The organism is Hymenobacter sp. BT188 (assembly GCF_014333585.1).
Lineage (GTDB): Bacteria > Bacteroidota > Bacteroidia > Cytophagales > Hymenobacteraceae > Hymenobacter.
On record NZ_JACSCW010000006.1, the window covers coordinates 230,324 to 287,994 of the forward strand.

42 protein-coding genes and 1 riboswitch (2 of these 43 running past the window's edge) are annotated in these 57,671 nt (G+C 55.9%); of the genes, 22 read left to right on the forward strand and 20 right to left on the reverse strand.

From position 1 onward, the window contains the following. From metH to H8B13_RS17865, 6 genes are all read left to right on the forward strand, one after another. A protein-coding gene (gene metH, locus H8B13_RS17840) for a methionine synthase (RefSeq protein ID WP_187312175.1) crosses the window boundary here: on the forward strand, positions 1-3,024 show its 3' portion. The gene continues 690 nt to the left of window position 1, outside the view; only the last 3,024 of its 3,714 coding nucleotides appear in the window; its start codon lies off the left edge, out of view; its stop codon occupies positions 3,022-3,024. 243 nt (positions 3,025-3,267) lie between these two features. Next, positions 3,268-4,224 (forward strand): methylenetetrahydrofolate reductase [NAD(P)H], encoded by a 957-nt coding sequence (gene metF / locus H8B13_RS17845; protein ID WP_187312176.1) that lies wholly within the window; start codon positions 3,268-3,270, stop codon positions 4,222-4,224. 174 nt (positions 4,225-4,398) lie between these two features. Further along, the gene (locus H8B13_RS17850) at positions 4,399-4,875 is read left to right on the forward strand and encodes a tetratricopeptide repeat protein (protein WP_187312177.1); all 477 of its coding nucleotides are present in this window, start codon (positions 4,399-4,401) and stop codon (positions 4,873-4,875) included. Between the two features lie 87 nt (positions 4,876-4,962). After that, positions 4,963-5,514, forward strand: coding sequence for a hypothetical protein (locus H8B13_RS17855; RefSeq protein WP_187312178.1), 552 nt, complete (start codon positions 4,963-4,965; stop codon positions 5,512-5,514). A gap of 246 nt (positions 5,515-5,760) precedes the next feature. Continuing rightward, on the forward strand, positions 5,761-6,252 hold the full coding sequence (locus H8B13_RS17860) for a hypothetical protein (protein ID WP_187312179.1): 492 nt from the start codon (positions 5,761-5,763) through the stop codon (positions 6,250-6,252). Between the two features lie 263 nt (positions 6,253-6,515). Continuing rightward, complete coding sequence (locus H8B13_RS17865) at positions 6,516-7,016, forward strand: GAF domain-containing protein (RefSeq protein WP_187312180.1); 501 nt, start codon at positions 6,516-6,518, stop codon at positions 7,014-7,016. On the opposite strand, the gene H8B13_RS17870 is transcribed toward H8B13_RS17865, so the two are convergent. Next, positions 7,013-7,681, reverse strand: a complete 669-nt coding sequence (locus tag H8B13_RS17870; RefSeq protein WP_187312181.1) for a hypothetical protein — start codon at positions 7,679-7,681, stop codon at positions 7,013-7,015. The genes H8B13_RS17865 and H8B13_RS17870 overlap by 4 nt on opposite strands. A gap of 201 nt (positions 7,682-7,882) precedes the next feature. Here H8B13_RS17870 and H8B13_RS17875 point away from each other — a divergent pair, with 201 nt between their 5' ends. From H8B13_RS17875 to H8B13_RS17900, 6 genes are all read left to right on the forward strand, one after another. Further along, on the forward strand, positions 7,883-9,391 hold the full coding sequence (locus tag H8B13_RS17875; RefSeq protein WP_187312182.1) for an N-acetylmuramoyl-L-alanine amidase: 1,509 nt from the start codon (positions 7,883-7,885) through the stop codon (positions 9,389-9,391). A 170-nt stretch (positions 9,392-9,561) separates the two neighbouring features. Beyond that, positions 9,562-10,965: an OFA family MFS transporter gene (locus H8B13_RS17880; protein ID WP_187312183.1), complete on the forward strand. Its 1,404-nt coding sequence runs from the start codon at positions 9,562-9,564 to the stop codon at positions 10,963-10,965. Between the two features lie 43 nt (positions 10,966-11,008). Beyond that, positions 11,009-11,158, forward strand: coding sequence for a hypothetical protein (locus H8B13_RS17885; protein WP_187312184.1), 150 nt, complete (start codon positions 11,009-11,011; stop codon positions 11,156-11,158). A gap of 98 nt (positions 11,159-11,256) precedes the next feature. Beyond that, entirely contained in the window at positions 11,257-11,592 is a 336-nt protein-coding gene (locus H8B13_RS17890; protein WP_187312185.1) for a DUF2007 domain-containing protein, read from the forward strand. Positions 11,593-11,712: 120 nt separating this feature from the next. Next, positions 11,713-11,804, forward strand: a riboswitch (SAM riboswitch). A 388-nt stretch (positions 11,805-12,192) separates the two neighbouring features. After that, positions 12,193-13,176 (forward strand): RimK family alpha-L-glutamate ligase, encoded by a 984-nt coding sequence (locus tag H8B13_RS17895; RefSeq protein ID WP_187312186.1) that lies wholly within the window; start codon positions 12,193-12,195, stop codon positions 13,174-13,176. Beyond that, positions 13,173-14,192, forward strand: a complete 1,020-nt coding sequence (locus H8B13_RS17900; RefSeq protein ID WP_187312187.1) for an LLM class flavin-dependent oxidoreductase — start codon at positions 13,173-13,175, stop codon at positions 14,190-14,192. The genes H8B13_RS17895 and H8B13_RS17900 overlap by 4 nt, the downstream gene beginning before the upstream one ends. Positions 14,193-14,367: 175 nt before the next feature. Here H8B13_RS17900 and H8B13_RS17905 read toward each other — a convergent pair whose 3' ends face one another. Continuing rightward, positions 14,368-15,588: a molybdopterin molybdotransferase MoeA gene (locus tag H8B13_RS17905; protein WP_187312188.1), complete on the reverse strand. Its 1,221-nt coding sequence runs from the start codon at positions 15,586-15,588 to the stop codon at positions 14,368-14,370. Positions 15,589-15,805: 217 nt separating this feature from the next. Between H8B13_RS17905 and moaC the strand changes: the two genes are divergently transcribed. Both moaC and H8B13_RS17915 read left to right on the forward strand, forming a co-directional pair. After that, on the forward strand, positions 15,806-16,297 hold the full coding sequence (gene moaC / locus H8B13_RS17910; protein WP_187312189.1) for a cyclic pyranopterin monophosphate synthase MoaC: 492 nt from the start codon (positions 15,806-15,808) through the stop codon (positions 16,295-16,297). Then, a complete protein-coding gene (locus H8B13_RS17915) occupies positions 16,284-17,486 on the forward strand; it encodes an NTP transferase domain-containing protein (protein ID WP_222841464.1) in 1,203 nt (400 codons plus the stop codon). The genes moaC and H8B13_RS17915 overlap by 14 nt, the downstream gene beginning before the upstream one ends. A gap of 251 nt (positions 17,487-17,737) precedes the next feature. Here the strand turns inward: H8B13_RS17915 and H8B13_RS17920 are convergent, their stop codons facing one another. Beyond that, entirely contained in the window at positions 17,738-18,154 is a 417-nt protein-coding gene (locus H8B13_RS17920) for a molybdenum cofactor biosynthesis protein MoaE (protein ID WP_187312190.1), read from the reverse strand. 43 nt (positions 18,155-18,197) lie between these two features. Beyond that, positions 18,198-18,440 (reverse strand): MoaD/ThiS family protein, encoded by a 243-nt coding sequence (locus H8B13_RS17925; protein WP_187312191.1) that lies wholly within the window; start codon positions 18,438-18,440, stop codon positions 18,198-18,200. Between the two features lie 138 nt (positions 18,441-18,578). Between H8B13_RS17925 and moaA the strand changes: the two genes are divergently transcribed. From moaA to H8B13_RS17940, 3 genes are all read left to right on the forward strand, one after another. Beyond that, on the forward strand, positions 18,579-19,586 hold the full coding sequence (gene moaA, locus H8B13_RS17930; protein ID WP_187312192.1) for a GTP 3',8-cyclase MoaA: 1,008 nt from the start codon (positions 18,579-18,581) through the stop codon (positions 19,584-19,586). A 280-nt stretch (positions 19,587-19,866) separates the two neighbouring features. After that, the gene (locus tag H8B13_RS17935; RefSeq protein WP_187312193.1) at positions 19,867-20,079 is read left to right on the forward strand and encodes a hypothetical protein; all 213 of its coding nucleotides are present in this window, start codon (positions 19,867-19,869) and stop codon (positions 20,077-20,079) included. Positions 20,080-20,490: 411 nt separating this feature from the next. Then, positions 20,491-21,297: an alpha/beta hydrolase gene (locus H8B13_RS17940; RefSeq protein ID WP_187312194.1), complete on the forward strand. Its 807-nt coding sequence runs from the start codon at positions 20,491-20,493 to the stop codon at positions 21,295-21,297. 42 nt (positions 21,298-21,339) lie between these two features. Here H8B13_RS17940 and H8B13_RS17945 read toward each other — a convergent pair whose 3' ends face one another. The 3 genes from H8B13_RS17945 to moeB form a co-directional block, all read right to left on the reverse strand. After that, positions 21,340-22,500 carry a putative sulfate/molybdate transporter gene (locus tag H8B13_RS17945; protein ID WP_187312195.1) on the reverse strand — a complete coding sequence of 387 codons (1,161 nt, stop codon included), beginning with the start codon at positions 22,498-22,500 and terminating at the stop codon, positions 21,340-21,342. 68 nt (positions 22,501-22,568) lie between these two features. Further along, positions 22,569-22,979, reverse strand: a complete 411-nt coding sequence (locus H8B13_RS17950) for a hypothetical protein (protein ID WP_187312196.1) — start codon at positions 22,977-22,979, stop codon at positions 22,569-22,571. 110 nt (positions 22,980-23,089) lie between these two features. Then, entirely contained in the window at positions 23,090-24,199 is a 1,110-nt protein-coding gene (moeB, locus tag H8B13_RS17955; protein WP_187312197.1) for a molybdopterin-synthase adenylyltransferase MoeB, read from the reverse strand. A 256-nt stretch (positions 24,200-24,455) separates the two neighbouring features. Here moeB and fdhD point away from each other — a divergent pair, with 256 nt between their 5' ends. The 3 genes from fdhD to H8B13_RS17970 all read left to right on the forward strand — a co-directional run bounded on the left by fdhD (position 24,456) and on the right by H8B13_RS17970 (position 28,426). Then, positions 24,456-25,349: a formate dehydrogenase accessory sulfurtransferase FdhD gene (gene fdhD / locus H8B13_RS17960; RefSeq protein ID WP_187312198.1), complete on the forward strand. Its 894-nt coding sequence runs from the start codon at positions 24,456-24,458 to the stop codon at positions 25,347-25,349. Beyond that, positions 25,333-25,656 carry a DUF7009 family protein gene (locus tag H8B13_RS17965; RefSeq protein WP_187312199.1) on the forward strand — a complete coding sequence of 108 codons (324 nt, stop codon included), beginning with the start codon at positions 25,333-25,335 and terminating at the stop codon, positions 25,654-25,656. The genes fdhD and H8B13_RS17965 overlap by 17 nt, the downstream gene beginning before the upstream one ends. Before the next feature lie 214 nt (positions 25,657-25,870). Further along, positions 25,871-28,426, forward strand: a complete 2,556-nt coding sequence (locus tag H8B13_RS17970; RefSeq protein ID WP_187312200.1) for an FdhF/YdeP family oxidoreductase — start codon at positions 25,871-25,873, stop codon at positions 28,424-28,426. 356 nt (positions 28,427-28,782) lie between these two features. Here the strand turns inward: H8B13_RS17970 and H8B13_RS21605 are convergent, their stop codons facing one another. The 4 genes from H8B13_RS21605 to H8B13_RS17990 all read right to left on the reverse strand — a co-directional run bounded on the left by H8B13_RS21605 (position 28,783) and on the right by H8B13_RS17990 (position 40,151). Further along, entirely contained in the window at positions 28,783-31,164 is a 2,382-nt protein-coding gene (locus H8B13_RS21605; RefSeq protein ID WP_187312201.1) for a BamA/TamA family outer membrane protein, read from the reverse strand. A gap of 145 nt (positions 31,165-31,309) precedes the next feature. Beyond that, positions 31,310-36,493 (reverse strand): translocation/assembly module TamB, encoded by a 5,184-nt coding sequence (locus H8B13_RS17980; RefSeq protein WP_187312202.1) that lies wholly within the window; start codon positions 36,491-36,493, stop codon positions 31,310-31,312. Positions 36,494-36,734: 241 nt separating this feature from the next. Next, entirely contained in the window at positions 36,735-38,369 is a 1,635-nt protein-coding gene (locus tag H8B13_RS17985) for a DUF4394 domain-containing protein (RefSeq protein WP_187312203.1), read from the reverse strand. Between the two features lie 165 nt (positions 38,370-38,534). Beyond that, positions 38,535-40,151: a DUF4394 domain-containing protein gene (locus H8B13_RS17990; protein WP_187312204.1), complete on the reverse strand. Its 1,617-nt coding sequence runs from the start codon at positions 40,149-40,151 to the stop codon at positions 38,535-38,537. Positions 40,152-40,357: 206 nt separating this feature from the next. On the opposite strand from H8B13_RS17990, the gene H8B13_RS17995 reads away from it, so the two are divergent. Both H8B13_RS17995 and H8B13_RS18000 read left to right on the forward strand, forming a co-directional pair. Beyond that, positions 40,358-43,108 carry a 4-alpha-glucanotransferase gene (locus H8B13_RS17995; protein ID WP_187312205.1) on the forward strand — a complete coding sequence of 917 codons (2,751 nt, stop codon included), beginning with the start codon at positions 40,358-40,360 and terminating at the stop codon, positions 43,106-43,108. 118 nt (positions 43,109-43,226) lie between these two features. After that, the gene (locus tag H8B13_RS18000) at positions 43,227-44,192 is read left to right on the forward strand and encodes an NAD(P)/FAD-dependent oxidoreductase (RefSeq protein ID WP_187312206.1); all 966 of its coding nucleotides are present in this window, start codon (positions 43,227-43,229) and stop codon (positions 44,190-44,192) included. Between the two features lie 9 nt (positions 44,193-44,201). Here H8B13_RS18000 and H8B13_RS18005 read toward each other — a convergent pair whose 3' ends face one another. From H8B13_RS18005 to H8B13_RS18045, 9 genes are all read right to left on the reverse strand, one after another. Further along, entirely contained in the window at positions 44,202-45,581 is a 1,380-nt protein-coding gene (locus H8B13_RS18005) for an ATP-binding protein (protein WP_187312207.1), read from the reverse strand. A 123-nt stretch (positions 45,582-45,704) separates the two neighbouring features. Continuing rightward, positions 45,705-46,007: a hypothetical protein gene (locus H8B13_RS18010; protein ID WP_187312208.1), complete on the reverse strand. Its 303-nt coding sequence runs from the start codon at positions 46,005-46,007 to the stop codon at positions 45,705-45,707. Between the two features lie 428 nt (positions 46,008-46,435). After that, complete coding sequence (locus tag H8B13_RS18015) at positions 46,436-46,606, reverse strand: hypothetical protein (RefSeq protein ID WP_187312209.1); 171 nt, start codon at positions 46,604-46,606, stop codon at positions 46,436-46,438. A gap of 278 nt (positions 46,607-46,884) precedes the next feature. Next, positions 46,885-49,854, reverse strand: coding sequence for a glycosyl hydrolase 115 family protein (locus H8B13_RS18020; protein WP_261990438.1), 2,970 nt, complete (start codon positions 49,852-49,854; stop codon positions 46,885-46,887). Between the two features lie 102 nt (positions 49,855-49,956). Continuing rightward, positions 49,957-51,081, reverse strand: coding sequence for an endo-1,4-beta-xylanase (locus H8B13_RS18025; RefSeq protein WP_187312210.1), 1,125 nt, complete (start codon positions 51,079-51,081; stop codon positions 49,957-49,959). A gap of 54 nt (positions 51,082-51,135) precedes the next feature. Then, positions 51,136-52,764 (reverse strand): alpha-N-arabinofuranosidase, encoded by a 1,629-nt coding sequence (locus tag H8B13_RS18030; RefSeq protein WP_187312211.1) that lies wholly within the window; start codon positions 52,762-52,764, stop codon positions 51,136-51,138. 154 nt (positions 52,765-52,918) lie between these two features. Continuing rightward, a complete protein-coding gene (gene tkt, locus H8B13_RS18035; protein ID WP_187312212.1) occupies positions 52,919-54,970 on the reverse strand; it encodes a transketolase in 2,052 nt (683 codons plus the stop codon). A gap of 82 nt (positions 54,971-55,052) precedes the next feature. Next, positions 55,053-56,384, reverse strand: coding sequence for a xylose isomerase (xylA, locus tag H8B13_RS18040; protein ID WP_187312213.1), 1,332 nt, complete (start codon positions 56,382-56,384; stop codon positions 55,053-55,055). Further along, positions 56,362-57,671, reverse strand: partial view of a xylulokinase gene (locus H8B13_RS18045; RefSeq protein WP_187312214.1) — the 3' portion only. It continues 217 nt past the right edge of the window; the window shows 1,310 of its 1,527 coding nt (coding positions 218-1,527); its start codon lies off the right edge, out of view; its stop codon occupies positions 56,362-56,364. The genes xylA and H8B13_RS18045 overlap by 23 nt, the downstream gene beginning before the upstream one ends.

Genomic DNA, 57,671 nt, shown 5'->3' on the forward strand with positions numbered 1-57,671 from the left:
GAGGCATTCTGGAACTCTATCAGTCACTTGCCGCTGCTGAGCGTGGGCTTGAACTGTGCCCTGGGTGCTGATCAACTGCACGTCTATGTGAAAGAGCTAAGCCGCATTGCCGATGTGCACGTTTCGGCCTATCCGAATGCTGGTTTGCCTAATGCCTTCGGCGGCTACGATGAGTCGGCGCAGGAATTTGCGGCTGTCGTTGAAAACTACTTAAAAGAAGGCATCGTGACGGTGGCGGGTGGCTGTTGTGGCACCACACCACAGCACATTGCCGAGCTAGCTAAGCTGGCCGAAAAATATCAGCCGCGCCAACTACCCGAAGTACCCAAAGCCACTCGTTTAGCTGGTTTGGAGCCGTTTGGTATCACCCCCAACAGCTTGTTTGTGAACGTGGGCGAGCGGTGCAACGTGACTGGCTCCCGCGCTTTCGCCCGCCTCATCCGCACGGGGGCTTATGAGCAGGCCCTGCAAGTAGCCCGCGACCAGGTAGAAGGCGGCGCCCAAGTACTCGACGTAAACATGGACGAAGGCATGCTCGACTCGGAGCAGGCCATGACCACTTTTCTCAACCTAATTGCCTCCGAGCCCGACATTTCGCGGGTTCCGGTGATGATTGACTCCTCAAAGTGGAGCGTGCTGGAAGCCGGCCTGAAGTGCGTGCAGGGCAAAAGCATTGTCAACTCGATTTCGCTGAAAGAAGGCGAGGAAGTTTTCAAGGAGCGCGCCCACACCGTGCGCCAGTACGGCGCGGCTATGGTCGTTATGGCCTTCGATGAGAACGGCCAAGCCGACTCTCTTGAGCGGCGTATCGAAATCTGTAAGCGTAGCTATGATATCCTGGTAAAAGAAGTAGGCTTCCCGGCTGAGGATGTCATCTTCGACCCCAATATCCTGACCGTGGGCACCGGCATGGAGGAGCACCGCAACTACGCCCTTGATTTTATTGAAGCCGTGCGGTGGATTAAAGCCAACCTGCCCGGCGCCCTTACTAGCGGCGGCGTCAGCAACATCAGCTTCTCCTACCGCGGTAACGACGTAGTTCGTGAAGCCATGCACACCTCTTTCCTCTACCACGCCATTCGCGCTGGTCTGGACATGGGCATCGTAAACCCCAGCCAACTGGGCGTGTATGACGAGATTCCGAAAGACCTATTGGAGTTGGTAGAAGACGTGCTGCTCAACCGTCGCCCCGATGCTACTGAGCGCCTCGTGGATTTTGCCGAAACAGTGAAGCAGAAGGACAAGGTGGAAGTGGTGGCGGACGCTTGGCGCAGTCTGCCCGTGGCCGAGCGCCTGCAACACGCACTGGTTCGCGGCATCACCGAGTTTATTGATGAAGACACGGAAGAAGTACGCCAGCAAGTAGGCCGGCCGCTGGAAGTAATTGAAGGCCCACTCATGGCCGGCATGAACGTAGTTGGTGACTTATTCGGTGCCGGCAAAATGTTCCTGCCGCAAGTAGTAAAGTCGGCCCGCGTGATGAAGAAAGCGGTGGCCTATCTGGAGCCTTTCCTGCTAGCCGATAAGCAAGGCTCGGAGCGGCAAACAGCCGGTAAAATCCTGCTAGCTACGGTGAAAGGCGACGTGCACGACATCGGCAAAAACATCGTGGGTGTGGTACTGGCCTGCAACAACTTCGACATCGTGGACCTCGGCGTGATGGTGCCGTTGGAGCGCATTCTGGACGAAGCAGAGAAGCAAAATGTAGACGTAATCGGCCTAAGCGGCTTGATTACACCCAGCCTCGATGAGATGGTGTACGTGGCGCAGGAGATGGAAAAGCGTGGCCTGAAGACGCCGCTGCTTATTGGCGGGGCTACTACTTCCCGTCTGCATGCGGCCGTGAAGGTGGCGCCCAACTACTCCGGGCCGATGGTGCATGTGCACGACGCTTCGCGCTCGGTGGGCGTGGCAGCTAGTCTACTCGGTTCCAGTGCTGAAACCTATGCCAAGACCGTTAGCGACGAGTACGCGGCTCTCCGCGCCGACTATGCCACCCGCCAACGGGAGAAAAACTACCTGACCATCGAAGCGGCTCGCGAAAACCAGTTTAAGGCTGATTGGGAGATTACTCCGATTACCAAGCCGACCTTCCTCGGCACGAAAGTACTCGACAACTATCCGCTGGCCGAGCTGGCCGACTATATCGACTGGACGCCGTTTTTCCACACTTGGGAGCTGAAAGGTAGATATCCGCGCATTCTGGAGGACGAAAACCTCGGCGAAGCAGCTACCAAGCTGTTTGCTGATGCCCAAGCAATGCTCCAGAAGGTTATCAGCGAAAACCTGCTCACCGCCCGCGCGGTAGTCGGTTTCTGGCCCGCGAATACCGTTGGTTACGACACTATTGAGGTCTATGCCGACGATACGCGCGAGCAGGTAATGACGGAGTTTTTCACCTTGCGTCAGCAGGGCGAAAAAGGCCCCCGCATCCCGAACCTCGCCTTCTCTGACTTTTTGGCCCCCAAAGAATCAGGCCGCCAGGACTACATTGGTGGTTTCGCCGTGACGGCGGGCTTGGGTATTGAAAAGCTTATCGAAAAGTTTGAGGCTGACCACGACGACTACTCCAGCATCATGATTAAGGCGTTGGCCGACCGCCTGGCTGAGGCCTTTGCGGAGCGTCTGCACCAGCGCGTGCGGGAAGAGTTCTGGGGCTATTCAGCCGACGAGAAGCTGACCAAGGAAGAGCTGATTCAGGAGAAGTATCGCGGCGTGCGGCCCGCGCCCGGCTACCCCGGCTGCCCTGACCACACGGAGAAAATCACACTGTTTCAACTGCTTGATGCGGACCAGCAAACGGGTATCATCCTCACCGAAAACCTGGCGATGTACCCGGCATCGTCGGTGAGCGGCCTTTACTACGCGCATCCCGATTCGCGCTACTTTGGCTTAGGCAAAATAGCCCGCGACCAGGTAGAAGACATTGCTCAGCGCAAAAATATGCCGATTGCGGAGCTCGAACGCTGGCTTTCCCCCAACCTCAATTATAACCCCACCAGCGTACCCGTAACGGCGCTGTAAGCACAACAAGCTCCCCTCCTCAGCTGAGGAGGGGACGCTTTGGCGAAGCCGAAGCTGGGGTGGTTGAGGGCGTTGTTTAGTTGAGTAATCTGCTATTTTTAATAGACGCTATTCTACAATTAAACAACACCAGCAACAAGTCAACCACCCCCGTTTTCGCAAAGCGAAAACATCCCCTCCTCAGCTGAGGAGGGGAGCTTATTTACTAACACTACTCTCACTAGCCTACTGCTGGTGTTCTATATGAAAGTAACTGACCACCTGATTAAAGCCGACGGCAAAACGCTGTTTTCCTTCGAGGTTTTGCCCCCCAGAAAGGGCGAGAACATCCAGAACCTGTTCAGCAACATAGAGCCGCTGATGGAGTTCAAGCCGCCCTTTATTGACGTGACTTACCATCGCGAGGAATATGTATACCGCAAGCAGCCGAACGGCTTTCTGGAGCGCAAAACCGTACGCAAGCGGCCCGGCACGGTCGGTATTTGTGCGGCTATCAAAAACCGTTTCGATGTAGATACGGTGCCTCATCTGACGTGCGGTGGCTTCTCCAAGGAGGAAACCGAAAACGCCCTGATTGACCTGCACTTTTTGGGTATCGATAACGTGTTGGCTTTGCGCGGCGACCCGATAAAGTCGGAGTCTCACTTTATCCCGGAGCCCGACGGCCACGCTTACGCCAGCGACCTTATTGAGCAGGTAGCGTGCATGAACCAAGGGCGTTATCTGGATGAGGAGCAGGAGGATACGTTTCCGACCAACTTCTGCATCGGCACGGCCGGCTATCCGGAAAAGCACTTTGAGGCGCCCAACTATGGTTCTGATATTCGTTTTTTGAAGCAGAAGATGGACCGTGGCGCTGAGTACATTGTCACGCAAATGTTCTTTGACAACGAACAGTTTTTTGCCTTTGAAAAGCGGTGCCGGGCGGCGGGCATTACGGCGCCTATTATTCCGGGCTTAAAGCCGATGACCACCAAAAGCCAGCTCACGATGCTGCCGCGCACTTTCTTCCTCAACATTCCGGAAGAGTTGGCCGAGGCCGTGAGCCAGTGCCGCGACAATGAGGACGCGCGTCGCATCGGTATCGAGTGGTGCATCAATCAGAGCCGCGAGCTGATGGCCCACGGTGTGCCTTGTCTGCACTATTATTCTATGGGCAAGTCTGAGTCGATTCGGCGCGTGGCCAAGGAGCTGTTTTAAATATTTATATCCCGCACGAGCAAAAGCCAGCAACTAAGTGAGTTGTTGGCTTTTGCTTTTAGCAAAAGCGTATACATTCGGAGTTACTTTTAGGGTGTAAAAGCCCCCCGGAGAGCTTTTTACAAACGTAGCATCTGTTCCAGCGTACACTTATCTCAGCTTTTTCCTTTCGCTATGAATACGCTCGATGATCTGTTTGCCAAGTTGCAAGTGGCAGAGGCGCCAGCGGAAATTGAAGCGTTGCAGAGCGGCATCTGGCAGATTTGGCTGACTACTGGCGACCATGCCCTCGATAAGCACCTGGAGGCGGGCATGCGGGCGCTTGCGGCCGGCGACTACACCCGCGCTATTGCCGATTTCACGTATCTGATTGATACTCGGCCGGAGTTTGCTGAAGGCTGGAACAAGCGCGCTACAGCTTACTACATGCGGGGCGAATACCGCGCTTCCTTGCTGGATATTGCCGAAACGCTGCGCCGGGAGCCCCGCCATTTTGGGGCGCTTTCTGGTTGGGTTGCGATACTGCGCATGCTGGGCGAAGACCGAAGCGCCCTGCGCGTGCTGCGCCGCTTAGCCAAAATCTGCCCGCACTTTCCGGGTTTGCAAAGCCAACTGCGCGACCTGCGCGACCGCACCGACGAGGAATACTAGGCGGTCGCGTATTACTGGGGGGCTTTTTCGATTTAGAATGCGACAGGCATGAATATCCAACTGCGCGGTGGTTGCGTACACGCCTGTATGAAATCTACTGCCACCTTTCCGCTCAGTTTAGTACCTGCTGCGGGCCTCTCGTTTGCCTGCCTTTTCCTGCTCACTGGCTGCGACACCACGCCCCGCGAGCGGCAGGAAGTTGTGCGTCAGGAAGCCCGCAAGCTTGATACGCTAGCCGACCGTGCCGGCGACCGCCTCGACCGGGCTAGCGACCGCGCTGCCGACTACACTGCCACTGCCCGCGCCCGCAACCGTCAGCCGCTGGACCCCGCCGCCGAAGCCACCTTTGCCACTGAGCTACTGGGCACCTACGCGGCTATCGATCAGCTCACTGCGCAAAATATTGAGCCCGCCTACACCCAACTGCTTCGCCAGACGCGCGCCAAGCGCCGCCAGTGGACTCAGCGCGATTGGGATTATGCCACCAGCATTTATCGCCGCCTAAATGACCGCTTGAAGGCCATTCGCTTGGACGTAATAGGGCGCGACGAGCTGCGTATCCGGGGTCTGCAAGCGGAGTTTGTGGCCATGGAAGCAGGCCGTGATATCAAGGACTTGGGGCAAGCGGTGAAAGAGTAATTTCTTGCCGCATCGCTCAGGCAGGCGCGTTTCCTTTTGAGAGGCGTTATAGCTTAAGAAAAAGCCCCCCATGTTGTATATGGGGGGTTTTTTTAGTGTATTTTTAATATTCTACTGAAGCCGAGCGCAAAACCGCTGATTTACTGCTGAGCGATGCAATACTCTAACGCTCGGCTTATGGCTTTGCAGTCATTCACGAGGGTTGATTTAGCTTTTCATTTTGCCCAACTGCCACCTTTATTTCCTATGGCCAGCGCTTCTACTCCCGCTTCACCCGTGCTCCTTGATATTGAGCAGTTTAGCTCCCTGCTGGAACGACATGGGATTCATACGGCGCTTCAATACCTGAATAGCCGCACGCCGCATCGCTACACTGGGGTTTTCCGCTTTGAAGGTGACCAGCTGCGCAATGAGGCCCTCTACGATCGGCGCGACCCCATTAATGTGGTGCACGGCCCCGATGCTCCTCTAGAAGCCTCTTACTGCATCTTGCTAACCCGGCAGCAGTCGCCCTTAGAAATCACGGACGCCTCCACCGACCCGCGCCTTAGTCATCTGACGAATAAGCCCGTATTGTCGTACTGCGGAGTCCTGATTCGGGATAATGCGGGTAAGCCGTTCGGTTCACTTTGCCACTTCGATGTAGAGCGATGCCAGGAGCGCACCACCGATTTGCCGCTGATGCAAGCCGCCGCCGATCTGCTGTACAACCATTTGCACCCCACCGATGCTAAGTAATTGCCTATCAAAGCGCGGTCTGTAATGTGAAGGAATAACGACTGCACCCCCAATAACAACGACGCATAAAATGTTTCTCAGGGCTTCTGGGGGGCTTTTATGTGTCGTTGTTTATTTAAAGGATTTGTGCTTGACTGAAAACTGATGGAGTAAACCAGCGTACGTACATCAATCTTCAATACATTGCAGTTTCCCGCGCCTATTAATGCCTTCTGAGGACCTGTCTTACGCCCCTCTTCCTCCACGACGTCCCCTTCCTGCCTATGTCTACCTTTCCGCCAACGCCGGACTCGTCCATGCTACGCGAAATCGATGAGTTCTGCACTGTACTGAACCAGCACGGGGCACATGCGGCGCTCAGATATTTGAACAGTCGCACCCCTCACCGCTACACCGGCGTGTTTCGGTTTGATGGCGACAAGCTTCGCAGCGAGGTATTATATGACCGGTTTGAACCGAACGTACAACAGGGCGAAGACGCGCCGATGGAGGCCACCTATTGCTCCTTGGTAGGGCGGCAGCAGGCACCCTTAGAAATCAACGATGCCGCCACGGATTCCCGCGTGAAGGGCCTGGTTGATACGCCCGTTGTATCATATTGCGGGGTACTTATTCGCGATGCGCAGGGCATCGCCTTTGGTACGCTTTGCCACTACGATATGCAGCGTTGCCAGGAGCGCACCACCGATTTGCCCTTGCTGGAAACGGCCGCGACTCTGCTGTACACCCATTTGTACCCGGTTGGCGCTAAACAACAGTCTTAGAAAGCCAGCGTAGCACGTAGCCGCATGGCGGGACGGTGCATGGTCCTGGTTTCGTGGTAGGTGGCGCTTAAACTACCGTTGAGGTTATCCTGCTGTCTGGTTTCGTCGCGGACGCGCAGCACGTCGTAGTAGATTTCTGGGCTCAGGTACAGGCTTTTAAACACCCTGATTTTGGCCCCCAAGCCGGCATTCAGACCAATGCCATTGGAAGTGCGGGTTTGCGTAACATCCAGACAGCCGCAAAAGCCGCCCGTAAGGTTTCCAGTGGAGGTATAGCGGCGGTAATAGAAGTCGGTGAAAGCGTACAACCAATCAAATTTTTTCAGCGGCGCATATTGGGCGCCCACCTTTAGCTGTAGCTCCTTGTCGGTTACTTTGCCTTCCAGGCAATCAGCGCAATAATCATAGCTGGGCTTCACGGTTCCTTGGCTAAAATTGCCCCCCAGTCGTACCCCAAACCGAGTGGGCGAATAGCGCAAAAACACGCCGGATGCCCACTGAGCCGGATTATTGGCGGGAGAATTATCGTAGCGGTGGCCGTTGCCAGCAGGGTTATAATTTACTACTTCAATGCCGGCCTCATACGCTCGCTTCGGCTGGTCTTGCGCGTGGGCAAACAGGGTACAACCCAGCAGGCAGGTGGTTAATATTAACGTTTTCAGCATAAATACAGGTAGTAATAAGGGGGAGAAGAAACCGGGGTAACGCTGCGCCGTAGCTGCCTCTTACCAAACTGCGTTCAGGAGTTGGACGTGCAATCGTGGCTATGATGCTTCGTGGCAGATAAATGGTTGCAACGCTCTAAAACCTGACTAGTAACGGCTGGTTCTGCCCCCGCTAAGTCCTTCTCACTCCGACTACTCTTCATGGGTATACCCAAACTTTTGCTGCAGCTGCTCCTGCTGCTTCCAGTTACGCCGATGCTGGCGCAAACGCCGCTGATTGAAACGGCCGAAACCGTCCCCGCCGCCGATCAGTGGCTGCACCCCGGCGACCGGTTGCAAGTACGCCTGAAAGGGCAACCTGGTGCTACCGCCACGTTTCTGGGGGGCAAATCCATGACCGAATTGCCCCTCACACTCACCAATGGACAACTGGGCATCTATCAGGGCACGTACGTGGTGCAGCCCGGCGATACCCTCCAGGATCGGCCCATTACTTTTGAGCTGCTCACCCCAGACAGTGTGCGCACCGTGGCTTTCAGTTTGCATAAGGTTCGTTTTTTAGATCAAAATGCCCCCCAGCTCGCTGTTACGAAGGGCCCGTTGGCTTACCTGAATTATGGGTTGGGCGAAGACCGCTTGGGTGGGGCCAAAATGGGATACCTCGATTCGTTGGTGGTGCTGCACATCAATGGCAAAGTGGGCAGTCAGTACCGGGTGCGGCTAGCCGAAAACCAAACCGTTTGGGTACCCGAGAACGGTGTGCGCTTTTTGCCCCCCGGCGGCTTTGTACCTGCCTCGCTTACCGGCTCCTGGAGCGTTCAGGGCGACTCGCTTTACGACTATGTGCGTGTACCGCTCACCGAGCGCCTGCCCTATCGCTCACAGCTACTCACCGAGCCCAGCCGACTGGTCATTGATGTATTTGGCGCCACTTCCAACACCAACTGGATAACGCAGCGCGCAGGTTTGCAAGCCCTTGGGGATGTGCACTACGAGCAGATACAACCTGATGTATTTCGGCTGGTGCTTCATTTGCGTCACCGCCAGAGTTGGGGCTACAGCATTGGCTACCAAAAGAATGTGCTGACCATTCGCGTAAAACGCCCCCCAGCCAAGATGAGCTTGCGGGGCCTGACCGTAGCCGTCGATGCGGGCCACGGCGGCTCCAGTACGGGCGCGGTAGGGGCGAGCGGGGCAAGCGAAAAAGATTTAACCCTTGCCATTGCTCAACGCTTGCAGCGTGCGCTTGAGCGCAAAGGAGCCCGCGTGCTTATGACGCGTGCTGCCGACGTGAGCGTGGACAATGGTGACCGAATTCTACGCCTGCGCCAAGCCAACCCCGATTTGCTGGTGAGTATTCACGTCAATTCCTCCAGCAACAAAACAGTGCGAGGCACCAGCACCTACTACCGTTACGTGGCATTTCGGCCCTTATCTACGGCGCTCTACGCTGAAATGCTGGCTACAGGCTTGCCAGGGTTTGGCAACGTGGGCAGTTTCAACTTCGGCCTGAACGGCCCTACCGAATACCCTAATGCCTTAGTAGAAACAGCCTTCGTCTCGAATCCTGAGGACGAGCGCCTGCTGACCTCGCCTGCTTTTCAACAGCAAATGGCCGAGCGTATGACCCGCGGGCTCGCAAATTTTCTGCGGGCCAGTCGACAGCCTGGTTTGCGCGGCTGGATGAGCCGCAAGCCGGCTGAGCAATAGGCTGCGCTTACTAGCTATAGCTGTTTAGCAACATTTATAGCTCTTTGGTTGATAATCTGGCCCAAAAGCTTCTACCTTCCTGATTCTCAACCCCGGAGGCGCATCATCCGCCGCCTCCCTATCCCAGCACTCTTCCGTTCACCTATTTCCCACCACTCTTTTTTTACTGCATGGCAACCTCTACTTCATGGCTGGATCGCAGCCGTACCATTGCCGGGCCGGGCTTCAACCGCTGGCTGATCCCGCCCGCGGCCCTCGCCATTCATCTTGCCATTGGGCAGGCCTACGCTTTTAGCGTGTTCAAAAAACCCATGGGAGCGCTTATCAGTGGAGACGTGAACGCACCCGCGCCTACCGACTGGACACCCGGTCAGCTGGCTGTTATCTTTTCCATTGCCATTGTACTTCTGGGGTTATCGGCGGCCGTATTTGGCAAATGGCTCGAACGGGTTGGGCCTCGTAAGGCGATGCTGGCTTCGGCTTTATGCTTTAGCGGCGGCTTCTTTATTTCGGCGCTGGGCGTATCCATGCACAACATCTGGCTCGTGTATTTCGGCTATGGCTTTGTGGGCGGCATTGGGCTTGGTATCGGGTACATCTCGCCGGTAAGCACGCTCATCAAGTGGTTTCCGGATAGACCGGGCGTAGCAACGGGAATGGCCATTATGGGCTTTGGTGGGGGTGCCATGATTGGCTCCCCGCTGGCCGTAGCGCTGATGGCTTATTTCAAAGATTCAGCCCCCATGGGTGTAGCCCCTACTATGCTCACGATGGGTGCTATTTACTTGGTATTCATGATGTTTGGTGTGTTCACCATTCGGGTACCTGCCGAAGGCTGGAAACCAGAAGGCTATGTGCCCAACACCCAGCACTCAACCCTTATTACGGCCGCCAACGTGGATGCCGACACTGCTATCAAAACTCCGCAGTTTTGGCTTTTATGGGTAGTATTGCTCACGAATGTGACGGCTGGTATTGGCGTGCTCGAAACAGCCTCTCCCCTTATTCAGGAAACATTTTCAGATGTCTCGATGGGTGAGGGTTTGGGTGTAACGGCGGCCGCGGCGGCTGGCTTTGTAGGTCTGCTGAGCTTGTTCAATCTGTTGGGGCGCTTTTTCTGGTCGTCGGCCTCGGATAAGATGGGCCGCAAGCCCACCTACATGATTTACTTTGGCTTGGGTATTCTACTCTACGCCTTGGTGCCCACGCTGGCGGCCAATCATTCCCTGGCGTTGTTCGTCATCGTGTGCTGCGTGATTCTGAGTATGTATGGGGGTGGATTTGCTACCGTTCCTGCCTACCTGCGCGACTTGTTTGGCACGATGCAAGTAGGAGCTATTCATGGACGCCTATTAACTGCTTGGTCTACGGCTGGTATTCTGGGACCTCTGATTGTCAACTACTTACACCAAAATCAAAAGGAAAAGGGTCTAACAGGGGCTGAGGCGTATCAAACGGTATTCTATGTGATGGCCGGTTTGCTGGTGGTTGGCTTAATTGCCAATATGCTTGTCACTGCCGTGAACGAGAAATATCATTACAAAGAGGAAGCTGCTAAAAAAGTAGCTGCTTAATACTCGGCCTGGTTCCTGTATTCAATCGTTAAAAATCTTCCACATGGAAAACCGAATAAATCCTACTGTTCCAGATGCCGGCAATGCGCCTTCCTCAGGTTTGAAAACCGCTTTAGCCTGGCTTTATGTTGGCGTGCCTCTCGCCTGGGGCGTCTCCCAAACGTTTATTAAGGCACTGGACTTGTTCAAATAAGTCGGCAAGCAGCTTCCATAACGAAGCCTGCGTATAGTTTTTACCACGAGAAGCACCTAATGGGGTGCTTCTCGTGTTTTAGCTGAAATCATTATCCTATGTTCATCGAGCCAACCGACGGCACAGTTGTCCTGCTAGAATCATTTGCTAACTCCATATCAGCGCACCTGGCCAAGAATCAGCTAGAAGCGGCTGGTATTGCCTGCTTCATAAGCAACGAGAATCGCCCGTACGGGCCTATTTCGGGCGGCGTACGGCTGCATGTACGGCAGCAGGATCTGGAGGCTGCCCAACTGGTTCTTTCCGAACAAGCTGCCCTTATGACGGCGGTTTACGATGATGAGCAGGACACCTCCGCAGAAGCTGCTACGGCCTCTGCTTCCAACTCATCGGGCAGTTTGCTTACTCGCTTACGGGCGTGGCTGCTTTCGTAGTATTCAGCATAACCTGAGACCTAAACTGTGCGCTAACTCATCTGCATTTCACTAAGATTTGGAATATTAAATAACCAGTTGGTACATTTGTACTACCAATTCTTTCCCATCAAAGGATTGTTTTTATACAGAGGCGCAGAGAGACAGGCTCCGCGAAGCGCCGGCAACCCCCACTCCCCGTGGAACGGTGCCAAGTCCTGACCATATAAAAACAAGTTACCGTGGATCTTTTCAACACCTCCGCTTCCTCTCTACCCCTCGTTGCTACGCAACAGCTTTGTCGCGCGCAGTCTGCGCTGGCCTGCTGTTGTATGGGCTCGGTAGGACAAGGTTGTTGTTGATTTTCCCCTCTTCCCTTTCCTGCCAGTAACCTAGCCTGACGCGTTTTCAGCGGCTGCTTGGTGCTACTTGCTTTCGTGGCTCCACCCTATGACTGCCATCGTCGAGCACCCTAACTGGCTAACGCAGGTCGTGCTAGCTGCGGGCCCGCGGCGCTCCAACTTATTCGGCTTGGTTCAAGCAAAAAAGACCCCCAGCTTTTGCTACCGTTGGCAACGCGCCGATTTCCAATGATTTAACTTTCAATTCATACCACCTAACATGTCTGATTTACAGAAGCCTATTGGCATTTATTACGAGCACCCCGAATGGTTTAAGCCGCTGTTTGCGGAGCTAGACCGCCGCGGTTTGCCCTACGAAAAAATTGACGCCGCTCATCATCTGTTTGACCCCTCCGAAAAGGAAAGCCGCTATAGCTTGGTGGTGAATCGAATGAGTTCTTCGGCGTATCTGCGCGGACACGGACAAGGCATTTTTCACACCGCTGGCTTTGCTACTCACTTGGAGCGGCTCGGCGTGCGTATCATCAACGGCTCAGCCGCTACGGCTATTGAGACGAACAAAGCTCGTCAACTCTCGCTGTTCGAGTCGTTGGGGCTGAATTACCCGAAGTCGTTTGTGATCAACCACGCCTCGCGGGCCGTGGACGCGGCTCAGCAGCTGCGCTTTCCGATTGTGGTGAAAGTGAACATTGGTGGCAGCGGCGCGGGCATTATTCGCTTTGATACGCTTGAAGGCCTGCAAGCAGCCGTGGCTGCGAATCAAATAGACTTAGGCATCGACCAGACGGCGTTGGTGCAGGAGTATGTGACGCCGCGTGGGGGGCATATTACCCGGGTAGAAACGCTGGATGGCAAGTTTTTGTACGCCATGAAAGTGTACACAACGGGCGAGAGCTTTAACCTCTGCCCCGCCGAAATCTGCCAGATCCCCGACGAGCCCACGGCCGGCGACTTCTGCCTCACGGAAGCGCCTAAGAAAGGCATTCAGGTAGAAGCTACTACGCCGCCCGATGAGATAATTGAGGCCGTGGAGCGCATTGTAGCCGCCGCCAAAATTGACGTGGGTGGCATTGAGTATCTGATTGATGACCGCACGGGCGAGGCACTGTTTTACGACATTAATGCCCTGTCCAACTTCGTGGCCGATGCCGTGAATGTGGTTGGTTTTGACCCTTATGCCCGCTTCGTGGATTACCTGGAGCAACAACTTGAATTGACCACCGCAAACGCTCTTACGATATGAAATTCGGGTATTGGCTTCCCATTTTTGGCGGTTGGCTCCGCAACGTTCCCGATGAGCAAATGCCTACGTCGTGGGACTACGTAAAACAGTTGGCGCAGCGCAGCGAGGAGTGGGGCTACAGCCTCACGCTTATTGCAGAGCTGTATCTGAACGATATTAAAGGGCAGGAAGAACCGGCTCTGGAGGCGTGGAGCACGGCGGCAGCCCTGGCTGCGGTGACCAAAGAGTTGGAAATTATGGTGGCTGTGCGGCCTACTTTCCATAACCCGGCTTTGCTGGCCAAGCAGGCTGCCAACATCGATCTGATTGCGCCGGGTCGCTTGTCCTTGAATGTGGTATCGTCGTGGTGGCGCGATGAGGCGACCAAGTACGGCTTGCACTTCGAGCAGCACGACGACCGCTACGCCCGCACCAAAGAGTGGCTGGACGTGGTAACCAACGTGTGGGAGAAAGATCATTTCTCCTACGATGGCAAGTATTATCAGTTGACGGACAACGTATTGCAGCCCAAGCCAGCCAAGAAGCCTTTCCTATACGCCGGTGGCGAATCGGAAGCGGCGAAGGATTTGATTTCGACGCAGTGCGACGGCTACGTGATGCACGGCGACTCACCCGAACAAATAGGGCAGCGTATTGCCGACATGCGTCGCCGTCGGGAGCAGAAGAATTTGCCCCCCATGAAGTTTGGGGTAGCCGGCTACAGCATTGTGCGCGATAATGAGCAGGACGTGAAGCGCGAGCTGGACCGCATTACCAATGTGCAAGCTTCCGCCGCAGGCTATGGCAACTACCAGCAGTGGCTGGCTGGCACGCAGTTGGAGCAGCAAGTGTCCTTACAGGATTACTCGGTGTCTAACCGTGGCTTACGCACCGGTCTCACCGGCACGCCCGCCCAGATTCAGGACCGCATCGGTGCTTACGAGGCCGTGGGCGTGGATTTCTTCCTATTACAGTGCAGCCCGCAGCTAGAGGAAATGGAGCGGTTTTCTGAATCGGTGATTAGCGTATTAGCTTAATTGAGGCCACCACGCTAAGCTGATAACCGGTTTATTAGGCGGTCATGCCGAGGCAAAGCCGAAGCATCTCGCGTGCTGATGAGAGGTTAGTACTCTTAACTAAACACGCGAGATGCTTCGGCTTTGCCTCGGCATGACCGCCTTTTTATTTGGCCTTGCTATGCTTTGCGTATTCTCATCCATTCCGAAACCGTAGTAGTGGCCACGCCTCGCCAGCGGCGAATTCTGTTTGGTTGGGGGGCAATTCTAAGAAACCGTCGCAGTGAAGCAGGCTGGCTAAGTCGCCGGAGCCACCGGCTCGTTGCGGGTGGGCCAGCAGGCGGCCGTCGGAGGTCAGTTCGAGGCGAACGGGCAGGAAGTGCGTGAGGCGCGGTCGGAAGCTGACATCAGCAGCCAGCACGGCGAAGGCAGTGGGCGTGGGGGGCATTTCCGGCGACTGGCAGGCGCGCAGCCAAGGCTGCACGTAGCGGTAGTAGTTCACGAAAGTGGACACCGGATTGCCGGGCAAGGCAAACACAACTGCACCGCCTGGCTTCTGCCCAAACCAAAAGGGTTTGCCCGGCCGCTGCTCTACTTCGTGAAAAATCTGCTCAACGCCTAGCTCCCGCAGCACGCCGGGCAGGAAATCGGCTTGCCCTTTCGAGACGCCACCGCTGAGTACGACGGCATCGAAGTCGCTTAGCAGTTGGGGCAAACCTTGGCGCAAAACATCCTGGTCATCAATAAAATGAAACGCCTCGGCAGTTGCGCCTGCGGCGTTAGCAGCAGCTTGCAGCATAGCAGCGTTGGAGCGCCGAATCTGGTGGGGCAATGGCTGCTCAGCGACGTCAACCAGCTCGTCGCCGGTGCTGACGACGGCCAGGCGGGCGGGCCGTGTGACGGACAGCGTGGCCGCACCAATGGTGGCGGCTACGGCAATTTCGGCCGGCCCGAGGCGAGTGCCCGCGGGCACTAATAAGTCGCCCTGGCGGCGGTCGGCGGCGCGGGCGTGCACATTGTGGCCGGCGCGCTCAGGTAAGGCTTGAACGGTAGCGGTGCGTTGGCCATCAATCACTTGAAACGTCACATCTTCGTAGCGCACCACTGTATCAGCGCCGGGCGGCAGCACGGCGCCGGTCATGATTTCGACGGCCGCCTGCGGATTCTGTAGCGGCTGCGGGGGAGATCCGGCGAACTGAGTAGTCTCAATGGGAAACGTAATTTGCCCCCTAGCCACGGCCCCAAAAGCTACGGCGATACCGTCCATTGCTACCCGATTGAAAGGCGGAAAATCCCGGTCGGCGGTAAGGTCTTGACGCAGTACGCGGCCGGTAGCGGCCAGCAAAGACACCGTTTCAGCGGACAGCGCGCGGACGGTGGTTAGAACAAGACGTTCGGCTTCGGCGACAGAAATCATAGAAAACGGAGAATAGTTGGATGGAAAACACCGAAGCACGTTTGGGGTTGCGTAACGTAAATTTGGTTTATTCGGACTGTTTGCCCCTCGATCTGTTGTAGTTTCAGCGTGCGGCGGGCAGCTCCTCAACTTAGTTAAAATAGGCGGTCATGCAGAGCGGCAGCGAAGCATCTCGCTTTGCATGACGTTCAATCAAGAATATACATCTTCTCAACTTATGTCTGAATCCCGCTCGCTTACGCATCTCAACGCCGCCGGCCAGCCATCTATGGTGGATGTGGGGGGCAAAATTGCGACGCGCCGCGTGGCCCGTGCCCGCAGCCGCGTGGTGCTAGGAGCCGAAATTCTGGCGCTGGTGCAGGCCGGCGACTTGCCCACTAAAAAGGGCCCCGTATTTCAAACCGCCATTCTGGCCGGCATAATGGCCGCCAAAAAAACCTCCGACCTAATTCCGCTTTGTCACCCGCTGGGGCTCGACGACTGCCAGGTGCGCATTGAAGTAGCCGCGCCTGATGCCATCATCATCGAATGCACAGCTACCGTAACGGGCAAAACAGGGGTAGAAATGGAAGCGCTAATGGGTGCTTCGGTGGCGGCGCTTACCGTATATGATATGTGTAAAGCACTGTCGCACAACATTATTATCAGCGAAACCCGCCTACTCGAGAAGACCGGCGGCAAAAAAGACTTTCACCATGTCGACGAGTAATACTGCCTCCAATTTGCCCCCCAAGCCGCGCACCAAGCACGCCGCGCTGGCTCGCCCCAACATTGGTGAGTTTGGCCGGCACGAGCTAGCTATTCTGGGCGCGCCCTGCGGCAAAATAAAGGATCTGGTAGCGCGGCTGCTGCCTCACCTGGCGCCCGAGTTGAGCATAGGCTACGTGGATGCCGACCACGCCACCGCTGACGCTGATGATACAGCGGGAGCCAGTCCTATTTTGCAAGCCGGCGCCACGGCCGAGCTAACCGACAAGATTCAGTTTCGCCGCTTAGACCAGCCGCGGGTTATGGACCGGTTTAGTCAGCCGGAGTGGCTGGCGCACCAGAGTCTGGTGCTGGTGAACGGCAATCATTTTCGGGCCAAGCAGCAGATTATTATCCTCGATCCGGCCAAGCCGCTGGACCGCAAGCTGGAGAAGCTGACCGATGTGCAGCTCATTTTGCGCCTGAACGCCGAGCAGAAGTTGCCCGAGTATCTGCGGGAGCATCTGCCGCAGCCTGACCAGATTCCGGTGCTTGATTTGCACAATGAGGCGGGCATTGCTGCCTTTATCAAACAGTGGTGGCAGGCCAGCGCCCCGCCGCTGCGAGGCTTGGTACTGGCTGGGGGGCAAAGTCAGCGTATGCAAACCGACAAAGGCCGCCTGCGCTACCACGGGCAGGAGCAGCGCGAGTACGTGGCCGAACTACTGGCAACCGTGTGCACCGACGTACACGTATCCTGCCGCCCCGACCAGGCCGCTGACTTGCCCACTTCTCTTCAGCCCCTGCCCGACCGTTTTCTGGATTTAGGTCCTTTGGGGGGCATTTTATCGGCTTTCCAGCTCGACCCCAATGCGGCCTGGCTGGTGGTGGCCTGCGACCTGCCTTTCCTTTCCGCCGAAACTCTGCATCACCTCCTAGCGCACCGCCAACCGGGCAAGATGGCCACTGCCTACCAGAGCCCGCACAACGACTTCCCCGAGCCGCTCATTACTATCTGGGAGCCCAGCAGCTACGCTACGCTCCTGCGGTTTCTGAGCCTGGGCTATTCGTGCCCCCGCAAGGCGCTAATTAACTCGGACATTGCGGTGCTGAAGGCCCCGGACGCGCGTGAATTGCGCAACGTAAACACACCCGAGGAGCGTGAGGCCGCAGAAAGTGAGTTGGCCTCACCCCCCGGCCCCCTCGCCTAAGGGCGAGGGGGAGCCAGCCGCTCGCCCTACGCGGCCACGTCGGCTTTCGCCTCCGCAACCGCTACCGCCTTCTGGTTTTTAGAAAGTGAAAAAGCCCCCCAATATTGGGGGGCTTTTTTCATACTGAGCTTAGCCTATGGAACTGGTAGCCGTATCTGAGGCGAGAGGCGAAGGTGCGGCGTAGAACGACTATCATCAGGCTCCCCCTCTTTTTGGGAGAGGGGGCCGGGGAGTGAGGCCAACGTGAAGCCCTACGGATGCGCGGCTACCCACACCTGCCCATCCTCGAACTCCTCTTTCTTCCAGATCGGCACCACTTTTTTCAAGGTGTCGATGATAAACTGACAGGCGGCAAACGACTCGGCGCGGTGGGGCGTAGATACGGCCACCACCACGGCAACGTAGCCAATTTCGAGCGTGCCTTTGCGATGTACAATGGCTATTTTCTGCAACATAGGCCACTTTTCCTGGGCTTGCTTGGCCACGAGGCGCATCTGGTGCACGGCCATAGCATCGTAGGCTTCGTAGTGCAGGCGCACCACCGGCCGGCCGGTAGACTGATTGCGGACCGTACCAATAAAGGTGTTGACGGCACCCGCGCCTTCGGCTTCTACGGCAGCAATGGTAGCAGCTACGTCGATGGGCTGGTCGGTGAGTTCAATAAGCATTAGTAAAGAAAAATAAGCGGCTAAAATCAGACTGGGGGGCTTTTTAGCCTCCACTAACGGGCGGAATAAGCGCAATTTCGTCGCGCTCGTGCAATTGATAATCATCGGCGGCATACTCGCTGTTTACGGCTACGGCGCAGCTAGTAAGGTCGCGCAGCTTTGGATAATCAGTGCGCAGCTGCTCCATAAGGCCGGCCACCGATTGCGTATCGGGCGCAGTCAACTCCAATTCAGAGCTGCCAACGATTTCTTTTGTGATGCCGAAAAGAGAAAGTTTGAGTTTCATTTGTTGAGATGTCAGTTCGTAAATTGAGCCTATCTGCGGGCGCTACGTAAAGCAAAGTACATCGAACCATTTTTGTTCCGAAACCGTCCGGTTTACGACGCCGAACGTTATAGATTGCCGCTGCCTTTCACTTCGTCTATGCCTGTTGCTCCTTCCGTTTTATACGACAATCACGGCCGCCCGCTCGAATACGTGCGCGTAGCCGTTACGGACCGATGCAACCTGCGCTGCTTTTACTGCATGCCCGCCGAAGGGATTGAGTATATGCCCAAGCGTGACCTGCTGAGCTACGAAGAAATGGAGCGCGTGGTCGGTATTCTGGCCGGACTGGGCGTGCGCAAAGTACGGCTTACGGGTGGTGAGCCCTTCGTGCGCCGCGACTTAGTACCCTTTATGGATCGGCTGAGCCGGATTCCGGGCATTCAGGATATCAGCCTGACTACCAATGGCGTACTTACGGCTCCGCACATCCCCGAGCTGGTACGAATGGGCATCCGCAGCGTTAACCTAAGCCTCGATACGCTCGATCAGGCCCGCTTCCTGCGCATCACCCGCCGCGATGAACTGCCCCGCGTGCTGGATACGCTATACAAGCTGCTGGCCACCAATATTGCGGTCAAAATAAACGCCGTGGTAATGGACGGGCAAAACATCGAAGACCTGATTCCGCTGGCTGAGCTTACCCGCGAACTACCCGTTGATGTGCGTTTTATTGAAGAAATGCCCTTCAACGGCGGCAGCCACGGTGCCATTGCCTTGCCTTGGAATCACATTCGCATTCGGGAGCATTTGCGGGGGGCTTTTCCGGGCCTGCACGCGCTGCCTACGCCGGCAGGCGCCACGGCTACGGCCTATGCTATTCCGGGCCACATGGGCCAAATCGGTATTATTGCCGCTTACTCACGGACTTTCTGTGGCACCTGCAACCGCATTCGCCTCACGGCAGAAGGCGGCCTCAAAACCTGCCTCTACGATCAGGGTGTGCTCGATGTGCGGGCATTACTACGTAGCGGCAGCTCCGACGAAGAGGTATGCGCCGCACTAGTCTACGCCTTCCGCCACCGCGCCGCCGATGGCTTCGAGGCCGAGCGACAGCGCCCTGTGCATCAGCTCAGCTTCGAGTCGATGTCGACAATCGGAGGTTAGGCGCTTAGGGCTCTGCTCTTATTTGTTAAAGCAAAAGAGACATTTGGGATTTTAACGTAATTTTAATTTTGCGTTCCCTTTGCGTTCCCTTTGCGTTCCCTTTGCGTTCCCTTTGCGTTCCCTTTGCGTTCCCTTTGCGTTTATTTAAAAAATACCCCGTTTAAGTAAGTATTAACACATACTTGATGCAGCAAACTACTTTTACTATTTAAGTATTATTTCAAGAAAATACAGGTCTGCTCAGCTTGCACAAAAGATAAGAGGATTGGAAATTGCAGGTATGAAACCTTTGCAACCTTCTGACTTGATGCAGCGTGACGGGCGCGAGCGGGCAGTAGCTTGGGCTCTGGCTATTACGCAAAACACACCGCTAGCACCTGCGCAGCGTGAGCAGCAGTTATTAAATCAGTTTGTAGCCGGCGAACTCTCTCTGGACGCGGTAATTACCCTTCTGGATGAGGGGACAGAGGACCAGAAGTCTTTACCTCTCTAGAATCAAACGATTGGTTAAGAATAGCGCAGAAAGCGCAGTGCGTTCGATTATTCCCGGTGCCCGGCAGCCGATAAAACTCCTCCACGCTCTTGGCAATGGCGACTCATCATTGTCGTGGTATACGTCTTTGACTCCGATGCCACGCACTAAAGAATAAAACGGAGTAATACGCTTCATGGTAAGCTCAACGGCAAACCACAGGTTTTGGTTGAGCTAAGGAAGAGCTTGGCAGGCCGCCATGCCTTACGGCAATTGTAGTCTCACTTATTGATATACAATACCTTACATCTGGCTGCGGATAGCTCATATAGCTTACAGCCGGCATAGTTGCGCCGCTTGCCGTAGTGTAATAGCTTAGTAGTAAATTAGCTTAGCTACTTGGCCACCAGCAATTAGGCGCGAGCCTATGCCATGAAACTTTTCCTCGTTGCATTTGGCGTAGTCTTCGTGCTGTATGCGGCGGTATGCTGCCTGCTTTATTATAAGCAGGAAAGCTTGCTGTTCTTTCCGCAAAAATTGCCCCCCGACTACCGTTTCTCCTTCCCCGCATCGTTCGAGGAGCGTTGGATAGCGGCCGTCGATGGCACGCGTCTGCATGGCTTGCTCTTCACCACGCCAGCCCCAAAAGGCCTTATCTTTTACTTACACGGCAACGCCGGCTCGCTGGCCGACTGGGGCGATGTGGCTCCGGTGTACACCAGTCTCGGCTACGACGTGTTTATGCTCGACTACCGGGGCTACGGCAAAAGCGAGGGAGTAATCAGTACCGAAAAGCAGCTTATCAGTGATGCGGCGGCAGCATATGAGCACGTAAAAGTTCGGTACCAAGACGACCAGATAGTGGTGCTAGGCTACTCGCTGGGCACGGGGCTGGCAACCTGGCTCGCGGCTCATTATCAGCCCAGGCTGCTCATTCTGCAAGCTCCATACTACAGCTTTCAGGACCTGGCCCAGCACTTTTATCCCTGGGTGCCGGGAGTGTTGCTTCGTTATCCTATGCGCACCCACGAATTATTGCCGCAGGTGAAAGCGCCGGTCGTGCTCATCCACGGCGACCAGGACGAGGTGGTGTATTACGGCTCGTCGCTGAAGCTTAAGCCCTTACTCAAACCCTCCGACCGGCTTATTACGCTGCCCGGAATTGGGCACAACGGCATGACCGAAACGCCTATCTACCAAACAATCATCCGGGGAATTCTGAGCACGCCGACGGTATAACTCTGCGGTTTGCCTGCGCAACACGTGTGTTTGCTGCACCTATCACTTACCCAAGCCTGCCCAGCCGCGCTGCATAGCGTAGTACACCGCCGTACCAACCACCAACCCTACCAGATACCCGTAAGGCAGCCCGCCACAAAGCAAACCCACCAGCAAGGCCACCAGCAAATCAGCGCGGGAGCCGGTCAGGTCGCGGATAAGAGCAGCGAGGGTCAGGGATTCAAACAAGAGCAGAATGCCGAGAATAGGCAGCGGGAATATCTGCACAATTTGGGCGAAGCCCTGGCTGAAAAACAGCCCCATTACCAAAAAAAGCCCCCCATACAGAATAACGGAGCCCCCGGAGCGCGCCCCAAACGCGTGGTGCCCTACTAGCCCGCCGGAGCCGTGGCACACCGGCACGCCGCCGAAAAACGGATTGACCAGATTCATCAGCGAGTAAGTGAAGCTGATTTGGCGGACGGTGATACGGCGCTCGGGGAAGAAATCGGTGAGGACTTGCTTGGTAGCCAGAATGGAATTGCCGAGGGACAGCGGAATCTGGGGCAAGGCTAATAGCAGGGCACCCGTCAGCACATCGGCGCGGTTGGGCGTGTGCCAGGTAGGCAAATGGAAGCCCAGCGCGGCGTAGGAAGAGGCCAGATCGAGCTTGAAAATCAAGGCATAAATGCCCCCCAGCGCAATAACTAACAATGCCGCCGGCCAGCGCCGGTTGCCAAGCAGCGCCACCGTGACGCCAAACGCCGCAGCCGCCAATAAATAGCCCCCCAAGCCATCGGCGGGCACGTATTCCTTGAGCGCCAGCGAGGCCAGCTGCAACGCCAACCCCAGTTGAATGCCGCGCACTACGGGCTTGGGCACCAGGCGGGCCAGCCCGTCAATCAGCCCCAGCACCGACAGCAGAAACATGAACACGCCAATGGCTAGCCCACCACCAAAGATGACGTTGCCGGGCAACTTTTGGGCGATAACCAAGGCGGCAAACGCCTTTAGCGGCTGCACCGGCATCGGTAGTCCATACCAAAAACCCGAAAACAGCTGCATCAGCCCGAACATGATCAGCACACTGGCGCTATCAACGTTTGAGGCGGCTATGATGCCAATAAGCAGCGGCAGATCGGTGCCTAAATCCCCGAAGGCGCCCGCCAGCTCATTGCGGTCAAAACGAATACGGCGCGGGGCCGGGGCGATACTGGGGAGCATTTTTGGCACTTATAATCTTACAGAAGGGCTGCGCGGACAGGTGGCTGAAGCAATTATTCTAGCGACGCTTATGCTTTCTGCAACCAGCGCGTGGTCTCGCCTTCGTCATCAAAAACATTGACCAGAAAAGGACGCTCCGGCGCGAGCATATACGCCACGTATTGCTGGTGCGCTGGGTCGTTACGAAAGCGGTCGTAGATATAAGTCGAATTTAGAACGCCTAAGCGCAGGCGCTGGGGCAATAAGCGGGCGGCGGCTTGGGGGTAGAAGGTAGCGCTGGCCCACGCGCTCAGCTGCGGATCGGTGTTTTCGCGGCGGCGCACATCCAGCAGCCAGCGGGCGCAGTTATGTTCGGCCGCCACCTCCAGCATGGTCTGATAATCAGCCTGCAAGACCGGCAGAGACGCATCCTGGTGCCAACGCACAATTAAAATTCCTAAATCGGGGCGGTAAGTAATGGTGCGGGTGGTGGTATCCAACGGGGGTAGAATTAGGGCTGAAGCAGAATAAGCAGGCTCGGGTCAAAGATGCATCGAATACTATACTTAGCCCGTGTTCTAAGTAAACCACTATCTTCTAAAATCTTCCCTCAATACTGCGGCATAGTTGGGTCAACCTCTAGTGCCCAGGCATGAATGCCCCCCGTCAGGTTTTGCAGATTGGTGAAGCCCGCCTTGGTTTGCAGCTCCGTAATAGCCGCCGCGCTCCGCCCCCCGTGGTGGCAATACACCACAATAGGGTGATGGCGGGGTAGCAGGCCGGCGCGCGCCACTACTTGGCTCAGCGGAATAAGCGTGGCCCCCGGCAAATGAAAGCGGTAGTACTCCTCCGGCTCGCGCACATCCAGCAGAAACGGCGGCGCCTCGGAGGCCAGCAGCTCCGCCAGCTCCGGCGCCGTTACGGCTACTGGCGTGGCCGAGCAGAGCTCCGCATAATCGGCGGGGGAAGCCGTGCTGAGGTTGAGTAGGGAGTGCTCGGGGTGGCGCGAAAAGCGCAGAATGCGCGACTGAAAACTCAGCGCATCGAACACCCAGAGCCGACCGCGCAGCGCTTCGCCCAGCCCCAGCAGCACCTTGAGCACCTCCGTAGCCTGAGCGCAGCCAATGAGGCCGGGCAGCACGCCTAGCACGCCGGTAGTGTCGCAGTTGGGTGCCTCAGCCGCCGAAGGCGTTGTCGGAAACAGGCAGCGGTACGTAGGGCCGTCCTGATAATTGAACACCGAAACCTGCCCTTCAAACTTATAAATGGCCCCCGAAACCAGTGGTCGGCCCACGCTTACGCAGGCGTCGTTGAGCAGGTAGCGGGTGGCAAAATTATCAGAGCCATCGACCACCAGATCGTAGGCGGCAACCAGCTTTTCGACGCTCACCCTATCGACGCGCCGAGCATGGGTTTCACATTTGATGGATGGATTGAGGCGCTTTACGGCTCGGGCGGCAGCGTCCGCCTTCATTTGGCCAATATCGGCGTTGCCGAATAGAACCTGACGTTGCAGGTTGCTGAGCTCCACTCGGTCGGAGTCGGCAATGCCGAGCGTCCCAACACCGGCAGCAGCCAGGTATTGCAGCACCGGACAGCCCAGGCCACCAGCGCCTACCACCAGCACCCGCGCGCCCAGCAGCCGCGCCTGGCCCTCCTCCCCTATTTCGGGCAGCTGAAGGTGACGGCGGTAGCGTTGACGGTCTTCTTGAGTAAGCATACGTAAATATAAGAACCTGACGAAAGCCTGTTGTAGGACACAAACTAACTTCGGGCTCCTAGGGTTAATTACCAGCGGCGCGAGTACTCAATCTGGCTTATCTTATCAGATGAACAAGGTAGAGACGCAACACTTTGCGTCTTGTCGTTGAACGACTGGAACCGGGCTTATTACTAAACAGCGGAGCGAACGACGAGACGCAAAGTGTTGCGTCTCTACCTTGTTCTATTTCCACAATTCTCGCTTTTACACTTTTATGTCCGCACCCATTTTTTTGCCCCCCACCAGCTACGACTACGTTACCGTGCACAAGGTGCAAGGCGAAGAAATAACCGTAGCCTCTGATGTGCTGGCCGCCGAAGAGCCGCTGGAAATTCGGATTGGCTACGGGCCCAGCGGTCAGCGGGAACACCGCACGCTCTCCATTACCATGCGCACGCCCGGCCACGACTTTGAGCTGGCCGCTGGCTTTTTGCTCACCGAAGGCATTATCCGGGGCCGCCATGATTTGCAGGGCATTATCTACTGCCCCGATGTGGAAAAAGAGGAAGAGCGCGAGAACGTAGTTCGGGCCGAGCTAGCCCCCGCCGCCACTCCCGATTTGCCCCGCCTGGAGCGTCACTTTTATACCAGCAGCAGCTGCGGCGTCTGCGGCAAAACCAGCATCGACGCGGTGCACGCGGCTTCCTGCCCAGTGCTGCCCAAAAATGCCCCCCACGTAGCTGCGGCCGTCATTCATCAGCTACCGGAGCGGCAGCGGGCGGCGCAGGCATTATTTGAGCAAACGGGCGGCTTGCACGCGGCGGCTTTGTTTTCGCCCGAAGGCGAGTTGTTGCTGCTGCGAGAAGATGTAGGCCGGCACAATGCCTTGGATAAAGTAATTGGGGCGGCGCTGCTTCAGGAACAGCTTCCCCTGCACAACTCGATATTGCTGGTGAGCGGGCGGGCATCGTTTGAGCTGGTGCAGAAAGCAGCGGTGGCAGGCATTCCCATCATGGCCGCCGTGGGGGCGCCCAGCTCGCTGGCGGTGCAGGCCGCCCAAAACTTTGGCATGACGCTCTGCGGATTCGTTCGTCAGGGGCGCTACAACGTATATTGTGGGGAATGGCGCATTCTTACCAACCCGGCACCCTATGAAACTTCGCATTGAAGACAATTCCCTTCGCCTTCGCCTCTCTGAGGCAGAGGTCCATCAGTTTGCCGATGCTGGCCGGGTCGCGGCGGTACTGCCGCTGGGTCCTACCAACGCCGACGTCCTAACGTATGCTCTGGAGCGAGTAGAAACGGAGCATTTTCGGGTGACGTATGGGGCCGGCGCCATCACTGTGAAAGTGCCCGCTACTCTGGCCAACCAGTGGACCACGACTGACCAAAACGGTCTTTCGGCCACGCTTCTGCTTACCGATACACAGTCCCTTAAAGTTTTAATCGAGAAGGATCTGGACTGCCGGCACTAAGCCGCCGATGGGTAATGTCCGTCACGGATGTTGCTGAGTTCGTGCACAGAAATTTCGTGGCACAAGCTCTCCGTGGCGAATCTGGCTTTTGAGCTTGAAAATGATTAAAAACCAAGAATTGCCTAATTTGGTTAACTAAGAACTCAGCGCTGAATTTCAGTTAGTTCGGGTTTCTGCCTTCCCACCCTGTTTCACCCCATTCTTTCGTTTTGTTATGGAAAAATCTCCCGCCGCAGACCCCAACAAAGCCGGCCAGACGCATGAGCAAACGGCTCAGGATAACGTGCCTAAAAGTGGGGAGCGCCCCGACCAGGGCGAGGCACCCGCGCCCGACCACTACAATCCCGAAGGACAGTTGAAAAAGGAAGAAGAACATATTCCAGCTCCCGAAGTCGCTCGCGCCAAGTACCTGTTTCCGGTGCTGGCCCAGCCCGTCGAAACCCTCACCGGCCTGAAGCTGGAGGAGCGCATGAAAGTAGCGGCCGGCGTTACGGCCGTTATCAAGTCTATGCAATTTAGCTGGGCGGAAGGCGGCATGAACCGCGGTACGCGCGGCCTGCTCAAGATGAACCAGAAGGACGGCTTCGACTGCTCCTCTTGCGCCTGGCCCGACCCTGACGACCACCGCTCGGTAGCCGAGTTTTGTGAGAACGGCGCCAAAGCCACCGCTTCCGACGCCGACGATAAAAGCTGTGGCCCTGAGTTCTTTGCCAAGCACAGCCTCGCCGACCTATCGCGCATGACCGACCGCGACCAGAACAACGCTGGCCGACTCACCCACCCGCTCATTAAGCGCCCCGGCGGCACGCACTACGAGCCCGTTGAGTGGATGGAGGCCTTCCAGATTATTGGTCGGGAGCTGAACGCGCTGGCTTCGCCCGACGAGGCGGCGTTTTATACCTCGGGCAAAGTACCCAACGAACCGGCTTTCTTGTTTCAGCTTTTCGTGCGCGAGTTCGGCACCAACAACCTACCCGACTGCTCCAATATGTGCCACGAGAGCAGCGGCTCGGCTCTGAGCCCTACGTTGGGTCTGGGCAAAGGCTCCGTCACGCTCAACGACATTCACGAGGCCGAAGTCATCCTGATTATTGGCCAGAACCCCGGCACCAACCACCCGCGCATGCTCACGGCTTTGCAGAAAGCCAAGCGCAATGGCGCCAAAATCATCAGCGTGAACCCGCTGATTGAAGCCGGCCTCAATCACTTCAAAAATCCTCAGGATTTCATGAATCCGGTGCGGGCCTTAGGCGCTTTGATGGGCGACGGCACCCAGATTACGGACGTATACCTGCAAGTGCGCGTAGACGGCGATATGGCTTTGCTGCGCGGCATCATGAAGCATTTGTTTGAAGCTGAAGATCGCAACCCCGGCCAGGTAGTAGACCGCGCTTTCGTAGCAGAGTTTACCACTGGCTTTGAGTCTTTCGAGCAAAATATCCGCAACACGAGCTGGGAGGAAATTGAGGAAATCAGCGGCATCAGCCGCGCCGAACTGCTGGAAGCGGCTAATCTCATTGCCACCAAGCAGAAAATCATCACCTGCTGGGCCATGGGCGTCACGCAGCAGCGTAAGGGCGTCGAGACCATCCAGGAAATCATCAACCTGCAGCTGATGAAGGGCGCCATCGGCAAGCCGGGCGCGGGCACGTGCCCGGTGCGCGGTCACTCCAACGTGCAGGGCGACCGCACGATGGGCATCTGGGAAAAGCCCCACAAGAGCTTCCTCGATGCGCTGGAAAAAGAGTTTGGCTTCGCGCCGCCTCGTGAGCAAGGCTTGGATACCGTGGAGACCATCAAGGCCATGGTGCTGGGCAAAATCAAGGTTTATTTCAGTCTGGGGGGCAATTTGCTGGCCGCCGGACCCGATACTGAGCTTATTGCGGAAGGCATGCGCAAGCAGAAGCTGACGGTCTACGTTGGCACTAAGCTCAACCGCGGCCACCTCGTAACCGGCGAAACCAGCTTGCTGCTTCCCTGCTTCACCCACCTGGACATCGACATGCAGAAGTCGGGGCATCAGATGACGTCCTGCGAGAACTCGATGGGCGTAGTCAGCCAAAACAAGGGCGTGCTGGTGCCGCTGGATGGGCAGATGCTGAGCGAAGTAGCCATCATCAGCGGTATGGCCCTGGCCACCATCGGGCACCGCACTAAGGTGGATTGGGTGGCCATGACTCAGAACTACGACAACATTCGCAACCACATTGCCCGCGTGATTCCGGGCTTCGAGGACTTCAATGAGAAGCTACGGCGTCCGGGGGGCTTTTATCTGCCCAACGGCCCCCGTGAGCGGAAGTTTACGACCGAAAACGGCAAAGCCAACTTCACGACTACCACTCTGGAAAAGCCCCACCTGGAGCCCGACCAGCTGGTGTTGATGACTGTGCGCAGCCACGACCAGTTTAACACCACTATTTATGAGTACAACGACCGGTACCGTGGCATCCACGGCGAGCGGCGCGTGTTGTTCATGAACAAGCAGGATATGGCTGCCCGCGGCATCAAAGCCAAAGACCTCATCGACATTACCAGCCACTTCGAAGGCGAGCAGCGCACGGTAGAGAAGTTCGTAGCCGTGCCCTACGACATTCCGAAGGGTAATGTGTGCGCGTACTTCCCCGAGGCCAACCCGCTGGTACCGATTTCAAGCGTAGCGAAAGTAAGCAATACGCCTACTTCCAAGTACGTGGTAGTGACGGTGGTACCTGCTGCCGTTTCCAATGGTGCTTCAGAAAAAGCAATGGCACGGGAAGCGGTAGAAGCGTAATTTTAGCTGCATAAAAAAAGCCCCCCAGACGCTCGTCTGGGGGGCTTTTTCTTGCAACGATTGGCCTCACCCCCAGCCCCTCTCCTAGGGGAGAGGGGAGCCAGCCGCTCGGCCTACGCAGCCACGTCGGCTCTCGCCTCCGTAACCGCTATCAGTTTGTATTATCTAATTTGAAAAATAATAGCTCACGACTTACTGTTGTGGGCTTTTTTAATAACACCCATTTCTAAACTGAAGCGGTAGCAGTACCTGTAGCGACAGCGAAAGGTGCTGCCTAGGCCAGTGGCTGGCTCCCCTCTCCCCTAGGAGAGGGGCCGGGGGTGAGGCCAATCGTTGCGCGGGGCTGGGAGGTGAGGCTAGAATGGATAACCAATACCAATATTCAGGCGGACCGCTTTAAAGCCAGAATCCAGCTTATTGTAGTCATCTCCATTAGGTGTTTGAAAAGCCGAATTCTCAAACGGATAAATGAGCGGGTAGGCCGCGTCGAAACGGATAACGAAGAACTGCACATCGATGCGAATGCCGGCGCCGGCGCCTACGGCTAATTCCTGTAAGAAGCTATTGAATTTGAACTGGCCGTTTTTGCCGTCAGGTTGGCCGTTGGCATCGAAAGTAGGACGGTCTGAATCGGCATTGATAAGCCAGATATTACCAGCGTCCACGAATAGGGCGCCCTTCACATAGGGAAACAAGTCGTGGCGGTATTCGATATTGGCTTCCAGACGCATATCGCCTACCTGGTCGTAGAAGCTGTTCACGGCTTCCGGATCTTGGGAGCGATACGTGCCAGGTCCGATGCCCCGCGCGGCGAAGGCACGCACACTATTGGGGCCGCCAATACCATATTGCTTCAGATAAGGCAGCACATTGGAGTTCTTGTAGGGCACGCCCACTCCAATCAGCAGGCGGGTGGCAAATCGGTTGCCACTGGTAGCATCGGGCGACACGCGGAAGTAGTCGCGAAACTCTAGGTTGACTTTCGTGTACTGTGAGAATTCCTGCCCAAACAGCTCGTAGTTGCCCTGCTCATTCTGGGGGGCTCCTTTCAGATTTTGCAGTAGGTAAGCCAGGTTGCCGGCCAGCTCTACTCCACCGCTAAAATAAATCTGGTTGCGGCGCTGCTCCAGCACCTGCTGGTTGTAGGTATAAGTGTAGCTGCTACCCAATACAAACTGCTGCCGGAAGCTATTGGCCAGGAAAGGCCGCTCCCGCAATAAAGAATCGAAAGCTGCATCCGTGTTGGCCAGGCGCAGATATTCTATGTTGATGGGCTGAAGCTGCTGCTCGTTGGTAACCTTGGTTTTCCAGCTGTAGCCATAGCCCAGATTAAATACATCCTGCTGAAAAAAGTTGGTGCGCAGCACGTACTTATAGCCCGCGTTGAAGAAGGTACGCGGCTGAAAGTCCGAGTTGACTAAGCGAATGTTGAAAGGCGGCGTAATCAGACGCGGCACCAGGAGCTGCGCATCTACCCCGATGGTGGTAGACGTAACGCCCGACTGAATACCGTTGCCGGTTTCAAACGAGGCCCGCCCATTAATCAGCAGCTGCTCAGCGCCCCGTAGAGCAGAGCGGTTGCGAAACTGCAAGACAATGCCCGGCCCAGTGAAAATGTTGGACACGTTCATCTGCACCTCTGCCCGCAGCGACTTTTTAGGCACCTGCGTCATGCGTACCAGGGAATTGAGGCGCCCGTAGCCCCCCGAATCGGGCTGGTTGGCGGAACGGTACCGGATGTCCACGAACTTGAAGGTGCCCAAGCTCATCAGGCGGCTTAGTGTCTGGTCGGAACGGCGGCGGCGGTATATGCTGTCAGGATAGATGAAGGTGGCGTTGGTAATGGCTTTCGCCTTAAATACTTTCTCGTCGGGAAAGTACCGGTAGCCCCGAAACATGACAGGCTCTTTAGCCCCTTCGGTGGTATCCGAAAGGGTGTAGTCGGTGTCCAGCGTCACCCGATTGAGAATGTAGGGCTTAGCCGCTTGCGGCGGAATCGTGCCCTTGATTTTCAGGTAAACGTTCGCCTCATTATCCAGCGTGCTATCTACCTGAAACAGAATATAATCGGGGTTGAAGTAATAAAAACCTTGATTTTTGAGCGCCGCGTCAATCCGTACCCGCTCATTAATCATGGTTTGCAGGTTGTACGGGTCGCCTACTTTCAGCAGCGAGTTTGGCTCCGTGGCCCGAATGGCGCGGTCGATGAGCGTGTCGCGGTCGGGGAAGTGGATTTCTTTGATCAGATACGGCTTGCCAACCGCGGCCACGTAGTCAACGGAGGCGGTGTTATCCTTTACTTTCACCTTGCTACTCACCGCGGGTTTGAAATACCCGTTGTTGTACAGGCGGTTGGTCATCAGGCCCTTCACATTGTTGGTATCCACGGCGCTCAATAGCACGGGTTCCTCGCCGTATTTATCAGCCAGCCACTTGCCCAGGCCTTTGGTTTTACCCTCGCCCATATGCCAGAAATAAAGCTTAGGCCGCAGCCCTAGAATAGAGCTATTGGGCTTGGGGGTAATCACCGATTCCAGTTCCGTCGTCAGCACCGATTCGTTAGGAATGGCGCTTTCCGATTTGAGCGTGACGGTGCTACCCGTGTAGAGCTTACTGCCTTCCGGAATAAACTTAGTACCGGAGCACCCGGCCAGCACCAAAGCCAGCACAACCAGCGGCAACCGACGCTGGGGGGCTTTTTTTAAGGAAAGAAGAAAGGTGTAGGTCGTAGAAAGCACGGAGTAATGTTGATGTTAAATGCTAATAGTCAGAACGTCATGCAGAGCGTAGCGAAGCATTTCGCTCGCGATCGTCTAATCAGTAATCCTGAGTCAGCACACGAGCTGCTTCGTTGCGCTCTGCATGACAACTTAAAATATAAAACTACCGGCCCGAAGTAGTCTGGCGCCGGGCCAGGCGTTCCGCTTCGCGGCGGGGCGCAGCCACGGTTTGTACCGAGTCTTTGGCCGTTTTCTCTTCTTCTTTCTCGCGTTTGCGGTTTTGCTTGCGCTCTTCTTTTACGTTTTTGTCGATGCCCTGAAAAAGCTCGGCCAGAGTCTTATAGTCGCGTTGATAGATAAGTGACGCTCCGTTGCGCACGTACTGCCCATCGATGTCGCCGTAGGCGTTGTTACGATAGGCGCGCAGGCGGAGGCGGCCGTTGGCCAGAATATCGTATTCGATGCTCACGTCGCCGGCAAAAGTGCTCACGCTCTGCTGTCCGCTGGAAGCCTGGTTGCCACCAGCCAACGGCACATCAGTACCTAGGCGCACCGTCACGCGGTCGTTAAAGAGCTGGCGGCGCACGGCCACATTCAGGTCGGTGCGCGTTTTCTCTGAGCCCGACGAGAAGTCAGCCTGCGAGTTTACGCCCAGCTCCACGCCTAAGTTGGAGAGGTAGCTGCCCGTGAGCTTGTTAAGCTGCTGGGTAAGCACCTGACTGGCACTACCCCGCAGCTGCTCCGCCACCAAACTACCCCCACTCGATTCAAACGGATTGGCGGCCAGAAAGCGCTCCAGCACCAGCAGCGAGAACACCTGCTTGTTCAATTCGTCGGTTTGGCTGGGCTGGCGCAGTTGGGCTAAGCGGTTTTCAATCTGCGGACGCAACTGGGTGCGGGCGTCTTCTGGGAGTTGAATATCGAAGCTGATAACGGGCTTGAGCAGGTCGCCATTTACTTTCAGCAGCACCTCGAAAGGCAATTGATTGCGGCCAATCGTCTGCAAACTTTCATCGGCTTCACCCTGGCCGGCCAGCAGCTCGGCGGGGGCCGTTTTTACATTGAAAATAGCCGTTACGTTGGTCTGCGCATTGTATGGGTCGCCGCTCCACGTGATAGAGCTGCCTTGGGCAATTTCGAATTCGCGCGAAGCCAAGTCGTAAAGCGACATCTGGTATTTGCCCTCCGTCACATCCAGCCGTCCGCTGAGGGTAATGGTACCTGCTGGGTCGATGGCGGTGTTCAGTGTGCCGGCGGCCCGCACTTGCAGGTTGTCGCCGGAGGCCTGGTCGATGACGATAGTAAACGGCGTTTCATCCGTCACGGTCACGACAGCAGCAATATCAAAGCCTTCCGCCGTTTGGGCCGAATCGACGGGTGTCTGACGGGCCAGCATGGTATCGAGCGGGGCGCTGAGGTCGATGAATTCGACAATGCCCTCTCGTTCTACCGCCACGGCCTCGTCGTTGGGTACCACTACCGTCAGGTCGGAGCCCTCAACTACGGTGGCCGTAGTACGAATGCGCGGCAGCGCGAGGTCGCCGGTTATGCGCGTGTCCGAATCGACCAGCAGCTTGCCGTAGAATATCTCATTGTCCCGCTGCGTGCTTTGCACTGCCAGAAAATCCTTCGTGATGGCCCGCAGTTGGAAGCGGTAGTCATCGATATAATTCTTGGTGTACACGTAGCCGTTGATTTCGGCCTTGTTGTTCAGCGAATCCAGGATGGTGAAGTCCTGGAATTTGATACCCTGCTCATCAAACACCAAGCTCTCATCGGGCAGCGTGAAAGGCGCCCCAAGCTGGGTCAGGGTGAAGCCGGCGTCGTTGGTATTGAGCGTACCGCGTAGCTGGGGGGCATTTGTGGTGCCCCGCACTGTGAACTGGCCCGTGAGGTAGCCGGTCATCTCGCGCACCTCGCCGAGCGCAAAAGGCTCGGCCGTATTCAGGTTCAGGCGAGCTACGTTGACGGCCATATCCAAATCGCCTGCTGCCAAGTAGTAACCAGTGGCCCGCACCTCGTTGTTGTTCGGGCCGCCCGTCAGGCGCGCATCTACCTGGTAGCGGTCGGCGGTGGGGTTAGTAGCATTCAACGATAGGTCACCGATAACCGACTTGTTGTAGGCGAAGCTGCTCAGGGTCATGTCGGCGGTAAACGCCTGGCGCGGCTGGCCCAGACTGCGAATTACAGCTTGCCCGTTGAGCGTGCCGCCCACCAAAGAATCTTGCAAGCCGCCTGCTACGGCCAGCATATTCAAATCGAGGCTACCCAAGCGAGCCTGCAACGGATATTCAGCCCCCGGCAGCGTCTGCAATTCGATAAACTGCTGCCCCTGACTTAAGCGCACGTTTTCCGCCCGAATGGCGCCCGAGGCCAGCGTGTAGCGCACTTGGTTGTTCGGTGCCACCGTCCACTTCTGGTTGTTCACTACCAGGTTTTCGTCGAAGCTGAACGCGTACGCGTCGCCTTGATTCAGTACTTGCAGCACCCCGGCCAGATTCAGCAGTTGAGCGCTATCCGACTCCGCAATGCGGACGTTGGTAGCCACCTGGTTGTTGGCCACGCTGCCCGTCACGCTGGGGTTGGGCAGGCGCAGACTCGTATCCTGGCTGGCCTGGCGCATACGCAGTGCGTAATCCAGCTTTTGAGGATCGGAGGCGATGGTAAGCTGGGTAGAGTCGAGCCGGAAGCCCTCGTAAATGATAACCGGAATGCGGCTGTTCAGTGTCAGGTTCGCATCCCGACTATCAAAGCCACCCGTCAGGTTGAAGGGCGAAATCTTAGTTAAACCGGGCACCAGCGCCGCAATCGGGCGAGGCTCCAACACGCGCACATCAAAGGTGAAATTACGGGCCGGGCCACCCGCCACGTAGCGCACGTCGGGGAGGTCAAAGTAGCGGTCGATGTGTTGCTGAAGTACGGTGGCTAGGTCGCCCAGCGGCGTATTACCATCCAGCTTCAGAGTGAAAATATCAGAGATTACATCAACAGCCGAGCGGCCGGGCTGCTGCACGATTTTGCCTTCCAACACCCCAAAAGCGAAGGGCTGATTATCGCGCACCACAACCACATTCTGCCCCGAGAACGTACCGTTGATGGAGTTAGCATCAGCACCACTAAGGTTGGCGGTCAGGTTACCCTGCACGCGCAAGTCGCCGCCGGTATAGAAGCCCAGCGCTGTCAAATTTGCCCCCCGGAGGTTAAGCGACTGCACTTCGTAGCTCGGGTTGTTAGCATCGCGCAGATTCACGGTAGCCAGCACATCCAGATTCAGGTTAGGATCGGTTTTGCTCTCTGCGGCAATCACGTAGCGGTTGCGGTCGATATCGACGGTGGCCGCAATGTCGCGATAGGTGTAGTTATTGTATTCGGCCCGCTGCACGTCGGCCACTAATCTGCCCTGCATGGTAGCTGGGTCGAGGCCGCGAGCGTTGAGTCGGCCGGAGGTTGTTACGCGGCCAATAGTTGGGTCGCGGAGTACGGCGCCCACATTAAAGTTTTGCACCGAGAAGCGAGCCGTAACGGGCTCGCGGCCGGCAGGGCCGGGCTCCATATTTACCACGGCCGTCGCGTTGCCGAAGCTGGTATTTACTTTCAGATTGGTGTCAAACACCATCGCCGTTGGTCGGCCCTGAAATGTGCCCGATACGGCAATGCGCGGCGGTAATTGGTATTCCGGCGGAATAGTGCCGGCTGGGGCCAAGCTCTTAATATCGGCCGCTGTGGTCGTGAACTGCGCTATGTTCAGGTCGGTATAAAGGCGGCGGTCCACTTCGGGCAAACCCTGGATCCGGCCACTGGCCCGCAGCACGGTATTGCGGAAGCCAACCACATCCAGGTTTTGCACCCTAAAGTCGCCCACGCGGCCATTTACCCGCCCGCTCACCAGCACCGACTGATTGGCACCGGTGGTAAAAGGCGGCGTATCGGCCAGATCAGGCGATAAATACAGAATATCGCGAAAGCCGAGGCGGGTTTCGCGCAGGTCGCCTTCAATGCGCAGCTGACCTAGTTTCTCGGTATCAGCCAGCGCATCCAGGCTCTCGTAGCCCATGGCCAGCGTGCGCCGGATGCGGGTGTGAGGCGTAATCAGATCGAGGTTGTCGAGACGGGTTTGCACCGAATCGAAAACGACATCGGCCGTAGCGCTTTCCACCTCAAAGCCGCTCTGCTCTTTGCCCGCTAGGTTCACGATACGACCCGTAGTGCGGTTTTCGGAGTAAAAGAGGTTCTCCGTATTCAGAACCAGGTCGGTGAACTTGAGGTGATTGTAGTCCATGCCCCGCACGCGGCTTTTCTGGGCGGGCTCGTTGAAGTTGTCGAACGCCACGTCTACATCGCTGATGTCGGACTTCTTAAGCGTGACTACCCAGCTAGCTTCCTGACCAGTGGCTTTTTCCACCGATTCGTTCAGGTCGCGCACCGCCTCGGCCGGGTTGATGATGCGTTCCTCTACGGGCACATTTTCGTTTTGGGCGTAGGCAAACGTAGTGTTGCGCAGACGCAGCGTGTTCAGCGCTACCCGCGAGTTGCGCAGGTCGATATTGTCGGCCGTAATCTCGGCCTGCCCAACGCGGGTGTTGATGTACTGGGCCGAGGGGGCATTTTTGTACGTCAGGCTGACGTTGTCGAGCAAGGCTTTATTCATACCAAGTTCCAGCTCCAGCGGCTCACTCACAGCCGTGTCCGGGGGGGCATTTTTACTCTGCACAATGTTGATGGCGGTGTTGCGCAGCGCTGCTTGATCGATGCGGTAGGTGGAAGCATCCACATCCACGGCATCCATGTTCACGGCCAGCTCGCCTACCCGTGTCTTCACGGCCATGCCTTCCACCTGGTCGTCGTAGGTGAGGCGAATATTGGTCAGGCGCGCATCGCCGATATTGTACTGAAAGCCGGCGCTGGCGGTATCTACCGGGGCTGTAGTAGGGTCGGCGGTAGCGAAGGCGGCCGTGATATAGTCGAAGTTGAAGGTACTGTCGGGCAGGGTGCGCGTAATGCCCACGGTGCCATCGTTTAGCTCCACCGACTTCACGTTGATCTGCGATTTAGTAAGGGCCCACAAGTCAATATTGACACCTAAGTGCCCCACCGACAGCAGCGTATCGCCTTTCTGATCTTCCAGATACACATCGTCGAGGGAAATGGCATTGCGCCAATCGGTGCGGAATTTCCCGATCCGTACTTCCGTCCCGATTTTATCTTGCAGATAGCCGCTGGCTTTACGGGCGGCAAAATCCTGGGCAGACGGAAACTGCAGAGCCACCACTACCAGGATTACCAATAGGACAATAAAAGCCACCAGCCCCAGGATACCGTAGAGGATGCGGCGAACGTACGTAGGCAAGGATTTGATAGTGTGGTTGTGCTTAAAGTGTTCAGTATCACCCAACGAAAAAAAGCGGCGCGGGGTTGGCTGGGGGGCTTTTTTGATTGTAGAACGCTCTATATATACCGACTTGTGTAGCGTGAAGCACGAAAGTCTCGAAATGCGATGAGTAGTAGACGAAGAACTTGTGGAACGTAAAAAAGCCCCGGCTCAAGAGCCGGGGCTTTGTTTTGATACGAGACTGAAAAACGGGAATAACTCAGAAGCCTAAGCCCACGGCAAAGCCCGATGCTGAAGTCACGAGGTTGTAGTTGCCGCCCTCATTTAGCCTCGTGGCCCTGCCTGTAGATAAATCGATAGAATACAAGTCAGTAGAGCCGAAAATATTGAGAAGTGCATAGCCATTATTACTCGTGCCACCAATATCAAAACTACCAGTGGCTACGGCTGGAATTCCTAAATCGCCGATGCTTACCAGAGTACCAGCATTCGGCGGGTTTTGTTGATAAAGCGTTGCGACAGAGGTAAATCGCCCGCTTGGTACTTGGCCCATGACATACAAGGTAGTGGACGTTGCGCCCACAAAGTTATTGGAGTAGGCCGCGGTATAGATGCCCCTACCGCTCGGATTGAGCGCGGCATCTTCGACTACCGTCCCATCTGTGGGATTGACCCGCAAGTTTTGGCCACTACTAGTTACTATGCGAATTCGGTCCACTACAGGGTTGAAATCGAAACCTGGGCTGATATCATCTACTCTCACATTTAAGGTAGCCACTAATGTAGCAGCGCCCGTTGCTGGGTTGATTGTGTATAGCCTGTTGTCACCTTGCGGGGCCGGAAAAGGTGGCCTTTGTACGGACAAAGCATAGAGCTGCCCAGTAGCCGGACGAAAGTCAAGCCCAATTAACGCATCATCCGGGCTTAACCCAGTGATTGGCCTATTCACAATAGCTGAGGCGACAGGATTTGTAAGATCAATAACGGATAAGCTAGGTGTGCTGCCACCACTAATGGAAAACCCAAGAGAATAAGCTACCGCTCGCGTAGGAATTGCAATACCAACGTAATCCAAGCTGGTACTGTACTGAGCCAGAGTCCGCGCCGCGCCCGTGGCTAAATCCAGGGTAAAGAGCGTAGGCTTTCCGTGCACGTTGTATAATCCTAAGGCCGTGCCCGTCTTGGCATCGATATCGAAGCCGCCCTCTCCACTTACGGGTAGGTTCAGGTTGCCCACGGCAGCCACCGTACCTGCATTGGGGGAGGGAACTAGGTAGAGATACTTGTTCAGCGTGTTGATGGCATACAGAGCTGTGGTTGTGGCGCCCGCCGTGTTATTGGTGTAGGCAACACCTGTCAGCATAGCACCGGTTGCACCATTAATGTTGCTATCAGTGTTGGCTACAGTGCCGGTTTCAGGATTCAGGCGTAGGTTCTGGCCCGTATTGCTCACTACCCGAATCCGGTCCACGGTCGGATTGAAATCAAAGCCTACTAGGTTGCCCTGCACCGCGGGCGTGAACGGCCCGGTACCGATGGCGTGGGCTCTGCCGGTGTTTTGGTTAATGACGTACAGCCGACTGGCACTACTCACCCCATAGAGCTGACCCGTAGCGGGGCGGAAGTCGATGGCTAAGATCCGCTCGCCACCAGTGAGGCCCGTAATCGAAACGGAGCTGGTGCGCGTGGCGGCATTAGCCGTAGAGTAGGCATCAAGCTGTGTGCCCCCAGCCAGCGCGTAAAACGCAATGTCTTGACCTAAAGGGGGGAAGGTAGGAATGGTAGGCGGAGTAGGCTTAGGGAAGTACTGCTCCAGAATGTCTTCGCAGCTACTCAGCGATAACAACAGCAAGACAGCCATACCCCACTTGGCGAGGGAGAAGGTTTTTACCATGTTACTTGAATTATAAGATTGAGAAAATAAATAATAGACCTAATCAGATTCAGTCTTAGAAAATTTTAATTTCTTTATCTGGCTTCGATGCTAGTACACGACAGCTCTATTTATATCAGTCGGGACTGTCGTTTATTCTCCTACTAGGATGAGAAGCTATTGAATCTAAAACCCTAGGCCAACGGTAAAGCCACTCGTACCGATACCCCCGGAACTCCTACCAAATACTCCCTTGCTGGTAGCCTTACCAGTCACTAGATCTATAGTGTATAACTCCGTGCTACCGGTAGTATTCAAAACAGCATAGCCCGTGTTGGTAGTGCCACCAATATCGAAGTTGCTGCCGGGACCGGCATTGAGATCCAGATTACCAACCTCTATCAACGTTCCTGCATTGGGCGCGTTTTGTAGAAACAGCTTTGCGGACAAAAAAGGCGCCCTGGAGCTGAAATCCCTAGTATCGATTACGTACAGATTGGTCGTAGTGGCGCCTGCGAAGTTATTACTATAAGCTGCGGCTTCCACTACTGGCGTGCCCGGATTCAGGTCACCATCTTGGATAGCTGTGCCGTCTACTGGGTTGACCCGTAGGTTCATGCCAGAGCGGCTTACAATTCGAATGCGGTCTACTACGGGGTTGAAGTCAAACCCATAGGTACCTCTGAACACCAATGGAATAGATAAGCTGGCCACCCGGGTAGCCTCGGCAGTAGCAGCATTGATTGTGTACAGGCGGGCATTATCCATCTGAGGACCACCCTGCGGACGCTGCACAGTTAGGGCGTATAGCTGCCCATTCAGTGGTCGAAAATCCAAGCCTGCCAGTTCTTCACTCGGCGTCAGTCCCATGATGGGCTTGGAAATGGAAGTGGAAGGATTTGTTGGATTGACAATTAATAAGTCATTGTTGATAGTAATAGCATAGGCCACCGGTGATGTAGGGATGGCAATGCTCGAATAATCCAGGCTTATATCATACTGTGCCAGAGATTTGGCGGCACCCGTAGCAAGATCAACGGCAAATAAGGTAGGATTGCCACTCACGGCGTACAGCCCCAAAGCTGTGCCTGACTTCCCATCAATATCGAAGCCACCGTTCCCGATGATACTTAAATTCAGCCCTCCTATCGGCGCTACGGTGCCTTCATTAGGTTTGCTGATCAGATAGAGCTGCCGGCTTGCCGAGTTGATGGCATATAATTCTGTCGTTGTGGCTCCCGCCACGTTATTGGTATAGGCTACCGCCGTAATACTAGCACCCGTAACACCATTAATGCTGCCATCTGTGCTGGCTACGGTGCCCGTTTCGGGATTCAGACGCAGGTTTTGGCCCGTAGAAGTGACGAGACGAATGCGGTCCACCGTGGGGTTGAAGTCAAAGCCCACCAAATCCCCCCCTAGGGTAGGTGTGAAGGCGCCAGTGCCAATGGCGTGGGCGGCACCCGTATTTTGGTTAATCACGTAGAGGCGGCTAGCATTACTCACCCCGTAGAGCTGCCCGGTAGCGGGCCTAAAGTCAATGGCCAATAGAGTTTCGCCGCTGGCTAAGCCCGTAATAGCCACTGAGCTTGTGCGCGTGGCGGGGGCCTTGGTCGAGTATGCATCCAACCGGCTGCCACCCGACAAAGCGTAAAAAGGAATATCTAGCCCCAAGCTCGGAAACGTTGGGACACTAGGGGTGGGCCGTGGAAAGTATTTCTCCAGAACGTCTTCGCAGCTACTCAACGAAGACAAGAGCAAGACGGCCATGCCCCACTTGGCGAGGGTAGAAATCTTCATCATTTTGAGTGACTTTTTATTATTAAATTAAGAAATAATAGAATTTATTTTATCATATACTCTATGTAGCTATATAGATTCAGATTATCAAATTTTTGTAAGAAGCGCCAACTTATCCGAACCTTGTCCGCCTGATTAGGTAGCTACTACTTAGCACAGCTATAAAGCGTAGTAAAACTTATCTTTCGCCCCCATCTGATTTCTTACGAATGATTATCCGCTTCTCTCTCCCCTATTTCACCGAGCCTGGCCAGCGCATTGCGGTCTGCGGCTCCGAGCCCAGCCTGGGCCAGTGGAACCTCGACCACGCGCTTTTTTTGCATTACGCGGCCCGCACGGGCCTTTGGACTCAGGAAATAAGCATCCCCACTGACCACCCTCATCCCATTGAATACAAGTACGTGCTGCTCGACGAGCGCGACGGCAGCAAGCAGTGGGAGTGGGGTCACAATCGGGTGGTGGCTGATTCTGGGGGGCTTTTTACTCGCCTCATGCTGGAAGATTATTGGCGCGCTCCCGCCGAGCCCGACAATGAGCTGCACACGGCTGCCTTCACCAAAGCCCTGTTTCGTCGGGGGTCGCACGTAGCCCCTGCACAGGCCCGCGCCATAGCATCCGCAACTGAAATCGGGTCTGCGGGAGCCATCCGATTTCAGCTGGTAGCGCCACGGGTAGCGCCTCACCACCAAGTTTGTATTCTGGGCTCTGATGAAGCTTTAGGCGCCTGGGATGCTAGTCGGGCCGTTGTTCTGGACGACCAAGATTATCCTACCTGGACAGCGCAGGTAGCCTTGGAGCAGCCTAGCCAGAACACCCAGTACAAGTACGCCATCCGCGACTCGCAAACTGGCCAGATCATTCATCTGGAAACCGGCGACGACCGAGTAATTTTGCCCCCCACGCCTGCCAATACCTTGCGGGTGCGGGCGGATGAGGGGTTTCGCTACCCAGCTGGCAACTGGCGCGGAGCCGGAGTTGCGCTGCCGGTTTTCTCCCTGCGCACGAAGCAGGGATTAGGTGTGGGCGAATTTTCGGACCTGAAGATGCTGGCCGACTGGTCGGCGGAAGCGGGCCTGAAACTGATGCAGATTCTGCCCATTAACGATACCACGGCCACCCACACCTGGGTCGATTCTTACCCGTACGCGGCAATTTCAGTGTTTGCCCTGCATCCACTGTACCTGCATCTGGATGGTATTGCGGAGCTGGCTAAGCCCGCCGACCGCAAGGAGCTGGCCCGCCTGCGCGAGGAGTTGAACGCCCGCGACTTTGTGGACTATGAGCCCGTGATGGAGGCCAAATGGAAGTTTATCAAACTTCTATATCAACAGGAGAAGGCTGCTTTTCTCGCTGATCCCGCTTTTAAAGCGTTTTGGGTGGAGCAAAATGAATGGCTGGTGCCCTACGCTGCCTTTTCGGCCCTGCGCGACCGGTTTGGCACGGCTGACTTCCAGCAGTGGCCCGAAGAGTTTCGGACGCCCCAAAATCTCGACCAGCTTACGGCCCCCGACCAGCCCAATTTCGACGAGTTTGGCCTGCACTTCTTCACCCAGTTTCACCTCGATAAGCAGCTGCGTGAAGCCGTAGAATACGCCCGTGAGCGCGGTGTGGTGCTCAAGGGTGATTTGCCTATCGGCATTTATCGCCACTCCGTGGATGCCTGGACCCAGCCCGAGCTCTACCATATGGATCGCCAAGCCGGCGCTCCGCCAGACGACTTCTCGGTGACGGGCCAAAACTGGCGCTTCCCCACCTACAATTGGGAGCGCATGGCCGAGGACAACTACCAGTGGTGGCGCAACCGCCTGAGCCATCTGGCCCGCTACTTCGATGTGCTGCGCATCGACCATATTCTAGGCTTCTTCCGCATCTGGGAAATTCCAGGGCATTCGGTGGAAGGCCTTCTGGGGCACTTCGCGCCCGCTTTGCCGATGCATCGGCACGAGATTGAGCAGCGCTTGGGCTGGTTTGACTATGGGCGTTTGTGCGAGCCGTATATCCGCTGGCACATGCTTCAGCACATCTTCCACGCGCAGGCGCAGGCCGTCTTTGATGAGTTTATGGAGGATGCCGGCTACGGCGCTATTCGCCTCAAAGACTACGTGCGCACCCAGCGGCAGATGGAGGCGTTATTTGACCAGCGAATTGCCGCAGACCCCAACAATGCCGAGCACCTACGCTGGCTGCGCACGGGCCTGTACAAGCTGGTGAACGAAGTACTGTTTGTGCCCGCCGACGAGCCCGACTTCTACCACCCGCGCATCACGGTGTATCTGAGCACGTCGTTTAAGGAGCTGGACGATCATAATCGCCATCTTATTAATGAGATCTACAACGATTTCTTCTTCCGTCGCCACGAGGATTTCTGGCGGCGACAGGGCTTGGTAAAATTGCCCCCCGTGCGCTACGCCACCGATATGCTTATCTGCGGTGAAGACTTAGGTATGGTGCCGGCTTCCGTGCCGGGCGTCATGCGCGAGCTGGGCATGCTGGGCCTCAACATCCAGCGCATGCCCTCCGACCCCAAGGTTGAATTTGGCAACCCTGCGCATGCACCTTACTTGTCCGTTGTCAGCCCTGGCTCGCACGATATGAGCACTTTGCGCGGCTGGTGGGAAGAAGACCGCGACATTACCCAGCGTTTTTTTGAAGACTTGCTCGGCCATCGGGGCGAATTTGCCCCCCAGTACTGCGAGCCCTGGATAGCGCGTGAAATAAACGTGCAGCACCTGCATTCGCCCGCCATGTGGGCTATTTTCCCGCTCCAGGATTTGCTGGCTATGAATGCTGACCTGCGCCGCGAAAACCCGCACGATGAGCAGATTAACGTGCCCTCTAATCCGCAGCATTTCTGGAAGTATCGCCTGCACCTGAATCTAGAAGACTTGGCCTCACAAGCGAGCTTTACTCAAACGCTGCATAACCTGACTGATGAGAGCGGGCGCAGCCAAGTATATTAGGTTTAGCTACTTGCATCTACTTTAGCTAATTGCTTTTAAATATTTTCTACTTAAAAAAAGCCCCCCGGCCTAACCGCTGGGGGGCTTTTTTGGTATAGGGGTTTCTACTGTGTTTCTTATGCCTACAGCTCCTCCTCTTCCCAAAGCTGCCCGCCGTCTTCGACCTGCCACCGACTACGATGTTATTATCATAGGGGCCGGAAGCGCCGGGCTGAGCGCGGCGCTGGTATTGGGCCGCTGCCTACGCCGCGTACTCGTGTGCGATGGCGGCGCTCCGCGCAATGACCCCTCCCCCGCCGTATGGGGCTTCTTCACCCGCGATGGTGTGCAACCCAGTGAGCTGCTGCGCTTGGGCTTGGAACAGCTGACGGCCTACCCGAGTGTGGAAGTTTGCCCCTTGCGCGCAACCGAGGTTAGCGTGAGCGACGAATGCTTTACCATCGTGGCCGATACGGAAGCCAGCCGCACCCGCAGCATAACGGCGCGCAAAGTATTGCTGGCCACGGGCGTAGAGGATGAATTGCCCCCCCTAGAAGGCATGCGCGAGTTCTGGGGACGCGGCGTGCTGCATTGCCCCTACTGCCACGGCTGGGAGGTGCGCGACCGGGCGTTAGCGGTATACGGCCGGGGAAAAGGAGTTACGGGCCTGGCGTTGCTTGTCAGCCGGTGGTCGAAGGATGTGGTAGTATGCACCGATGGCCCCGGCGGCCTGACAGATAAGGCCCGTCAGCGCCTGCACAAGCAAGGTATTAAGGTGCATGAAGAGCCTATTGAACGCCTGGAAGGCTCCGAGAAAGACGGTCTGCAACACGTACTGTTCAAGAATGGCGACAAGTTGGTGCGCGAGGCGCTGTTCGTGCATCCGCACCAGCACCAACGCACTAATCTGGCTGAGCAACTAGGCTGTCGTCTCAATAGCAAAGGCGCCGTTTGGACGGATAAAAAGCAGCAAACCTCAGTGCCCGGCCTCTATGCCGCCGGCGACACTACGGCCGGCATGCAGCAGGCCATTCTGGCTGCCGCCGAGGGCTCCCTTGCTGCCATTATGATAAATGAAAAGCTTACCAAGGAAGAGTGCGTATAACACTCTATTTCAGCCAGGTATGCGAATGGTAAACTCCGTGTATTCGCCTTCCTGGCTTTCCACCGTAAGCGACCCATTGTGGCCTTTAGTCACGATATCGTAGCTCAACGACAGGCCTAAGCCGGTGCCTTCGCCGGTGGGTTTGGTGGTGAAAAAGGGTTGAAAAATCTTATCCTTTACAGTGGCTGGCATGCCCATGCCATTGTCGCGCACGCGCACTTCTACGTCGCCGGCCTCGGTGCGGCGGGTGCTCACACTCACCGTGGGCACGTAGCCATCAGATACGCACTCCTTCTTTTTCTGAACCGCGTAAAATGCATTGGTAAAGAGGTTGAGAAACACCCGCCCTATATCCTGCGAAATAGCATTTACCTGCCCCAGCTCCGGATACAGGTTCGTGTATAGGGTGGCATTGAAGGTTTTGTCCTTGGCCCTTAAGCCGTGGTAAGCCAAGCGCAGGTATTCGTCGGCCAGCGTGTTTATATCGGTTGGCTGTAGCTCGCCCGTGCTGGCGCGGCTGTGCTCCAGCATTCCCTTCACAATGGACGCCGCTCGTTGGCCGTGGTGGGTAATTTTTTGCAGATTCTGCTTCAAATCAACCAGCAGCTCGGTTTCCAGATCGGCATTGCGGGTAGGCTTGCGCTTTTCCTCCTCCAGCTCCGTAATCAGTTCGGCGCTTACATCCGAAAAGTTGGTCACGAAGTTCAGCGGGTTTTGAATTTCATGGGCAATACCGGCGGTCAGCTCGCCCAAACTGGCCATTTTTTCGGCCTGAATGAGTTGGGTCTGCATGGTTTTAAGCTCAGTTAATGCCTGGCTCAATTCCTCCGTCTGCTTGGTAAGCGTAGCGGTACGCTCGGCTACGAGTCGCTCCAACTCAGCGTTTTGGGTTGCTATGCGCTGCTTTTCCTGTTCCTCCTCCTCTCGCAATAGGCGCTCTTTCTCAAGGTGCTTTTTCTGATTGCGGGCAATCAGCAGAAATGTAATCATCCATATGACCGTGAAGCCCTGCGAAGCGTCGAAAGCGTCTTCATAGTTCTCGCCCAGCTTCCAGCCCGATACTACCAGCACCAGTTCGATAGCGGAGTACACGGTGTAAGGCACTACGGCCAGCAACACAGTGCGGGCCGGTCGGTAATCCCGTAAAGCCAGTGCGACCAGTATTACAACCATAAAGGCGAAGAGCATATACACTTCGTCCAGCTGGTCGTTGCGAAAGTTGAACAGGAGGTCAATAATACCTAGTCCCACCCCCGGCACCCAGATCCACCCAAGCAGCTTATCCCAATGAGGCAGGCGATTGGGCAGGTCAAAAAACCGGCGCAAGATTCGCACTACCAGCAGTTGGGCCAGCAGAATGCTAATTATTATTTGACCATCAAATTTCATAGGGGAAGCCGGTGCTGAAACAGCGAAGTAAACTGGCAGGAATGCTTGGTATCGATTGATATACTACTGCTTCCATTTCTTGCATTCCAGTATGGAAAAAGGGCAGCTTAGGGAGAAATAATACTAATCATCTTTTGCTAACTTTTTGGTAAGCCAATTCTTAGGCAGCGGAACTGCAAAAATAACTGTTGGATTGCTAGTGCGAGGACGGCGGCGAGTGGTGAGCTTTTTCAGCTTGTCATCCTCTTTCGACAAGAGGATGCTGGCATAATCCCCAATTAATCCCACGGAGGTGGGCAATGTAATGCGTACGGAAAGCTGCTGCGAGGTCTCAACGGGTTTTGCGCCAGCGGGATTTTGCGCTTGGCTGCTCATGATGGAAAGCGGACAGGCAAGACATAAAACAAATAACTTAACACCAGACATTGAGGAAGAGCAACGCTATACTACTGATTATGAATAGAATTTATTCGAAACTCACTATAGAATTATGAACAAATCTACTGTGTTTGCTTTCTGAAGCAATAGCTCAGCAAACGCAACCAAACAACCCTCTGATTGTAAGACGGTAACCAATAGTATATAACGGATCTGCTTCCTTGCTATGCAGCCTTGCGACTACCTGTAGCTATTGCGGTTTTGCACCGAAGCGAAAAGCAACCGACTGCTTTTTTATCGTCCAGTTGTCTGGGGGACTTTTTATTAACTTTTTTCATCTCAGACGGCTTGATCTACTCAAGTCAGCTCTAATTCAGGCCGTGCTGCTGCAGAGGGACAGCGTGTCATTTTGTATAAGCCAGCTAGCGACGGCACCACTGCTCATACGTGCCCAAAACGCAGATAACCTGGCCACTTTACAGGTAAATGCGCGTCTTGGGATGGCGGTTTTTCCAATCGATGGGGCCGGCTTCATCGGGCTCCATTTCCTGCACATACTGCCAGAGGAAAGAGCGCGGCATTTCGTGTTCCTGGCCCAGCATAGCCTGCCAGAGCCGCGTAGCTTGAACAATAGGGGAAGATGACATACGATGTGAGTGGGCAATCTAAGTTGCATCCACCGACATTTTCTCAATAATTGCGCCTGTTTTGAAGCTGGAAAAGCAAGTCAGACTGCGGCCGTAAAATTTCTCTAAATCGGTATAATTTAAGTTGTTAAAGCAATTACCCACTACTCTAAGCCACCTTAGCTGATCAGTAATTCAACCGATTTACTCATTGAGTTTTTAAAGCACATTAGAAGTGCTAGGGCGCAAAAAAAGCCCCCCAAAGGAGAGGCTTTTAAGCATAGGCAGGCTCCAACGAATTAGCGCCTACCCACGCTGCCTTTCGATGCCTCTGCGGCTTTTGGCGCGGGCGTGGCGCCCGAAAAGCTTTCAGGTGGCCCGAGGTAGCTGGGCTTCACACCGCCCCAGTCTACCACCAGCTTTTGCAGTACTACACCGGGGTCAACGAGCCAGAACTTCAGTACATGCTCACCGGGCTTGGCCAGCGTGTGGGTGGAAGTTTTAATGATGATATTATTTGCCACCGCTTGCTCCCAAGGTCGGTTGCCGTTATCTGGGTTCAGGCCCGTGTGCAGGTTAACGAGCTGTGGCGCTTCGTCATCAAACGACACGGCGTAGCGCAGGCCAGTGGTGTTGGTAAAGTCGAGTGTGGGGGCCAAATATGCCTGCACGGTTACTGGTCCACTGCCCGTCAGCTGCACTTTATATTCGAGATGCGGACTGTTGCCGGCGGGCGTCTGGCTCGGAATAGCTCTGGGGAAAACCGTTACGCCCGAAAGGGTGCGGCCCAGGTCCGGAACAGTCTGCCACTTCACGTTGCTGCCGTACACGGCCTGGCTGTAGTGTTCAGCTTCTATCGACACAAAGCCATCTGTTTCCACAAAGCCTTTCGCCAGATTGGATTTGCCCCCCACCGCGTTTTCCACTACCGCTTGCACTACTACATTCTTATTGTTCGGTCCGCTGATGGTGATGGGCACGCGCGTGGTGCCAGCAGGCGCTTTGCCCCAATCGACGCTGACCAGCAAGCGCTGCTCCTTGTCTAGTTTAGCTGGTTTGGTAACGCGCAGCCACGGCGAACCGGTTTGAACGGTGTATTCAAAAGGTGCAGTACCGCGGTTGAACACATCAATGTAGCGAGTGGGCTGCTGGTAGGAGTTGAAAGTCGGCAGCACGGCCTCGCCTGATTGTTGGGGCCAAGCGGCTTCGGCACCTTCGATGGCTACGCTCATGTCGGCGGTGGCAGCAGGAGTCAGCTGCTTTACTTCGGGCATTTTATCGGCGGGGGGCTGCTGCCAGTAGGTGTAGCCAATGTGGGTCTGGTCCATCATGTGGTTCCATTTGCCCTTGGCCATCGTCTGGTTGTAGTAGCGGGAAATCTCGGCGTCGCGCTCAAACAGCTGCTTGGCTTTGGTGGCCAAATCGTTGGTGCTGGCGCGGCCCTGTTGGGCGTAGAGATGGTTCTGAGCGATGGTGTAGTACATCTCGTTCAGGTTGGCGCCGGCTTTTACAGGGTGCAGCACCAACTGAAAATACGCGTCACGGTGCTCGGGGGGCATTTTTTCGTTTAACTGCTCCGCATCCACCAGAAGCTTATTGTAGTCGGCTACCACGGTTTCAAACTCGCGGTAGTTGGTCAGGCTGTACGTTTTCTCGTTCAGCAATTCCGGCTTGCGGCGGGAGTTGTACTTAGCATACTTAGCCAGAATATCAGCAATAGCAGCGGCGTGTTTGTTCCCAAACTGTTGGGCGGCCCACTGCCGGGTGTAATCGTCGATTTGGTTGGCGCCTATCTTATCAGGGTTCCAGGCATAGTCGAGGAAGAAGCTGATGGGAAACTCCATGGGCTTCAGGTCGCCCACGTTCACAATCCAGATCTGGTTGGCGCCGTACTCATGAGCCAGATGCATCTGCTCCCAGATGCGCGGAATTGGATTGGTATTGAGCCACTTATAGTTACGCGGGCCGCCTACATAGTCATAGTGGTAGTATATGCCGTAGCCGCCTTTGCGGGGCTTGTCGCCTAGCTTGGGCAGCTTGCGCAGGTTGCCCCAGTTGTCATCGCATAGCAGCAGGGTCACGTCGTCGGGCACGCGCATGCCTTTGTCGTAGTAGTCCTGCACCTCTTTGTAGAGGGCCCACATTTGAGGCGTTTGCTCGGCGGGCTTGCCGGTTTCCTCGGCAATAATTTTGCGCTGATCGGCTACTATTTTTTCCAGCAAGGTGATGTTGCTGCCCTCGCTCATGGGCTCGTCGCCGTCGCCACGCATGCCCACGGTTATGATGCTTTCTTTGGTACCCATGTTCCTGATACCCTGCCGCCAGAAGTCCTGCAAAGTTTTTTCGTTGGTCTGGTAGTTCCAGGGGCCGCTGCCGAAGCGCTTCCATTCTTGCTGTGAGCGGACCATAGGCTCGTGGTGCGAAGTGCCCATTACGATGCCGTACTCGTCGGCCAGCACGGGGCTCTGCTTGTCATCGTCGTTGAAGGCATTGCCCCACATAGCGGGCCACAGGTAATTGCCCTTCAGGCGCAGAATCAACTCGAATACATGGACGTACATTTTAGAGTTGATACCGCCGAATTTTTCCTTAGCCCAACCGCTCAAGGCTGGCGCCTCGTCATTAAGGAAAATACCCCGGTATTTCACCTTCGGCTCGCCCTGGGTGTGTCGGCCGGGTGCCACGTACAGCGCCTGCTGCTGGGGCGTGGGCACATCAGCCCACCAGTACCACGGCGACACGCCAATCTGGGCCGATAAGTCATAGATGCCGAATATGGTGCCGCGCTTGTCGCTGCCGGCAATGACCAAGGCACGCTCTACGCCGGGCATGGGTTTTTCCACCACTTGCAGCACGAAGGTTTCCCACTTGCCCGCCACGCCTGATACGTCGAGCTTCTTAGTTTTTACCAACCCATCAATTAGGGGGCTTTTTCCTAGGGTACCGATGAGTACAACCTCTTTGCCGGCCGGTGCTTTATCGGTGGTGAAGGTGGGGGTAAGCTTGGTGACGCGGTTGATATCGGCCTGCAAATCTTTGGCGGCGCGCAGTACGCCCGGCCAGTCGGAATTGCTGGCGTAAAGTGGCGCCGTTTTGCCCCCCGCCGCTAGGGTAAAGCCACCTTTTCCTTTTTGTGTCGAAACGTAGACTTCGGCGCCCGGCACAGTTGGGCCAGCCAGCGTTGGCAGCGCAGCCAGCAACACCAACAGCATGGGTAGCTGCCATTTGCGGCGCAGATACAAGTACAGTTGGATGGGTTTGAGTAACATAGCTTTGGGTGGAAAGAGGCTGAGCGAAAAGCTAAGGTTAAGGCTAGCTCCCCCCCTCATCTGAGGAGGGGAGCTAGTTTTCTAGTTTTCGCGAAACGCGTTCTACATTTTATTCTTCGTCGTTTGCAGTACAGCCTGTAAGGCGGGCTTGGGCTGGTAGCTGCGGTCGAAGAGCAGCGGGTAGCTGGTGCGGCCTTTAATGGGCCAGTCATTGAGCCACGAATCGTTGTCGGTTACGCCCCACAGGGTGATGCGGTCAATAACGTTGCGGTGCTTGCGGAAGAGGGCAAACAGGTCGGCGTAGCGCTTGGTAAGCTGCTGCTGCACCGAGTCGGGCAGGCCGGTGGTGTACACGTTGTACTTGGCGTCGGTGGCAAACGTCTCGGCGATGTCCGCGCCCTGGCGCCGGCTGGGGTTGGGCAGCACATCAATGTCCAGCTCCGTGAAGTTGACCTTTACCCCTAGCTTCGAGAAAGCGACGATGCTCTCTTCTATCTGCTCAATGCTGGGCTTTGTCAGGCCATAGTGGCCCTGCATACCAATAGCCGCAACCTTGATGCCTTTGGCTTGCAGGCTCTTAACCAGCTTAATCGTGCCAGCCCGCTTTTCGGGGCGGTAGAGACTGTAATCGTTGTAGTACAGCTCCGCTTTAGGATCGGCTTTGTGGGCGTACTCAAAGGCCTTGACGGCGAAATCTTCGCCGAGAATTTCCAGCCATTTGGTTTTGCGCAGGTCGCCCTGCTGGTCATCGATGGCCTCGTTGACTACATCCCAGCCCCCGATTTTACCTTTATAGCGGCCCACTACGGTATTGATGTGATCTTCCAGGCGCTTCAGTAGCACTTCCCGGCTCACGGGGTTGCCGGCGGCGTCTTCAAATACCCACTTGGGCGTCTGCTGGTGCCACATCAGCGTGTGCCCAACGATGAACATTTTGTTGTCCTGCCCGAACTTTACGTAATCGTCGGCGGGCTTGAAGTTGTAGGTGTCTGGCTGCGGGTGCACGGGGCCCCACTTGAGCAGGTTTTCGGGGCTGATGGTGTTGAACTGCTGCTTTATCAGGGCAGTGGCCTTGCTATCCTGACCACTAATCTGCCGACCATTGAGGGCCGCGCCCACGTAAAAATCCTGCTTGAACGCGTCCTTCAGAGTTGGTTCCGACTTCTGAATAAAGCCCATTGAAACACTGGCCAGAACGGCGTACGTAAGGGTTTTGTTGATTTTCATAGAATGAGGATCAGCGGGAAATAGATACAGGATGTGGCAGCGGCTGGGAAGTGGTTACTTCAACTCCAGCACCACCACCGACTGGGGCGGCAGCTCCACGGCTAGGTTGCCGCCGCGCTTTTTAGCCCCGGAAAAGCCCCCCAGCTTCACTTTGTTGGGATTATCGAAACTGTTGTAGTCGCTCACGCTGGCCGAAGTCAGAATGCGGCCCGATACCGTTTTCCAGGTCACGCCGGGCAACGCGGTTTCCAGCTTTAAGGTCTTCTTGGTATCCAGATTGACCAGCGAAATGTGCACCGCGCCCTTGGCATCTTTCGAAGCGGAGGCGTTCAGCGCCGGCACTTTGTCGTTGCCCATCACATAGTCGGGGCTGGTAAATTGCAGGGGCAAATATTGCGCATCTTGGTGCACCTGATACAAGTCAAACACGTGGTAGGTGGGCGTGAGCAGCATCTTTTCCTTGTCCGTGAGAACGAGGGCCTGTAGCACGTTTACGGCTTGGGCCAAATTTGTCCCCCGCACCCGGTCACAGTGATTGTTAAAGATGTTGAGCGTGGTGCCCGCTACCAGCGCGTCGCGCAGGGAGTTTTGCTGAAACAGAAAGCCCGGGTTGGTGCCTGGTTCTACGTCGGTCCACACGCCCCACTCATCCACCAGCAAGGCTACCTTTTTGTCCTTGTCGTACTTGTCCATGATGGCGGCGTGCTTGGTCACGACGGCTTCCATTTTCAGGCAGTTCTTCATCGTGTTGAAGTACTCCTGCTCGTTGAAGCCGGTGGCCTTGCCCTTGCTGCCGGTCCAGCTGCCGGTGGGCAGCGTGTACTGGTGCAGGGTGAGTCCCCACATCTGGTTGAGCGGAATGTTTTTCATGCACGTCTCCGTCCAGTGGGCGTCGTCGCCGTTGGCGCCACTCACGATTTTCTTGAGCGGCGGGGAGGCGGGGTAGCTGTGGGCGAAGGTGGCGTAGCGCTTATACACATCGGTGTAGTACTCGGCCGTCATGTTGCCGCCGCAGCCCCAGCTTTCATTGCCGATGCCCCACCACGTCACGCCGTAGGGTTCGGGGTGGCCGTTTTTGCGGCGCTCCAGCACCAATGGCGTGTCGTCGTTGGAGTTGAGGTATTCCATCCAGCCCGCCATTTCCTGCACCGTGCCGCTGCCTACGTTGGCCGCTAAGTACGGCTCGGTGCCGAGCAGCTTACAAAGCTCCAGAAACTCGTGGGTACCGAAGCTGTTGTCCTCCAGGTTGTTGCCCCACCACATGTTTAGCATCTTCGGACGCTGAGCCGTGGGGCCCACGCCGTCGCGCCAGTGGTAGGTGTCGGCAAAGCAGCCGCCGGGCCAGCGGAGGTTGGGCACTTTGATTTTGCGTAGCGCCTCCACAATGTCCATGCGGATGCGGCCTTGTTTGGGCACGTTCAGCTTCTCATCAACCCAGAAACCATCGTAAATACAGCGGCCCAAGTGCTCCGCAAAATGCCCGTAGATGTGCTTGCTGATTTGCAGCTTCGGGTCGCCGGGCTGCACCGTTACCTGCACCGTTTGGGCCATTGCGCTGAGCGTTAAGCCAAGTCCGAGCCCGGCAAGGAGCCCGGCCCTCCTCCCCCACTTGCGCAGGGAAAAACGTGGCGTGTTTGTCTCAGAAAAGCCCCCCAGCGGTTGGTTTAGATGCAGTTTGGTCATTGAGTTAGAATAGCTAAATAACAAGCCGGCCGTCATGCAGAGCGGAGCGAAGCATCTCGCATGCTGATGTCAGATTAGTAATCTAACGGCGTGAGCGAGATGCTTCGCTCCGCTCTGCATGACGGCCGGCTTGTTAACTAATCGCTTTTAAGATTTACGAAAGAACTTCCTTGGGCTCCGTTTCAGCGGGCTTGTCTTCCAGCAGCGCCTTGGCTTTCTCCACCACATTGTCCACCGTGAAGCCAAACATGGCCATCACTTCCTCACCGGGACCCGACTCACCGAAGCGGTTCATGCTGATAACAGTGCCTTCGTCGGTCGCGTACTTGTGCCAGCCAATGGGCGAACCAGCTTCGATGGTAACGCGCTTGCGCACAGAGGGCGGCAGCACTTGCTGCTGGTAGGCTTTATCCTGCTGCTCAAACAATTCCCAGCTCGGCATACTCACGACCCGCGCCGCAATGCCTTGCTTTTGCAGCTCCTGCTGGGCCTGCATGGCTAGCGACACTTCCGAGCCGGTAGCAACCAGTATTAGCTGGGGCTTGCCACCTTCGGCTTCGCTCAGAATGTAAGCGCCTTTGGCCACGCCTTCGCGCGCTGAGCCATACTTCTCTTGGTCCAGGGTGGGCAGTTTCTGACGCGACAAAATTAGCACCACGGGCGACGCTGGCTTGGTCATGGCAACGCGCCACGACTCTACGGTTTCGTTCGCATCAGCGGGGCGCAGCACGATAATATTGGGAATGGTACGCAGCGCGGCCACTTGCTCTACCGGCTGGTGCGTGGGTCCATCTTCGCCTAAGCCGATACTGTCGTGAGTGAAGACAAACGTAACGGCCGATTCGGCAAGGGCAGTGAGGCGAATTGCCCCCCGCATGTAGTCTGAGAAGGTAAGGAATGTGCCGCCGTACACGCGCACGCCGCCGTGGCGCGACATGCCGTTGAGGGCACCGCCCATGGCGTGCTCGCGCACGCCAAACCAGATGTTGCTTTTCTCATAGCTGCCCGGCTGGAAGCTCAGGTCTCCTGCGGGGGGCATTTCGTTGGAGCTGGCCAAGTCGGCGGAGCCCCCGAAGAGGAAAGGAATGGTTTTTTTCAACGCGCCCAGCGCTTTTCCCGACGCTTGGCGGGTAGCCAGAGCACCATCGGCGGGCGAGAAAACGGGCAGTTCCGCGTCCCAACCAGCGGGCAAATCGCTGGCGAAGGAAGTTAGGAACAGCTCGCTTTCCTGCTTGAACTGCTGCTGGTAGGCCTCAAACTTTTGTTGCCATTCCTGCTGCAGCTGATCGCCGCGCTGGCCGGGTTCAGCCAAGTGTTGGCGCACCTCATCAGGCACGACAAACGACTCGTCTGGATTCCAGCCAAAATATTCCTTGACCTTACGCAGGTTTTCCTCGCCCAGTGGGCTACCGTGCACTTTGCTGGTGCCTTTCTGCGGACTGCCGTAGCCAATAATCGTCTTAATCGAAATCAGTGAAGGCCGTTCGGTTTCGGCTTGGGCCGCGCGGATAGCTTGCTCAATGCCGCCCAGATCGTTGCCGTCCATCACGCGCTGGGTGTGCCAGCCATAGGCCTCAAAACGCATCAATGGGTCCTCGGTGTAAGACAGGCTGGTAGGCCCGTCGAGGCTAATGTCGTTGTCGTCGTAGAGGTAGATGAGCTTGCCCAGCTTCAGGTGACCAGCAAGCGAAGCAGCTTCGGCCGCAATGCCTTCCATCAAATCACCATCGCTCACAATAGCGTAGGTATAGTGATTTACTACCTCGTGGCCTTCCTTATTGTACATGGCGGCCAAATGCGCCTCTGCCATTGCCATGCCCACGCCATTAGCGAAGCCCTGACCCAACGGACCCGTGGTCACTTCCACGCCCGCCGTAATGTTAGACTCCGGGTGGCCCGGCGTTTTCGAGTGCAGCTGGCGGAAGTTCTTGAGTTCCTCGAGCGGCAAATCGTAGCCGTACAGATGCAGCAGGCTATACAGCAGCGCCGAGCCGTGGCCCGCCGACAGCACAAACCGGTCGCGGTCAGGCCAAGCAGGATCCTGCGGATTAAAACGCAAAAACCGCGACCACAGCACGTATGCCATAGGCGCGGCTCCCAGCGGTAAGCCCGGATGACCGGAATTAGCCTTCTGCACCATATCCACCGATAAGAGGCGGATGGTGCTTACACTTTGCTCTTCTACTGCTATCTGCTGCTCAATCATACTGCGCTACATTAAATAAAACGTCCCCGGCCGACCACAAAAATTCCCACCCAAGCAGCCAGCCGGTTCGGTTTTAGTCAGTTTAAATGTATTGGTTGATAATGGCTTCCAGCCACTCCTGCTTACCGCTCTTCATCACTGGCTCACCCGATTTATGGGCGATGGTGCGCAGGTCTTCTAGGGTTAGTTGGCCTTTCTCGAAAGCCGCACCGTCGCCGCTATCAAATGAGGCGTAGCGCTCCGTGCGGAACTTCTTGTATGGCGACTTTTCCAGAATGTTGTTGGCCACCACCAGGGCGCGGGCAAACGTATCCATACCGCTGATGTGAGCCACGAAAATATCCTCCAGATCGGTGGAGTTGCGGCGCGTTTTAGCGTCGAAGTTGATGCCTCCGGGGCTGATGCCGCCGTGCTCCAGAATAATGAGCATGCACTCGGTCAGCTCATTAATATTGTTGGGGAACTGGTCAGTGTCCCAGCCGTTCTGGTAGTCGCCACGGTTGGCGTCCATGCTGCCGAGCATGTTATTATCGGCGGCTATTTGCAACTCGTGCTGGAAGGTGTGGCCGGCCAGCGTGGCGTGGTTGGTTTCCAGGTTCAGCATGAAGTCGTTCTCCAAGCCGTACTCTTTCAGGAAACCGATAACGGTGGCCGCGTCAAAGTCATACTGGTGTTTGGTAGGCTCAGCGGGCTTAGGCTCGATGAAAAACTTGCCGGTGAAGCCTTGCTTGCGTGCGTAGTCGCGGGCCGTACTGAGGAAGCGACCCATGTGGTCGAGCTCCCGCTTCATGTTGGTGTTGAGCAGGGTCATGTAGCCCTCTCGGCCACCCCAGAAGGTGTAACCCTCACCGCCCAGCGCGATGGTCGCGTCGATGGAGTTTTTTACCTGCGTAGCAGCGTGGGCTACTACCTGAAAATCAGGGTTGGTGCTAGCCCCGTTCATGTAGCGCGGGTGTGAAAACACGTTGGCCGTGCCCCAAAGCAGCTTTATGCCGCTGGCCGCTTGGTGCTCTTTGGCGTAATCGACAATGGCTTGCAGGTTGCGCTCATACTCAGCCAGTGAATCGCCTTCGTCTACTAGGTCGATATCGTGGAAGCAATAATAAGGCGTGCCGAGCTTGGTAAAAAACTCGAAGGCCGCATCCATTTTATCCTTGGCGCGGCCAATGATTTCGTGGTGCGAGTCCCAGGCAAAGGTCTTAGTGCCAGGTCCGAATGGGTCGCCGCCCGTACCGGTGAAGGTGTGCCAGTACGATACAGCGAAGCGCAGGTGCTCCTTCATCGTTTTGCCCCCCACGACGCGGTTCTCGTCGTACCATTTGAAGGATAGCGGGTTGTCCGACTCGCGTCCCTCGAAGCGAATGGTGTCAATGCCTTTGAAAAATTCAGTTTTAGAAAGAGTGTTGGACGACATCTGTCTGGGTGGTTTTGGTTGAAAGAATCTGTTGAGTAAGCACCTGATGCCAGCGGGCATAGGCCGATTGATATTGCCTTTGCAGTTCCGGAGTAGGCTCCAGCGTCAGGATGCGCTCCAGGCCACTGAAAGCCTCGGCCGCACTGGTGTACACTCCTACCCCAATGCCGGCCCCACGGGCGGCGCCTTGCGCAGCGTCCGTGTTGTAGAGCTCCAGCGTTACGTTACCGGTGTTTACGAAGGCTTCGCGGAACACCGGGCTCAGAAACATATTGGCGTTGCCGGCGCGCACCTTCTGGACTTGTACGCCCATACTGCGCATAATGTCCATGCCGTAGTTCAATGCAAACACAATTCCTTCCTGAGCCGCGCGCAATACGTGGGCCTGTGAATGAATATTGAAGCTTAAGCCACGCAGCTCAGCATCGGTGGGGCGGTTTTCGAGAATACGCTCCGCGCCATTGCCAAAGGGCAAAAACATGAGCCCTTCTGATCCGATGGGCGCTTGCGCGGCCAGCTGGTTCATCTGGTCGTAGGGCATTTCGCCGACTACTTTGCGCAGCCAGCTGTTCAGAATGCCGGTGCCATTCATGCACATCAGCACACCGTTGCGCGGCTGCTCGGGCGTGCTGTTTACGTGGGCGAAAGCATTGACCCGCGAATATGGATCAGACGCTGGCTGGTCGGTGATGCCGTAGACTACGCCAGACGTGCCAGCCGTAGCAGCTATTTCACCGGGCTGCAACACATTGAGCGAGAAGGCATTATTGGGCTGATCGCCGGCGCGGTAGCTAATGGGCGTACCCGCGTGCAGTCCCAGTTCTAGGGCTGCTTCAGCAGTAAGCTGGCCCTGGGGGGCAAATGTGTCGACTACCTCCGGCAGTAGATCACGGCTGATGCCGTAGTAGTCGAGTAAATCCTGAGCGATGCTCTGCTCGCGGAAATTCCAGAAAACGCCTTCCGACAAGCCCGATACCGTCGTCTGCATCTGGCCCGTGAGCTGATAGGCGATGTAGTCGCCGGGCAGCTGAATTTTATAGATTTGCTCGTAGATGGCGGGCTCGTTTTCCTTTACCCACTTGAGCTTGGAAGCAGTGAAGTTGCCAGGCGAGTTGAGGAAATTCTGGAGGCAATACTCTTCGCCTAGCTCCGCAAACGCTTGGTTACCAAAGTCTACGGCGCGGCTGTCGCACCAGATAATGGCAGGGCGCAATACTTTGCCGTCTTTATCAAGCAGCACGAGGCCGTGCATTTGATAGGTAATTCCGATAGCGGCCACCAGCGACG

What these genes read in the sequence shown, in the direction of transcription:
- metF (WP_187312176.1), top strand. Translation starts at nt 3,268, where the DNA reads ATGAAAGTAACTGACCACCTGATTAAAGCCGACGGCAAAACGCTGTTT.
- H8B13_RS17850 (WP_187312177.1), top strand. Translation starts at nt 4,399, where the DNA reads ATGAATACGCTCGATGATCTGTTTGCCAAGTTGCAAGTGGCAGAGGCG.
- H8B13_RS17855 (WP_187312178.1), top strand. Translation starts at nt 4,963, where the DNA reads ATGAAATCTACTGCCACCTTTCCGCTCAGTTTAGTACCTGCTGCGGGC.
- H8B13_RS17860 (WP_187312179.1), top strand. Translation starts at nt 5,761, where the DNA reads ATGGCCAGCGCTTCTACTCCCGCTTCACCCGTGCTCCTTGATATTGAG.
- H8B13_RS17865 (WP_187312180.1), top strand. Translation starts at nt 6,516, where the DNA reads ATGTCTACCTTTCCGCCAACGCCGGACTCGTCCATGCTACGCGAAATC.
- H8B13_RS17870 (WP_187312181.1), bottom strand. Translation starts at nt 7,681, where the DNA reads ATGCTGAAAACGTTAATATTAACCACCTGCCTGCTGGGTTGTACCCTG.
- H8B13_RS17875 (WP_187312182.1), top strand. Translation starts at nt 7,883, where the DNA reads ATGGGTATACCCAAACTTTTGCTGCAGCTGCTCCTGCTGCTTCCAGTT.
- H8B13_RS17880 (WP_187312183.1), top strand. Translation starts at nt 9,562, where the DNA reads ATGGCAACCTCTACTTCATGGCTGGATCGCAGCCGTACCATTGCCGGG.
- H8B13_RS17885 (WP_187312184.1), top strand. Translation starts at nt 11,009, where the DNA reads ATGGAAAACCGAATAAATCCTACTGTTCCAGATGCCGGCAATGCGCCT.
- H8B13_RS17890 (WP_187312185.1), top strand. Translation starts at nt 11,257, where the DNA reads ATGTTCATCGAGCCAACCGACGGCACAGTTGTCCTGCTAGAATCATTT.
- H8B13_RS17895 (WP_187312186.1), top strand. Translation starts at nt 12,193, where the DNA reads ATGTCTGATTTACAGAAGCCTATTGGCATTTATTACGAGCACCCCGAA.
- H8B13_RS17900 (WP_187312187.1), top strand. Translation starts at nt 13,173, where the DNA reads ATGAAATTCGGGTATTGGCTTCCCATTTTTGGCGGTTGGCTCCGCAAC.
- H8B13_RS17905 (WP_187312188.1), bottom strand. Translation starts at nt 15,588, where the DNA reads ATGATTTCTGTCGCCGAAGCCGAACGTCTTGTTCTAACCACCGTCCGC.
- moaC (WP_187312189.1), top strand. Translation starts at nt 15,806, where the DNA reads ATGTCTGAATCCCGCTCGCTTACGCATCTCAACGCCGCCGGCCAGCCA.
- H8B13_RS17915 (WP_222841464.1), top strand. Translation starts at nt 16,284, where the DNA reads ATGTCGACGAGTAATACTGCCTCCAATTTGCCCCCCAAGCCGCGCACC.
- H8B13_RS17920 (WP_187312190.1), bottom strand. Translation starts at nt 18,154, where the DNA reads ATGCTTATTGAACTCACCGACCAGCCCATCGACGTAGCTGCTACCATT.
- H8B13_RS17925 (WP_187312191.1), bottom strand. Translation starts at nt 18,440, where the DNA reads ATGAAACTCAAACTTTCTCTTTTCGGCATCACAAAAGAAATCGTTGGC.
- moaA (WP_187312192.1), top strand. Translation starts at nt 18,579, where the DNA reads ATGCCTGTTGCTCCTTCCGTTTTATACGACAATCACGGCCGCCCGCTC.
- H8B13_RS17935 (WP_187312193.1), top strand. Translation starts at nt 19,867, where the DNA reads ATGAAACCTTTGCAACCTTCTGACTTGATGCAGCGTGACGGGCGCGAG.
- H8B13_RS17940 (WP_187312194.1), top strand. Translation starts at nt 20,491, where the DNA reads ATGAAACTTTTCCTCGTTGCATTTGGCGTAGTCTTCGTGCTGTATGCG.
- H8B13_RS17945 (WP_187312195.1), bottom strand. Translation starts at nt 22,500, where the DNA reads ATGCTCCCCAGTATCGCCCCGGCCCCGCGCCGTATTCGTTTTGACCGC.
- moeB (WP_187312197.1), bottom strand. Translation starts at nt 24,199, where the DNA reads ATGCTTACTCAAGAAGACCGTCAACGCTACCGCCGTCACCTTCAGCTG.
- fdhD (WP_187312198.1), top strand. Translation starts at nt 24,456, where the DNA reads ATGTCCGCACCCATTTTTTTGCCCCCCACCAGCTACGACTACGTTACC.
- H8B13_RS17965 (WP_187312199.1), top strand. Translation starts at nt 25,333, where the DNA reads ATGAAACTTCGCATTGAAGACAATTCCCTTCGCCTTCGCCTCTCTGAG.
- H8B13_RS17970 (WP_187312200.1), top strand. Translation starts at nt 25,871, where the DNA reads ATGGAAAAATCTCCCGCCGCAGACCCCAACAAAGCCGGCCAGACGCAT.
- H8B13_RS17985 (WP_187312203.1), bottom strand. Translation starts at nt 38,369, where the DNA reads ATGGTAAAAACCTTCTCCCTCGCCAAGTGGGGTATGGCTGTCTTGCTG.
- H8B13_RS17990 (WP_187312204.1), bottom strand. Translation starts at nt 40,151, where the DNA reads ATGATGAAGATTTCTACCCTCGCCAAGTGGGGCATGGCCGTCTTGCTC.
- H8B13_RS17995 (WP_187312205.1), top strand. Translation starts at nt 40,358, where the DNA reads ATGATTATCCGCTTCTCTCTCCCCTATTTCACCGAGCCTGGCCAGCGC.
- H8B13_RS18000 (WP_187312206.1), top strand. Translation starts at nt 43,227, where the DNA reads ATGCCTACAGCTCCTCCTCTTCCCAAAGCTGCCCGCCGTCTTCGACCT.
- H8B13_RS18005 (WP_187312207.1), bottom strand. Translation starts at nt 45,581, where the DNA reads ATGAAATTTGATGGTCAAATAATAATTAGCATTCTGCTGGCCCAACTG.
- H8B13_RS18010 (WP_187312208.1), bottom strand. Translation starts at nt 46,007, where the DNA reads ATGTCTGGTGTTAAGTTATTTGTTTTATGTCTTGCCTGTCCGCTTTCC.
- H8B13_RS18015 (WP_187312209.1), bottom strand. Translation starts at nt 46,606, where the DNA reads ATGTCATCTTCCCCTATTGTTCAAGCTACGCGGCTCTGGCAGGCTATG.
- H8B13_RS18020 (WP_261990438.1), bottom strand. Translation starts at nt 49,854, where the DNA reads ATGTTACTCAAACCCATCCAACTGTACTTGTATCTGCGCCGCAAATGG.
- H8B13_RS18025 (WP_187312210.1), bottom strand. Translation starts at nt 51,081, where the DNA reads ATGAAAATCAACAAAACCCTTACGTACGCCGTTCTGGCCAGTGTTTCA.
- H8B13_RS18030 (WP_187312211.1), bottom strand. Translation starts at nt 52,764, where the DNA reads ATGACCAAACTGCATCTAAACCAACCGCTGGGGGGCTTTTCTGAGACA.
- tkt (WP_187312212.1), bottom strand. Translation starts at nt 54,970, where the DNA reads ATGATTGAGCAGCAGATAGCAGTAGAAGAGCAAAGTGTAAGCACCATC.
- xylA (WP_187312213.1), bottom strand. Translation starts at nt 56,384, where the DNA reads ATGTCGTCCAACACTCTTTCTAAAACTGAATTTTTCAAAGGCATTGAC.